Origin of the sequence: Burkholderia sp. COPS (genome assembly GCF_019425585.1) — a bacterium.
Taxonomy (GTDB): domain Bacteria; phylum Pseudomonadota; class Gammaproteobacteria; order Burkholderiales; family Burkholderiaceae; genus Burkholderia; species Burkholderia cepacia.
Genome location: NZ_WIXR01000006.1, coordinates 85789 through 130892, shown reverse-complemented (window position 1 = coordinate 130892; position 45104 = coordinate 85789). Strand labels below are relative to the sequence as shown.

Genomic DNA, 45104 nt, shown 5'->3' with positions numbered 1-45104 from the left:
GCCGCGCGGCGAAGCCGGCGTTGGCGACGAGATGATCGAGCCCGCCGAAGCGCGTGGCGGCGGCATCGACGAGCGACGCGGCCACGCCGGGCTCGCCGAGATCGCCGGTGAGCGTGACGCACTCCGCGCCGGCCGCCGTGCACGCGCGGGCGACTTCGGCGAGCCGCGCGCGTGCCGCTTCGTCCGCGCCGCGTGCGTGCAGCGCCANNGCCACGCGCAGCGCACGTCGCCCGGATCGCGCCGATCCCCGAGCCGGCGCCGGTGATCAGCGCGATCCGGGCGACGTGCGCTGCGCGTGGCCTCACGCGGCGACCTTGTCGCTGTCGTTCACGCGCTCGACGTTGATCGTGCCGACGTGGAACGCGGCCAGCGACTCGCGGTGCGCGATGCTGACGATCGCGGCCTTCGGCAGCCGTTCGGCGAACAGGTGGTACAGGCGCGCCTCGTTGTCGGCGTCGAGCGCGCTCGTCGCTTCGTCGAGGAACAGGAAGTCGGGTTTGTGCAGCAGCACGCGCGCGCCGGCAAGGCGCTGCTGTTCGCCCGGCGACAGCACGCGGGTCCAGTGCGCGGTCTCGTCGAGGCGCTCGGCATAATCGTCGAGGCGGCATGCGCGCAGCGCGTCGCGACAGGCTTCGTCGCTGAACGCGTCGGCTGTCGCCGGATAGGTGAGCGCGGCCTTCAGCGTGCCGATCGGCAGATAGCTCGTTTGCGGCACGAACATCATCCGCGCGCCGACCGGCGCATCGATCGCGCCGTCGCCGAACGGCCAGAGCCCCGCGAGCGCGCGCATGAACGTGCTCTTGCCGGAACCCGACTTGCCGATCACGAGCCAGCGCGAGCCGGGCTCGATCGTGACGCTGCCGATGTTCGCGAGCGCGTTGCCGTTCGGGAGCGCGAGCTTGAGCGACGACGTCGACAGCTTCGCGGCGTCGACGTAATGCAGGTTGATGCCGCCGTGCTCGGTCGCGGGCGACAGGCTTTCCTTCAGGTGCGACGTGCCCATCACGCGCTTGAATTCGCGCAGACGGTTGACGGTGGCGCGCCACTCGACGAGGGTCGAGTAACTGTTGATGAACCACGAGAACGAATCGCTGACGGTACCGAACGCGGACGAGATCTGCATCAGCACGCCGAACGAGAACGCGCCCGCGAAATAGCGCGGCGCGGCGACGACGAGCGGGAAGATGATCGCGATCTGCCCGTAGAAGCTCAGCACGAAAGTGAGCCGCTTCGTGTACTTCATCACGCGCCACCAGTTGTCGCGGATGCGCATGAAGAGGTTTTGCGCGTTGCCGGTCTCGGTCTTCTCGCCGTCGTAGAACGCGATCTGCTCGGCGTTCTCGCGCACGCGGATCAGCCCGAAGCGGAAGTCGGCCTCGACGCGCTGCTGCTGGTAGTTGATCGACACGAGCGGGTGGCCGACCTTCTGGATGATCAGCGAGCCGACCACCGCGTACAGCGCCGCCGCCCACACCATGTAGCCGGGGATCGTGATCGGCGTCGCGCCGAGCGAGAGCGTCAGCGCGCCGGCGAGCGACCACAGGATCGTGATGAACGACACGAGCGTGACGACCGTCGACAGCAGGTCGAGCGACAGCGCGAGCGTGGTCGTCGAGAACGACTGAAGGTCGTCGGTGATCCGCTGGTCGGGGTTGTCGGCGAGACGGTCACGTTCGATCCGGTAGAACGCGCGATCGCCGAGCCACTGGCCGAGAAAACGGTCGGTGAGCCACTGGCGCCAGCGGAAGCCGAGCATCTGCCGCAGGTAGCGGCCGTACACGGCGAGGATGATGAACGCGAACGCGAGCGCGGAGAACTGCATCAGCAGGTTCGGGAAGTCGTGGACGTCCTTCGACTGCAGCGCGTTGTAGAACTCCGCGTTCCACTTGTTGAGCCGGACGTTGATCCAGACCACGCAGAGGTTGATCGCGATGATCGCGACCAGCAGGCCCCATGCGATTTTCCATTCGGACGATACCCAGTAGGGCTTGATGAGGCTCCATGCGGATACCGGGCGCTCGTCCTGCGGCGCGTCGGAGGCGGAGCGGACGGGATCGATCGATTGGGTCATGTGCTTCCTGATGAGTAGCCGGCGCGCGGGCCGGGCGAAGCCGGGCGCGCGCCGCGATACGGCATGCCGGGACGCGGCGCCGACTGACGGCGGGCGTCCGGATGGTCGCCCGCGTGTCTTAAACGGCACTTAAGGCCGGCGGTGACGCGGCAACCGGCCGCTCGTGCGGCCGGCCTGCGGGCATTGTGCCAGAGCGGCGCGGCACGACGGCGAATTTGCCGCAAGGGGGACAGTTTGCGGCGCTTTCCGCTTTTATGGTCTAATGGCCGACGACGAAACAGGGGTGCTTTGTAGCGCGGCCGGCGGATGTTCCGGGCAGCGCAATGAGGCTGAGAAAGACCCTTCGCACCCGATCCGGGTAATACCGGCGAGGGAAGTTTCTGATCCCGCCGGGTCGCGCTGGCTGCCATCCCACATGGTCAGCGCCCGAGTCCCGCCCGGCCGGCCTTTGCTGCCGGTTTCGTCCTTTTGGGTACGCGCATTGCGCGTTACGGAAGGAATGATGACCGCACAATCTTCAGTCTTTTGCATGGTTCCCGGCCCGATGTCGCGTGCGTTCGCATGCGGCGGCGCGTGCGCGTCGACGTTCGTCGGGCGCGCCCGCGCGGAGGGGGCGCGATGAACGTCCGGGACACCCACCCCGATTTCGCGGTGCTCGGCGGCGGCCTCGTCGGCCGCCTGATCGCATGGCGGCTCGCAGGCGACGGCCATCGCGTCGCGCTTTACGAGCGCGGCGGCCCGGACGGCGAGCAGTCGGCCGCGTGGATCGCGGCCGCCATGCTCGCACCGCTCGCGGAAGCGGCGAGCGCGGAGCTGCTGATCACCGAGCTCGGCGCCGCGTCGCTCGCGCGCTGGCCGCAGTGGCTCGCGGAACTGCCCGAACCCGTCTTCTTCCAGCATCACGGCACGCTCGTCGTCTGGCATCACGCGGACCGCGCGGAGGCGCCGCTGTTCGAGCGGCGCGTGCGCGCGAACGCGCCGGCCGGCCTGTTCGACAGCGGTTTCGTGACTCTCGCCGGCGCGCAGGTCGACGCGGCCGAGCCGGTGCTCGCGGGCCGCTTCGCGCGCGGCCTGCTGCTGCCGAACGAAGGCCAGCTCGACAATCGCCAGGCGCTGCGCGCGCTCGCGGCCGGCCTCGCCGAGCGCGGCGTCGACCTGCACTGGCACGTCACGATCGACGATGCGAACCTGCCTGCCGCGCATTTCACGATCGATTGCCGCGGGCTCGGCGCGAAACCCGCGCTGCCCGCGTTGCGCGGCATCCGCGGCGAAGTCGCGCGCGTGCACGCGCCCGGCATCGGGCTCACCCGGCCCGTGCGGCTGCTGCATCCGCGCTACCCGCTCTACATCGCACCGAAGCAGGACGATCTCTACGTGATCGGCGCGACCGAGGTGGAGGGCGAGGACATGTCGCCCGTCAGCGTGCGCTCCGCGCTCGAACTGCTGAGCGCGGCGTTCTCCGTGCATCCGGCGTTCGGCGAGGCGCGCATCCTGGAACTCAATGCGCAGTGCCGGCCGACGCTGCCCGATCATCGCCCGGCGGTGATCTGGGATGGTGCGTCGACGCTCGCCGTCAACGGCCTGTACCGGCACGGCTTCATGATCGCGCCGGAAGTCGCGCACGCGGCCGTCGCGCTTGCCGAAGCCGCGCTCGGCGGCGTGTTCGGCGATACCGACGCGTTCGCCGCGTGGCGCGACGCCGAGCGCTGGCCGACGCTCCTTCATCACCGCAACGACGCGCGCCAGCCGGCCTGACGCGCACCGCCGACCGAATTCGACGAGCCTCATGGACATCCAGATCAACCAACAGAACCTGACGTTGCCCGACGGCGCAACGGTGGCCGACGCGCTCGCCGCGTACGGCGCGCGTCCGCCGTACGCGGTCGCGCTGAACGGCAACTTCGTCGCGCGCACGCAGCACGCGGCGCGCGCACTCGCGGCGGGCGACAAGCTCGACGTCGTGCACCCGGTCGCGGGCGGCTGAGCGCCGCCGGTTCGTCCCCCGCTCTTTCAGGAAAACGACATGACGTCCCTCACCTCCGCCGACGCGCTGACGCTGTACGGCGAAACCTTCGCAAGCCGCGTGCTGATCGGCACGTCGCGCTATCCGTCGCTGCAGTCGCTGTCCGATTCGATCGCCGCGTCGCGCCCCGGGATGGTGACGGTGGCGCTGCGCCGCCAGATGACGGGCGGCACGGCCGAAGCCGGCTTCTTCGACCTGCTCAAGCGCCACGCGGTGCCGCTCTTGCCGAACACGGCCGGCTGCCAGACCGTCGCCGAAGCCGTGACGACCGCGCACATGGCGCGCGAGGTGTTCGGCACCGACTGGATCAAGCTCGAGCTGATCGGCGACGACTACACGCTGCAGCCCGACCCGGTCGGCCTGATCGAGGCGGCCGCGCAACTGGTCAAGGACGGTTTCAAGGTGCTGCCGTACTGCACCGAGGATCTCGTGATCGGCCGGCGGCTGCTCGACGCCGGCTGCGAGGCGCTGATGCCGTGGGGCGCGCCGATCGGCACCGGCAAGGGCGTCGTGAACCCGTACGGGCTGCGCGTGCTGCGCGAGCGCCTGCCGGACGTGCCGCTGATCGTCGACGCCGGGCTCGGCGTGCCGTCGCACGCGTGCCAGGTGATGGAATGGGGCTTCGACGGCGTGTTGCTGAACACCGCCGTGTCGCAGGCCACGCACCCGGAGATCATGGCGCGTGCGTTCGCGCAGGGCGTCGAGGCCGGCCGTGCCGCGTATCTCGCCGGGCCGATGGACGCGCGCGAGACCGCGCACGCCAGCACGCCGGTCGTCGGGATGCCGTTCTGGCACCAGGACGGGGGCGGCGCATGAGCGTGCGTTTCGCCGATGCATTCTGGCCGCCGGCCGACGAACTGGCCGAAGCGGCCGAACGGATTCGCGCCCGGCTGGGCGACTGGCCGAGCGCCGCCGCGCCGTGGCGGCTTTGCGTCGCGGTGCCCGACGCGCCGGCCGACGGCGACGTGCTGATCGTATCGGCCGGCGACCGCGCCGCGCAGGCGCGCGCGTCGGCCGCGTCGCGGCCCGCGGCGCCGGGCGCGGTCGCGATCGAATTCGACGAGCAGGGGGCGGTGCTGCACGCGGCGGGCGCGCGCTACGCGCTCGACGCCGCGCACCCGCTCGCGGACGACTGGATTGCCGCGCTCGCCGCGTTCCTCGACTGCGGCTTTGCGCCGGTCGACGCGCTGGTGCTGGCGCTGGCCTGGCGCGACGGCGACGAAACGCGCGCCGCCGATGCGTGGCCGGTCGACGCCGCGCGGTTTCCGCGTGTCGCCGGGCTGCCGGCCGCGCCGGAGCCCGCGTTCGCGCCGTGCCCCGCGCAGCTCGGCCTCTATCCGGTCGTGCCGGACGCCGAATGGGTCGAGCGCGTGCTCGATTGCGGTGTGCGGACCGTGCAACTGCGCGTGAAAGGCGCGACGCCGGACACGTTGCGGCGGGAAATCGCACGTGCGGTCGCGGCCGGGCGCCGCCATCCCGATGCGCGCGTGTTCATCAACGATCACTGGCAGATCGCCGTGGAAGAGGGGGCGTACGGCGTTCATCTGGGCCAGGAAGACCTCGAAACGGCCGATCTGGCCGCGATCGCGCGCGCAGGCCTGCGGCTCGGACTTTCGAGCCACGGTTATTACGAAATGTTGCGCGCATTGCACGAGCGCCCGAGCTACCTCGCGCTCGGCCCCGTGTTTGCGACCGCGACCAAGGCCGTCGCCGCGCCGCCGCAGGGCCTGGCGCGGATTGCCCGCTATGCGCGCTTCGCGGGGGCGCGGGCGCCGCTCGTCGCGATCGGCGGGGTGGGGCTCGACGCGCTGCCGGCCGTGCTGGCGACGGGTGTCGGCAGTGTCGCGGTGGTCAGTGCGGTGACGGGCGCGGCCGACTATCGGGCTGCCGTTGTTGCATTGCAGCAATGTTTTCCCGGACAATTTGACAATCATTGACCGCAGGGCACGGAACGGCGTCACGACATCATTCCAATGCAGGCCCTATAATTCGGCGTTCTGCGTAAAAGGACTGTCAGCTCCGTGAGCCCCACTCCTACCGAGACCCTGCTGGAACTTCGCGACGTCGACTTTGGCTACGGCGACCGCCTCGTCCTGTCCAACCTGAACCTGCGCTTCGGGCGTGGGCAGGTCGTCGCGGTCATGGGCGGGTCGGGTTGCGGCAAGACGACCGTGCTGCGCCTGATCGGCGGCCTCGTGCGTGCGCGCCGCGGCCAGGTGCTGTTCGACGGCGCCGATGTCGGCGCGCAAACGCGCGACGGCCTGTATGCGCTGCGCCGCAAGATGGGCATGCTGTTCCAGTTCGGCGCGTTGTTCACCGACATGTCGGTGTTCGAGAACGTCGCGTTCGCGCTGCGCGAGCATACCGACCTGCCCGAAGACCTGATCCGCGACCTCGTGCTGATGAAGCTCAACGCGGTCGGCCTGCGCGGCGCGCGCGACCTGATGCCGTCCGAGGTGTCGGGCGGGATGGCGCGCCGCATCGCGCTGGCGCGCGCGATCGCGCTCGATCCGCAGCTCATCATGTACGACGAGCCGTTCGCCGGCCTCGATCCGATCTCGCTCGGCATCACCGCGAACCTGATCCGCACGCTGAACCAGGCGCTGGGTGCCACGTCGATCCTGGTCACGCACGACGTGCCGGAATCGTTCGCGATCGCCGACTACGTGTATTTCCTGGCCAACGGCGGCGTGCTCGCGCAGGGTACGCCCGACGAGCTGCGCGCGTCGACCGATCCGAGCGTGCGACAGTTCATCGACGGCGCGCCGGACGGCCCGTTCAAATTTCATTACACGAGCCCGCCGCTGGCGGCGGATTTCGGGCTCGGCGGAGGGCGCGCATGATCAGCGCGATCGGACGTTACGTCATCGGCGGCCTCGAGCGCGCGGGCTACGGCACGCGGCTGTTCGTGCGCCTCGTGCTGGAATTCTTCCCGCTGCTGCGCCGGCCGCGGCTGGTCACGAAGCAGATCCACTTCCTCGGCAACTATTCGTTCGTGATCATCGCCGTGTCGGGGCTGTTCGTCGGCTTCGTGCTCGGCCTGCAGGGGTACTACACGCTGAACCGCTACGGTTCCGAGCAGGCGCTCGGCCTGCTGGTCGCGCTGTCGCTCGTGCGCGAGCTCGGGCCGGTCGTCACCGCGCTGCTGTTCGCGGGCCGCGCGGGCACGTCGCTCACGGCCGAGATCGGTCTGATGAAAGCCGGCGAGCAGCTCACCGCGCTCGAGATGATGGCGGTGGACCCGATCAAGAACGTGATCGCGCCGCGCCTGTGGGCGGGCATCATCGCGATGCCGCTCCTGGCCGCGATCTTCAATGCGGTCGGCGTGCTCGGCGGTTACTTCGTCGGTGTCGTGCTGATCGGCGTCGATCCGGGTGCGTTCTGGTCGCAGATGCAGGGCGGGGTCCAGGTCTGGGCCGACGTTGGCAACGGCGTGATCAAGAGCATCGTGTTCGGGTTCGCCGTGACCTTCATTGCACTGTTTCAAGGGTATGAAGCGAAGCCCACGCCCGAGGGCGTGTCGCGCGCGACGACCAAGACGGTCGTGTTCGCGTCGCTCGCCGTACTCGGCCTCGATTTCCTGCTGACCGCGCTGATGTTCAGCTAAGCCTCAGCCAAGCCAAATTTTGGGATGACGATGAAAAAGACTGCTCTCGACTTCTGGGTCGGCCTGTTCGTGGTGGTGGGCTTCCTTGCGGTGCTGTTCCTGGCGCTGAAGGTCGGCAACATGAGCTCGTTTTCGTTTCAGCCGACCTACTCGGTGAAGATGAAATTCGACAATATCGGCGGGCTGAAGCCGCGCGCGGCCGTGAAGAGCGCGGGCGTCGTGGTCGGCCGCGTGAAGGCGATCGGTTTCGACACGAACACGTACCAGGCGCTTGTCACGATCGATGTCGACGGCCAGTATCAGTTCCCGAAGGATTCGTCGGCGAAGATCCTGACGTCGGGCCTGCTCGGCGAGCAATATATCGGCCTCGATCCGGGCGGCGACACCGAAATGCTGAAGTCGGGCGATACGATCACGATGACGCAATCGGCGATCGTCCTCGAGAACCTGATCGGCCAGTTCCTTTACAGCAAGGCCGCCGATGCGGGCGGCGCGAAGCCGGCAGCCGGCGCGCCGGCCGCGCCTGCACCGGTGGCGGTGCCGGCGTCGGCGGTGTCCGCTGCGCCCGCCGCGTCCGGTGCCGCGGCCCAATAACCACACGAGAGATTAGAAGAGGGTAATGACCATGCAGACGATCCGCATCAGGCACGCCGCGCTGGCGATAGCGGCAGTCGCCGCGTTGAGCGGCTGCGCGACCGTGCAGACGCCGACCAAGGGCGATCCGCTCGAAGGCTTTAACCGGACGATGTACAAGTTCAACGACACGGTCGATACGTATGCGCTGAAGCCGGTCGCGAAGGGCTACCAGTACGTGGTGCCGCAGCCGGTTCGCGACAGCGTGACGAACTTCTTCTCGAACATCGGCGACGTCTACATCGCGGCGAACAACATCGTGCAGCTGCGGATCGCGGACGGCGTCGGCGACATCATGCGCGTCGTGATCAATACGGTGTTCGGCGTCGGCGGCCTGTTCGACGTCGCGACGATCGCGAAGCTGCCGAAGCACACGGCCGACTTCGGGATCACGATGGGCCGCTACGGTATGCCGTCGGGCCCGTATCTGGTGCTGCCGCTGCTCGGCCCGAGCACGCTGCGCGACACGGCCGGCCTGGGCGTCGACTACGTCGGCAACCCGCTCACCTACGTGAAGCCGGATGGCCTGAGCTGGGGCCTGTTCGGCGTCAACCTCGTCAACACGCGTTCGAACCTGCTCGGCGCGGGCGACGTGCTGGATGCCGCGGCACTCGACAAGTATTCGTTCGTGCGTAACGCGTACCTGCAGCGCCGCCAGATGCTGATCAGCAACGCGCGCGGCGAGGCGGCCGCGACGTCGAGCAACGACGCGCTGCCGAAGTACGACCTGCCGGACGACGGCGCGGCACCGGCGGCAGCCGGCGCGGCCGGAACGGCGGGCGCGGCAGCGGTGGGCGGCGCGACGGCGCAGGCAGGCGCATCGGGCGCGGCCGAATCGCCGAACCCGGCCAGCGAGACGAACGTGCCGCCGATGCAGGTGGCGCCGCCGTCGCCGGGCGGGTTCCGCTTCCCGAGTATTCGTCTGCACTGACGGATTTACATTCGTTACAGCCAGAAACGATTCAGTCGGTAGCGTGCGCGAACTTGCGCGTAAGCTACCTGCTCCAACCTTCGCATCGACTTATTCATGCAGGTCACTATGATGAAAAAACTGTTCCTGATCCCCGTTTTCGCGGCGCTGTTCTCGTTCGGCAGCGCAGCCCACGCGCAAGTCGACCAGTCGAACCCGCAGGCGCTGATCAAGACGGCGACGCAGCAGGTGCTCGACGAAGTCAAGCAGCAGACGATCAAGCAGGGCGACACCAACCGCATCATCTCGATCGTCAACAAGGACATCCTGCCGTACACGGATTTCCGCCGCACCACGCAGCTCGCGATGGGCCGCAACTGGCGCACGGCGACGGCCGAACAGCAGCAGCAGGTTCAGGAGCAGTTCAAGCTGCTGCTGATCCGCACGTATTCGGGCGCGCTGGCGCAGTTGAAGCCGGACCAGCAGATCCAGTACCCGCCGTTCCGTGCCGATTCGGCCGATACCGACGTCGTGGTCAAGACGGTCGCGATGAACAACGGCCAGCCGGTCCAGATCGACTACCGCCTGTACAAGACGGCGAACGGCTGGAAGGTGTATGACCTGAACGTGCTCGGCGCATGGCTGATCCAGACGTACCAGCAGCAGTTCAACGAGAAGATCCAGCAAAGCGGCGTGGACGGCCTGATCCAGTTCCTCACGCAGCGCAACCAGCAACTTGCCGCCGGCAAGCAAGCGTCGTGAGCGGTTTCGAAGCCGGCTCCTCGCTGACCGTCGCGAGCGCGAAGTCCGCGCTCGCGGACGGTCTTGCGCGCATCGGCGCGGGCGCGACCGCCGTCGATTGCGCGGCGCTGACGCAGTTCGACTCGTCCGCGCTCGCCGTGCTGCTCGCATGGCAACGTGCCGCCAAGGCGCGCGGCGCGACCCTCGACATCCTCAATCTCCCCCCGAAGCTCGCCAGCCTCGCGCGCGCCTACGGCGTCGACGCGCTCATCGAAGGCACCGGGCGACATTGACCCTGTCCGACCGGAGCCTGCCGCGCCAGCCGGCGCGCGCACGCTTCAGGCCGCGTGCCTCCGGCACCGGCTCCACCAGCCGGTTTGCCCTATAATCAAGCGTTTTGCGGGGCAGCCAATCGGCGTCCGGCCCCCATTTTCATTCGCAGCAAGCACAGAATAGGCGTCGCGGCCCTTGCGCCGCGCACAGTCATGTCAGCCATAGAAATCCGTCACGTCAAGAAGCGCTACAAATCGCTTCAGGCGCTCAAGGGCGTCAGCCTGTCGGTCGAGGAAGGCGAGTTTTTCGGTCTGCTCGGCCCCAACGGCGCAGGCAAGACCACGCTCATCAGTATCCTCGCCGGGCTCGCCCGGGCCGACGAAGGCAGTATCTCGGTGCGCGGTCACGACGTCGTCAAGGACTTCCGTGGCGCGCGCCGCGCGCTCGGTGTCGTGCCGCAGGAACTCGTGTTCGACCCGTTCTTCACCGTCCGCGAGACGCTGCGGATCCAGTCCGGCTATTTCGGGCTGCGCCGCAACGACGACTGGATCGACGAGGTGATGGCCAATCTCGACCTCACCGAGAAAGCCGACGCGAACATGCGCGCGCTGTCCGGCGGGATGAAGCGCCGCGTGCTGGTCGCGCAGGCGCTCGTGCACCGGCCGCCCGTGATCGTGCTCGACGAGCCGACCGCCGGCGTCGACGTCGAGCTGCGCCAGACGCTGTGGAAATTCATCTCGCGCCTGAACCGCGAAGGTCACACGATCGTGCTGACCACCCACTACCTCGAGGAAGCCGAGTCGCTGTGCGACCGCATCGCGATGCTGCGCCGTGGCGAAGTCGTCGCGCTCGACCGCACCGACGCGCTGCTGCGCCGCTTCGCCGGGCTGCAGCTGTACCTGCGGCTGGCAACGGGCGCGCTGCCCACCGAGCTGCGCGGGCTGGAGACCGATCCGGCCGCGCGCGCGCCGGGCGAGCACCTGCTGCGCCTGACGAGCTACGACGATGTCGAGCGGATCCTCGCGCAATGCCGCGCGGCGGGCTGCACATTCGACGAGATCGAGGTCCGCAAGGCCGACCTCGAAGACGTGTTCGTCCAGGTGATGAACGGGGCCGAGGTGATCGAGGGACTGGCATGAGCGGGTTTCAAACGCTGTTCTACAAGGAGCTGCTGCGTTTCTGGAAGGTGTCGTTCCAGACGGTGCTCGCGCCGATCGTGACGGCGCTGCTGTACCTGACGATCTTCGGCCACGCGCTGTCGGGCCGCGTCGAGGTCTATCCGGGCGTCGAGTACGTGAGTTTTCTCGTACCGGGCCTCGTGATGATGAGCGTGTTGCAGAATGCGTTCGCGAACAGCTCGTCGTCGCTGATCCAGTCGAAGATCACCGGCAATCTCGTGTTCATGCTGCTGCCGCCGCTGTCGTACCGCGACATCTTCGGCGCGTACGTGCTCGCGTCCGTGGTGCGCGGCCTCGCGGTCGGCACGGGCGTGTTCGTCGTGACGATCTGGTTTATCCCGATGCATTTCGCGGCGCCGCTGTTCATCATTGCGTTCGCGCTGCTCGGCTCGGCGATCCTCGGCACGCTCGGCCTGATCGCCGGGATCTGGGCCGAGAAGTTCGACCAGCTCGCCGCGTTCCAGAACTTCCTGATCATGCCGCTGACGTTCCTGTCCGGCGTGTTCTATTCGACGCATTCGCTGCCGCCCGTGTGGCGCGAGATCTCGCGTCTCAATCCGTTTTTCTACATGATCGACGGCTTCCGTTTCGGGTTCTTCGGCGCGTCCGACATCAACCCGTTCGCGAGCCTCGCGATCGTCACCGGTTTCTTCGTGCTGCTCGCGCTGATCGCGATGCGGCTGCTCGCGACCGGCTACAAACTGCGTCATTGATATCGACAGGCAGCGGCCGCCATCCAGGCGGCGCGCGCCGACAGGAGCCTTACACCATGTTGCCGACTCCCGAACAGGTCAAGCAATACATCGCCGGCGGTCTCGCCTGCACGCATCTGGAAGTCGAAGGCGACGGCCAGCATTTCTTCGCGACGATCGTGTCGGCGGCCTTCGAAGGCAAGCGCCCGATCCAGCGGCACCAGCTCGTCTACGCGGCGCTCGGCGATCGCATGAAGCAGGAAATTCACGCGCTCAGCATGAAGACGCTGACGCCCGCCGAATGGCAGAACGCATAACCGGAACTCACTGAGTGCAAGTCACCGTCAACGAGCGCGACGCCGTCCAGAGCGTCGCCACGGCACACCCGGCCGCCAACGGGGAATCGCATGGCCATGGGATGGACAAGCTCGTGATCGAAGGCGGCCACCGCCTGTCGGGCGAGATCGTCGTGTCGGGCGCGAAGAATGCCGCGCTGCCGATCCTGTGCGCGGGGCTGCTCACCGCCGATCCGGTCGACCTCGACAATGTGCCGAACCTGAAAGACGTGCGCACCACGCTGAAGGTGCTGAACCAGATGGGCGTGAAGAGCGAGACCGACGGCTGCCGCGTGCAGCTCGACGCGTCGCGCGTCGACAACCTCGTGGCGCCGTACGAGCTCGTCAAGACAATGCGCGCGTCGATCCTCGTGCTCGGGCCGCTGCTCGCACGCTTCGGCGAGGCGAAGGTGTCGCTGCCGGGCGGCTGCGCGATCGGCGCGCGGCCGGTCGACCAGCACATCAAGGGCCTGCAGGCGATGGGCGCCGAGATCAGCATCGAGCACGGCTTCATCGAAGCGCGTGCGAAGCGGCTGAAGGGCGCGCGCATCGTGACCGACATGATCACGGTGACGGGCACCGAGAACCTGCTGATGGCCGCGACGCTGGCAGACGGCGAGACGGTGATCGAAAACGCGGCGCGCGAGCCGGAAGTGAGCGATCTCGCACACTTGCTGGTCGCGATGGGCGCGAAAATCGACGGCATCGGCACCGATCGCCTCGTGATCCAGGGCGTCGAGCGGCTGCACGGCGCGCGCCATTCGGTGATCCCCGACCGCATCGAGGCCGGCACGTTCCTGTGCGCGGTCGCGGCGGCGGGCGGCGACGTGATGCTGACGGGCGTGCGCCCGCACATCCTCGACGCGGTGATCGACAAGCTGCGCGAAGCCGGCATGTCGATCGAGGAAGGCGACAGCTGGCTGCGCGTGAAGATGGACCGCCGGCCGTCGGCGGTCACGATCCGCACGTCGGAATACCCGGCGTTCCCGACCGACATGCAGGCGCAGTTCATGGCCCTCAATACGGTCGCGACGGGTACCGCGCAGGTCGTCGAAACCATTTTCGAGAACCGCTTCATGCACGTGCAGGAGTTGAACCGGCTCGGCGCGAACATCACGATCGACGGCAACACCGCGCTCGTGACGGGCGTCGAGAAGCTGTCGGGCGCGAACGTGATGGCGACCGACCTGCGTGCGTCGGCGAGCCTCGTGATCGCCGGGCTGCGTGCCGACGGCGAAACGCTCGTCGACCGCATTTATCACCTGGACCGCGGCTACGACCGCATGGAAGCCAAACTGACCGCTGTCGGCGCGAACGTGCGCCGCCTTTCCGGGAGCCAAGCATGACCGCGCCGCTGACCCCGCCGTTGACCCTTGCGTTGTCGAAGGGCCGGATTTTCGAGGAAACCCTGCCGTTGCTCGCCGCCGCCGGCGTGCAGGTGACGGAGGATCCGGAAACGTCGCGCAAGCTGATCCTGCCGACGACGAACCCGGACCTGCGCGTGATCATCGTGCGCGCGAGCGACGTGCCGACCTATGTCGAATACGGCGCGGCCGATTTCGGCGTGGCCGGCAAGGACGTGCTGGTCGAGCACGGCGGCTCGGGCCTGTACCAGCCGATCGACCTGAACATTGCGCGCTGCCGGATGTCGGTGGCCGTATCGGCCGGCTTCGATTACGCGAGCGCCGTGCGCCAGGGCGCGCGGCTGCGCGTCGCGACGAAGTACGTCGAAACGGCGCGCGAACACTTTGCCGCGAAGGGCGTGCACGTCGACCTGATCAAGCTGTACGGCTCGATGGAACTCGCACCGCTGGTGGGGCTGGCCGATGCGATCGTCGACCTCGTCAGCTCGGGCGGCACGCTGAAGGCGAACAATCTGGTCGAGGTCGAGGAGATCATGGCGATCTCGTCGCGCCTCGTCGTGAACCAGGCTGCGCTGAAGTTGAAGCGCACGGCACTCAAGCCGATCCTCGACGCGTTCGAACGCGCGTCGCAGAATGGCGGTTGAGCGCATCACCGTAACGGAACTCCCATGTCCATCACCATCCGCAAGCTCGATTCGACGAGCGAAGGCTTCGGCGCCGAGCTGCGCGCGCTGCTCGCATTCGAGGCAAGCGAAGACGCGGCGATCGAGCAATCGGTCGCGCAGATCCTCGCCGACGTGAAGTCGCGCGGCGACGCCGCGGTGCTCGAATACACGAACCGCTTCGACCGGCTGAGCGCGAACAGCGTCGCCGCGCTGGAGCTGCCGCAGGACGCGCTGCAGACGGCGCTCGACGGCCTCGCGCCGAAGGCGCGCGCGGCGCTGGAAGCGGCGGCCGCGCGGGTGCGCGCGTACCACGAGAAGCAGAAGATCGAGTGCGGCACGCATAGCTGGCAGTACACGGAAAGCGACGGCACGGTGCTCGGCCAGAAGATCACGCCGCTCGACCGCGTCGGCCTGTACGTGCCGGGCGGCAAGGCGGCGTATCCGTCGTCGGTGCTGATGAACGCGATTCCCGCGCGCGTCGCGGGCGTCGGCGAGATCGTGATGGTTGTGCCGACGCCGGACGGCGTGAAGAACGACCTCGTGCTCGCCGCGGCGCTGCTCGGCGGCGTCGATCGCGTGTTCACGATCGGCGGCGCGCAAGCGGTCGGCGCGCTCGCGTACGGCACGGCGACGGTGCCGGCCGTCGACAAGATCTGCGGCCCCGGCAATGCGTACGTCGCGTCGGCGAAGCGCCGCGTGTTCGGCACGGTCGGCATCGACATGATCGCCGGGCCGTCGGAAATCCTCGTGCTGTGCGACGGCACGACCGACCCGAACTGGGTCGCGATGGATCTCTTCTCGCAGGCCGAGCACGACGAGCTCGCGCAGTCGATCCTGCTGTGTCCGGACGGTGCGTTCCTCGAGCGCGTCGAGAAGGCGATCAACGAGCTGCTGCCGTCGATGCCGCGCCAGGACGTGATCCGCGCGTCGCTCGAAGGCCGCGGCGCGCTGATCAAGGTGCGCGACATGGCCGAAGCCTGCCGGATCGCGAACGACATCGCGCCCGAGCACCTGGAAATTTCCGCGCTGGAGCCGCAGCAATGGGGCCAGCAGATCCGCCATGCGGGCGCGATCTTCCTCGGCCGCTACACGAGCGAGAGCCTCGGCGACTACTGCGCGGGCCCGAACCACGTGCTGCCGACGTCGCGCACCGCGCGTTTCTCGTCGCCGCTCGGCGTGTACGACTTCATCAAGCGCTCGAGCCTGATCGAGGTCAGCGCCGAAGGCGCGCAGACGCTCGGCGAGATCGCATCCGAACTCGCGTATGGCGAGGGGCTGCAGGCGCACGCGAAGAGCGCCGAATTCCGGATGAAGAACTGAGCGCACGCAGCGCGGGGCCGGGGCAGGCGCGGATGTGCCGCCCGGCCCGCACCCCGAAGGCCGGGGCTGGAGACACCTGTGCAGGGCGGCGGCCTCCGCCTTGCCGATCATTTGACGCCGGCGCGACGCACGCCGGCTTGAGATCATGACGACGCCACAAGACATCATTCGCCGCGACGTGCTCGCGATGACGAGCTATCCGGTGCCGGACGCGAGCGGGTTCGTGAAGCTCGACGCGATGGAGAACCCGTACCCGCTGCCCGAACCGCTCGCCGCGGCGCTCGGCGAGCGTCTCGCGCAGGTCGCGCTGAACCGCTACCCGGCGCCGCGCCCGGCCGCGCTGATCGACAAGCTGCGCCACGCGATGGGCGTGCCGGCCGCCTGCGACGTGCTGCTCGGCAACGGCTCGGACGAAATCATCAGCATGATGTCGGTGGCCTGCGCGAAGCCGGGCGCGAAGGTGCTCGCGCCGGTGCCGGGCTTCGTGATGTACGAACTGTCCGCCAAGCTCGCGCAGCTCGAATTCGTCGGCGTGCCGCTGAAGGCCGACCTGACGCTCGACGTCGACGCGATGCTCGCGGCGATCGCCGAGCATCGTCCGGCGCTCGTCTATCTCGCCTATCCGAACAACCCGACCGGCACGCTGTACGACGATGCCGACATCGAACGGATCGTCGCGGCCGCGCGGCACAGCCTGATCGTGATCGACGAGGCGTACCAGCCGTTCGCCGGGCGCTCATGGCTGCCGCGCGCCGCCGAATTCGACAACGTCGTCGTGATGCGCACGGTGTCGAAGCTCGGCCTCGCGGGCATCCGCCTCGGTTATCTGGTCGGTTCGCCCGCATGGCTGACCGAATTCGACAAGGTGCGCCCGCCGTACAACATCAACGTGCTGACCCAGGCGACCGCCGATTTCCTGCTCGACCACCTCGGCGTGCTCGACGCGCAGGCGGCCGATCTGCGGGCGGAACGCGCGCGTCTCGCGCAGGCCGTGGCCGCGCTGCCGGGCGCGACGGTGTTCCCGAGCGCCGGCAATTTCCTGCTGGTGCGGGTGCCGGACGCGGCCGCCGTGTTCGACGCGCTGCTCACCGAGCGGGTTTTGGTCAAAAACGTGAGTAAAATGCATCCGTTGCTGGCTGAATGCGTGCGGCTCACCGTCGGTTCTCCCGACGAAAACGCGCGCCTGCTAGCCGCTTTGAAACTCGCGCTGCCCGGTTGAGCCTGCGGGCGCCGGGGCGCGAAACGATCAATCCCCATTTACATCGACTCAGTCAAGGAATTGCCATGCGTGTGGCGGAAGTCGTTCGCAATACCAGCGAAACGCAGATCCGTGTGAAGCTCAATCTCGACGGCACGGGCCAGCAGAAGCTGGCTACCGGCGTGCCGTTCCTCGACCATATGCTCGACCAGATCGCTCGACACGGTCTGGTCGATCTCGAGGTTGAAGCGCATGGCGATACGCATATCGACGACCACCACACGGTCGAGGATGTCGGCATCACGCTCGGGCAGGCCGTCGCGAAGGCGATCGGCGACCGCAAGGGCATCCGTCGCTACGGCCATTCGTACGTGCCGCTCGACGAGGCGCTGTCGCGCGTCGTGATCGACTTCTCCGGCCGGCCGGGCCTCGAATTCCACGTGCCGTTCACGCGTGCGCGGATCGGCACGTTCGACGTCGACCTGTCGATCGAGTTCTTCCGCGGTTTCGTGAACCACGCGGGCGTCACGCTGCACATCGACAACCTGCGCGGGATCAACGCGCACCATCAGCTCGAGACCGTGTTCAAGGCCTTCGGCCGTGCGCTGCGCGCGGCGGTGGAGCTGGACGAGCGTGCGGCGGGGCAGATCCCGTCGACGAAGGGCAGCCTCTGAACCTGAACTGACCGGACGGAGCGTCAAGGACAACCTCACGGCTTCGGCGCGCGGCGCCGGCTTGCGATGGATCTGCTCAAATCGTTCATTTCGCTGCTGGCGCTGATCAACCCGATCGGCGCGGTGCCGTTCTTCCTGAGCCTGACGGCGCAGCAGACGGACCTCGAGCGGCGGCGTACGATCCGGATCGCGTCGGTGTCGGTGTTCTGCGTGATGACGGTGACGGCGCTGCTCGGGCAGCAGATCATCGACTTCTTCGGCATTTCGGTCGGGTCGCTCGAGGTGGGCGGCGGGATCATCATGCTGCTGATGGCGATCAACATGCTGAACGCGCAGATCGGCAATACGCGATCGACCCCGGAGGAGCGCCACGAGGCCGAGCTGAAGGACAACATCGCGGTCGTGCCGCTGGCGATTCCGCTGCTCACGGGCCCCGGCTCGATCAGCACGGTCATCATCTACGCGGCGAACTCGCGTCACTGGTATGAACGGGCCGGGCTGGTCGCGATCGGCGCGGTCCTGGCTTTTCTGTGTTTCGTCGCGATGCGGCTCGCCGAGCCGATCGCGAACTGGATCGGCCGCACGGGCATCAACATCGCCACGCGGCTGATGGGTCTGATGCTGTCGGCGCTGGCGGTGGAATTCATCGTCAATGGACTGAGGGCGCTACTGCCTGCACTGAGATGAAAACTTCGATTGCGATTGTGGATTATGGGATGGGCAACCTGCGCTCGGTCGCGCAGGCGCTCAAGAAGGCCGAACCGGCCGCCGACGTGGCGATCGTCGACACGCCGGCCGCGATCCGTGCGGCCGACCGTGTCGTGCTGCCCGGCCAGGGCGCGATGCCCGACTGCATGCGCTGCCTCGGCGAGTCGGGCCTGCAGGAGGCCGTGATCGAGGCCTCGCGCACGAAGCCGCTGCTCGGCGTGTGCGTCGGCGAGCAGATGCTGTTCGACTGGAGCGCGGAAGGCGACACGAAGGGCCTCGGCCTGTTGCCCGGCAAGGTCGTGCGTTTCGAACTCGACGGCCGCCTGCAGGACGACGGCTCGCGCTTCAAGGTGCCGCAGATGGGCTGGAACCGCGTGCGCCAGTCGCAGCCGCATCCGCTGTGGGACGGCGTGCCCGACGACGCGTATTTCTACTTCGTGCACAGCTACTACGTGACGCCGGACAACCCGGCGCATACGGTCGGCGAAACGGCCTACGGCGCGCCGTTTACGTCCGCGGTCGCGCGGGACAACCTCTTCGCGACCCAATTCCACCCCGAGAAAAGCGCGGAGGTCGGGTTGCGTCTGTATCGCAACTTCGTACACTGGAAACCGTGAACGTCGCGTGCGTGCCACAGTCGGCGGGCCGCAGAGGCCCGTCTTACGGGGCTCGCGCGCCTAAGCGCCGAAAGAGTTGTACTAAACTAGCGAGACGGCGCGGTACCGGATTGGCCGGTACGCGCCGGATTCTTTTCTTCTTCCACGACGACACCCGATTGCTATGTTGCTGATTCCGGCCATCGATCTCAAAGACGGTCAGTGTGTGCGCCTCAAACAGGGCGACATGGACCAGGCCACGATTTTCTCCGAGGACCCGGCGGCGATGGCCCGCAAGTGGGTCGATCTCGGCGCCCGGCGGCTCCATCTGGTCGACCTGAACGGCGCATTCGCCGGCAAGCCGAAGAATCTCGAGGCGATCGAAGCGATCCTCGACGAAGTCGGCGATGAAATCCCCGTACAGCTCGGCGGCGGCATCCGCAGCCTCGAGACGATCGAGAAGTATCTCGACGCGGGCCTGTCCTACGTGATCATCGGCACCGCGGCCGTGAAGGATCCGGGTTTCCTGCAGGACGCGTGCACCGCGTTCGCGGGCAACATCATCGTCGGGCTGGACGCGAAGGACGGCAAGGTCGCGACCGACGGCTGGAGCAAGCTCACGGGCCACGAAGTGGTCGATCTCGCGAAGAAGTTCGAGGACTACGGCGTCGAATCGATCGTCTACACGGACATCGGCCGCGACGGGATGCTGCAGGGCATCAACATCGAGGCGACCGTGAAGCTCGCGCAGGCGGTCGGCATCCCGGTGATTGCCAGCGGCGGCCTGTCGAACCTCACGGACATCGAGAATCTGTGCGAAGTGGAAGAGCACGGCGTCGAGGGCGTGATCTGCGGCCGTGCGATCTACTCCGGCGATCTCGATTTCGCGGCCGCGCAAAAGCGCGCGGACGAACTGAACGGCGAACTCGACAACGCGTAAGCGCGGTTGTCCCGCTCGCCGGGGCTGCCAGCAGGCGGCCCCACCGGAAGCCTCGCGCGAGGCTTTCCGCAACCGGCCGTCCCATCGCGGCATTTGGCGCAACATCATGGCTCTAGCTAAACGCATCATCCCCTGCCTGGACGTGACTGCCGGGCGTGTCGTCAAGGGCGTCAACTTCGTCGAACTGCGCGATGCCGGCGACCCCGTCGAGATCGCCCGCCGCTACGACGACCAGGGCGCCGACGAATTGACGTTCCTCGACATCACCGCGACGTCCGACCAGCGCGACCTGATCCTGCCGATCATCGAAGCCGTCGCGTCGCAGGTCTTCATTCCGCTGACCGTCGGCGGCGGCGTGCGCGCCGTCGAGGACGTGCGGCGCCTGCTGAACGCGGGCGCGGACAAGGTCAGCATGAATTCGTCGGCGGTCGCGAACCCGCAGCTCGTGCGCGACGCGGCCGACAAGTACGGCTCGCAGTGCATCGTCGTCGCGATCGACGCGAAGCGCGTGTCGGCCGACGACGAGACGCCGCGCTGGGAAGTCTTCACGCACGGCGGCCGCAAGAACACGGGCCTCGACGCGATCGAATGGGCGCGCAAGATGGCCGAGCTCGGCGCGGGCGAGATCCTGCTCACGAGCATGGATCGCGACGGCACCAAGTCGGGCTTCGACCTCGCGCTCACGCGCGGCGTGTCGGACGCGGTGCCGGTGCCGGTGATCGCGTCGGGCGGTGTCGGCTCGCTGCAGCACCTGGCCGACGGCATCAAGGACGGCCGCGCCGATGCGGTGCTGGCCGCGAGCATCTTCCACTACGGCGAGCACACGGTCGGCGAGGCGAAGCGCTTCATGGCCGACCAGGGCATCCCGGTGAGGCTGTGATGAATACGGAAACGAATGCATTGCCCGCGTGGCTCGACAAGGTCCGCTGGGACGACAACGGCCTCGTGCCGGTGATCGCGCAGGAGGCGTCGACGAACGACGTGCTGATGTTCGCGTGGATGAACCGCGAGGCGCTCGCGAAGACGATCGAGACGCACCGCGCGGTCTACTATTCGCGTTCGCGCAAGCGCCTGTGGTTCAAGGGCGAGGAGTCTGGCCACGTGCAGCACGTGCACGAAGTGCGGCTCGATTGCGACGAGGACGTCGTGCTGCTGAAGGTCGAGCAGGTGTCGGGCATCGCGTGCCACACCGGCCGGCATTCGTGCTTCTTCCAGAAATTCGAAGGCACCGTCGACAGCGGCGACTGGGTCGCGGTCGAGCCGGTGCTGAAAGATCCCGAACACATCTACAAATGACGCAATCGACCGAAGACACGCTGCTGCGCCTCGCGGCCGTGATCGATAGCCGCAAGGGCGGCGACCCCGATCAATCGTACGTATCGCGCCTGTTCCACAAGGGCGACGACGCGGTGCTGAAGAAGATCGGCGAAGAGGCGACGGAAGTCGTGCTGGCCGCGAAGGACGTGCGCCAGGGCGGCGCGCCGACCGCGCTGGTCGGCGAGGTGGCCGACCTGTGGTTCCACTGCCTCGTGATGCTGTCGCATTTCGACCTGAGCCCGGCCGACGTGATCGCCGAGCTCGAGCGCCGCGAAGGGCTGTCGGGGATCGAGGAGAAGGCCCTGCGCAAGCGTCGTGAGCGCGAGGAAAACGGCGGGTGACGGACCCGTGTCGCGGGATGGCCACAGTGCGGTAAGCTGTAAGAATTGTCATCTAACGGGGGTAGCATCATGACCGATACGCCAAGTCAGTTTCCGCCGCCGTCGGTGCCGGGGGCCGCGGACGCCGAACGCCTGAACGGGCTGCGCACGTTGACTCACGTGCTCTACGGCCTCTACGCGTTTCATTGGCTCACGGGTGGCGTCACGGGCATCATCGCGATCATCATCAACTACGTGAAGCGCGACGATGTGGCCGGCACGCCGTATGCCGCCCACTTCGAGTGGCAGATCCGCACGTTCTGGCGCGCGCTGATCGCGTACGTGATCGGGTTCGCGCTGATGTTCGTGGTGATCGGATTCGCAGTGATGTTTGTCACATGGATCTGGACGCTGTACCGTATCATCAAGGGTTGGCTGTACCTGAACGACAACAAGCCGCTCGATCCGCAGGCCTGGTTCTGACCGGCCGCGCTCGGGCGTCTGCAGGAGCAACATGAGTCACGATCCGAATTGCCTGTTCTGCAAGATCGCGGCAGGCGAGATCCCGAGCACGAAGGTGCACGAGGATGACGAATTCGTCGCGTTCCGCGACATCCGCCCGGCGGCCGAGACGCACGTGCTCGTGATTCCGCGCCAGCACCTGCCGACGCTGTCGGCGGCGAGCGAGGCCGATGCGCCGATGCTCGGCCGGCTGATGCTGCTCGTCTCGCGTCTCGCCGGCCAGCTCGGCGTCGCCTATACGGGTGGCGAAACCGGTTTCCGTACTGTGATCAATACAGGCCCGGGCGGCGGGCAGGAGGTCTACCACCTGCACGCGCATATCCTGGCCGGCCCGCGCCCCTGGCAGCGGATGGGTTGACGGCGCGGGGCGTTTCCCCGCATCGATAGTCGAAGCCGGCACGTTGCCGGCGATTTGCGCCGCGTAGCGGCGTGGTTGAGGAGAGGTTTCATCATGGGTGGATTGAGCATTTGGCACTGGCTGATCGTGCTGCTGATCGTCGCGCTGGTTTTCGGTACGAAGAAGCTGCGCAATATCGGCAACGATCTCGGCAGCGCCGTGAAGGGTTTCAAGGACGGCATGAAGGACGGTGAAGCACCGGCTGACGCGCAGCAACTGCCGCGCTCGGGCTCGGTCGACGTCAACGCGAAGGAAACGACGCGTTCCGATTCGAACAAGGCGTAACGCCGGCACGCTGACAGGCATTCGCGATGCTGGATCTCGGTCTTTCGAAGATGGCGCTGATCGGCGTCGTCGCGCTCGTGGTGCTCGGCCCCGAGCGCCTGCCGCGCGTCGCGCGTACGGCAGGCGCATTGTTCGGCCGCGCGCAGCGGTACATCAACGACGTGAAGGCCGAGGTCTCGCGCGAAATCGAACTCGACGCGCTGCGGACGATGAAGACCGATTTCGAATCGGCCGCGCGCAATGTCGAGACGACGATTCACGACAACCTGCGCGAGCACGAAAAGGAACTGAACGACACGTGGCATTCCGCGGTTGGCGGCCTTGACGAAGCGTCGGGCAGCACCGGGTCCCATGATTCCGACACGCCCGCGGCGCCGTCGTGGCGCGGCAGTACGGCCGCGCTCGCGCCCAAGCGCCGCAACTGGCGCGTCAAGCAGGCGGCTGCGCCTGCCTGGTACAAGCGCGCGACCACCCGCCGCACGCACGTGCAGTCGGGCGCCGCGCGCGTCGCGCGCCACCAGCCGGCCAGCCTGCGCCGGCCGACGCGCTTCTTCTGAGCCGAGCGCATGCTCGCTCGTCAATCCTACCGAGGGCCGGTGTGAGCGACCCCCAGCAGAACCCGGGCGACGCCCCGGAAGAAACTTTCATTTCCCATCTCGTCGAGCTTCGCGATCGCATCATTCGCGCGGGGGCGGCCGTGATCGTCGTGTTCCTCGGGCTCGTCTACTGGGCGCCCGACATCTTCCGGCTGCTTGCGCGGCCGCTGATGGAGAACCTGCCGAAAGACGGCAAGATGATCGTCACCGACGTCACCGGTTCGTTCTTCGTGCCGATGAAGGTCACGATGCTCGTCGCACTGGTGATCGCGCTGCCGATCGTGCTGTACCAGATCTGGGCGTTCGTCGCGCCGGGGCTGTACCAGCACGAGAAAAAGCTGGTCGCGCCGCTCGTCGGCAGCAGCTACTTCCTGTTCCTGTGCGGGATGGCATTCGCGTACTTCCTCGTGTTCCCGACGATCTTCCGCGTGATGGCGCACTACAACGCGCCGCTCGGGGCGGAAATGACCACCGACATCGACAACTACCTGAGCTTCGTGCTCGGGATGTTCATCGCGTTCGGGGTCACGTTCGAGGTGCCGATCGTCGTCGTGCTGCTCGTCCGGATGGGCGTGCTGTCGCTGAAGAAGCTCAAGGAGATGCGGCCGTACGTGATCGTCGGCGCGTTCATCGTCGCGGCGGTCGTCACGCCGCCGGACGTATTCTCGCAACTGATGCTCGCGTTGCCGCTCATCGTGCTGTTCGAGATCGGGCTGCTGGCCGCGCGGTTCTTCGTGCCGAAGAAGCTGGCCGAGGAAGGCGAGGCGGGGAACGGCGAAGCCGCCGGCTGATGGCGGCGCGCCGGGCGATGCACGGCAGGCGGGTTTCCGGCCAGGCCTGAGCGGCCGGGTCGCATGGCCGGCCGGAGCGCGTGCGGCAAGGCCGGCGTCCCGGCAACGAAGGTCTTTCGATGCAAAGCAAAAGGGCAGCCAGGAGGCTGCCCTTTTTCGTTTCCGGCGGGAGTTCGGCACGCGGCCGTGTGCCGCCCGCCCGACGTCATTCGGTATCGCTGTCCTGCTCGTCGAGCGTCTGCTTCGGCGGTGGCGGGCGCTTGCCGATCACGACGTTCATGTCGAACTCCTTGCCCTTGCGGACGACGTGCACCTTGGTCGGCGTGCCCGGCTTGATCTGCGCGACCGTGTTCAACAGCTTCGTCGTGTCGGTGATGTCCTCGCCGTTGACCGAGACCAGGATATCGCCCGGCTTGATGCCGGCCTTGTCGGCCGGGCCGCCCTGCAGCACGCCGGCGACGATCGCGCCCGATTTCTGCTGAAGCCCGAACGATTCGGCGATCTCCGGCGTGACGTCCTGCGGCTCGACGCCGATCCAGCCGCGCGTGACCGAGCCCGTCGTGATGATGCTTTCGAGCACCGTGCGCGCGGTCGACACGGGAATCGCGAAACCGATGCCGAGCGAGCCGCCCGAGCGCGAGTAGATCGCGGTGTTGATGCCGAGCAGGTTGCCGTTCACGTCGACCAGTGCGCCGCCCGAGTTGCCGGGGTTGATCGGCGCGTCGGTCTGGATGAAGTTCTCGAACGTGTTGATGCCGAGGTGGTTGCGGCCCAGTGCGCTGATGATCCCCATCGTGACGGTCTGGCCGACGCCGAACGGGTTGCCGATCGCGAGGACGACGTCGCCGACCCGCGACTGGTCGGAGCGGCCGAGCGTGATCGTCGGCAGGTTCGTCATGTTGATCTTCAGCACGGCGAGGTCGGTTTCGGGATCGCTGCCGATCACCTTCGCGGTGGCCGTGCGCCCGTCGGCGAGCGCGACCTCGATCTGGTCGGCGCCATCCACGACGTGCTGGTTCGTTAGAATGTAACCTTCTGGGCTCACGATAACGCCCGAGCCGAGGTTGGCGGCTGGTTCGTCCTGCTGCTTGCGGGCGTTGCGGTCGCCGAAGAAGTAGCGGAACAGCGGATCTTTCGCGCGCGGATCGGGCGGCAGCGAGCCGTCCTTGCTGGAGAAGACGTTGACGACGGCCGGCATCGCCTTCTGCGCGGCTTCCGCGTACGACGTGGTCGCCGGCGCGCCGCCGATGCCCGGCGCGACTTCCCGCAACGCAACGATCGGCGTGGCGAGCTGCTTGCCGAGCTGTCCTTGCCGTTGCAGCCATTGCGGCTTGAGCGTCACGACGATGAACATCAGCGCGAGCAGCACGGTAACCGCCTGCGCGAAGAACAGCCAGAAGCGTCTAAGCATCTGAATGGATTAGAGGTTTATATGGATCGGATCGAACTTGAATTGTACTTGAACAATACCCTTGAAACCGCGCGCTTCAAGGACTATTGCCCGAACGGCCTGCAGGTCGAGGGGCGTCGCAAGATCGAGAAGATCGCCACCGGCGTGACGGCGTCGGTCGCGTTTCTTGAAGCCGCGCTCGAATGGGGTGCGGATGCCGTGCTCGTCCATCACGGCTATTTCTGGCGCAACGAGCCGCCGCAGATCACGGGCCGCAAGTATCAGCGCCTGAAGCTGCTGCTCGCGAACGACCTGAACCTGTTCGCGTTCCACCTGCCGCTCGACGCGCATCCCGAATTCGGCAACAACGCGCAGCTCGGCGAGCGGCTCGGGCTGATCGGCGAGCAGCGTTTCGGCGAAGGCGAGCTCGGCTGGATGGCCACGCTGCCGATGCCCGTCTCGCTCGAGCACTTCGTCGCGAAGGTCGAGCGCACGCTCGGCCGCACGCCGCTCGTGCTCGGCGATCCGGACATGCAGCTGCGGCGCATCGCGTGGTGCACGGGCGCCGCGCAGAGTTATTTCGACGCGGCGATCGATGCCGGCGCGGACGTGTTCCTGACCGGCGAGGTGTCCGAACACGTGACGCACACGGCCGCGGAGAGCGGCGTCGCGTTCGTTGCGGCAGGGCACCATGCGACCGAACGCTACGGAATCCAGGCACTCGGCACCCACTTGTCCGAAGAATTCGGTATCGAACACCTTTTTATCGATATTCATAACCCGGTCTGAGTGCCGGATTTGCGGCAGCGCATCGAAATTTCTCAATGTAGCGGATGCTTAATAGTGAAATGATTTAATCGCTCCGATAGTGGGGGGAAACCCTTAACTATCAATCACTTCGAAGGGATTTTCATCTCCGGGCCTTGTAAATGGCGACTCCATTCGAGCAAACTAGCGGCGGAATGGAAAGTCGTGACGGAAAATCCAACTCAGAAGTGGGGCGTGTGATGCGAGACAAGGAAGAGAAACGCGTCGACAGCGGCCGCCGTACCTGGCTGATTGCGACATCCGTAGCAGGTGGCGTAGGAGGCGTAGCCACCGTCATACCTTTCGCGGCGTCGCTTGCGCCGTCCGCGAAAGCGAAAGCGGCCGGAGCACCGGTCGAGGTCGACATCAGCGGGCTGAAGCCCGGTGAAATGGTGACCGTGCCGTGGCGCGGCAAGCCGGTGTGGATCCTGAACCGCACCGACTCGATGCTTGCCGACGTGGTCAAGGCCGACAAGGAAGTGGCCGATCCGACCACCGAAAAGCCCTATACGATGCCGTTGCCCGCGTATTGTGCGAACGAATATCGCTCGCGGGCCGATCGCAAGAACATTCTCGTCGTGATGGCCGTGTGTACGCACCTCGGCTGCACGCCAAGCCAGCGCTTCACGCCGGGTCCGCAGCCGAACCTGCCGGACGACTGGCCGGGCGGTTTCCTCTGCCCGTGCCACGGTTCGACCTACGACCTCGCCGGCCGTGTGTTCAAGAACAAGCCGGCGCCTCAGAATCTCGACATCCCGCCCTACATGTTCACGTCGGCGACGACCCTCGTGATCGGCAAGGACGAGAAAGGAGAAGCGTGATGGCCGACAACAAGGAAGTCTCCACGACAGGTCTCACCGGCTGGATCGATCAGCGCTTCCCGCTCACGTCCACCTGGAAAAAGCACGTTTCCGAGTACTACGCGCCGAAGAACTTCAACTTCTGGTACTTCTTCGGCTCCCTCGCGCTGCTGGTGCTCGTCAACCAGATCGTCACCGGCATCTTCCTGACGATGAACTACAAGCCCGACTCGACGCTCGCGTTTGCGTCGGTCGAGTACATCATGCGCGAGGTGCCGTGGGGCTGGCTGATCCGCTACATGCACTCCACGGGCGCGTCGATGTTCTTCGTGGTCGTCTACCTGCACATGTTCCGCGGGCTGCTTTACGGGTCGTACCGCAAGCCGCGCGAGCTCGTGTGGATCTTCGGCTGCGCGATCTTCCTGTGCCTGATGGCTGAGGCGTTCTTCGGTTACCTGCTGCCGTGGGGCCAGATGTCGTTCTGGGGCGCCCAGGTGATCGTGAACCTGTTCTCGGCCATCCCGTTCGTCGGCCCCGACCTGTCGCTGTGGATTCGCGGCGACTACGTCGTGTCGGACGTCACGCTGAACCGCTTCTTCGCGTTCCACGTGATCGCGATCCCGCTCGTGCTGGTCGGCCTCGTCGTCGCCCACCTGGTTGCGCTGCACGAAGTCGGGTCGAACAACCCGGACGGCATCGAGATCAAGGCGAAGAAGGACGAGAACGGCGTTCCGCTCGACGGCATCCCGTTCCACCCGTACTACTCGGTGCACGATTTCCTCGGCGTGTGCGTGTTCCTGATGGTGTTCGCACTGATCGTGTTCTTCTCGCCGGAGATGGGCGGCTACTTCCTCGAGGCGAACAACTTCGTCCCGGCGAACCCGTTGCAGACGCCGCCCGAGATCGCGCCGGTCTGGTACTTCACCGCGTTCTACGCGATGCTGCGCGCGACCACCGACCCGTTCAAGATCGTCCTGATGATCGTCATCGCGCTGCTCGGCGTGCTCGCGCTGATCCGCGCGCGCGGCAAGTGGAAGGCCGGGCTGCCGGTGCTGGCCGCGGCGATCGTCGTCTTCATGTACCTGACGGAGTCGAAGTTCTGGGGCGTCGTCGTGATGGGTTCGGCGGTGATCACGCTGTTCTTCCTGCCGTGGCTCGACCGCAGCCCGGTGAAGTCGATCCGCTACCGGCCGCTGTTCCACAAGGTGTTCCTCGGGATCTTCGTCGCGGCGTTCCTGACCCTCGCGTTCCTCGGCACGCGGCCACCATCGCCGGCGGCCACGTTGATCGCGCAGTGTTGCGCGCTGATCTACTTCGCGTTCTTCCTCGGCATGCCCGTCTGGACGCCGCTTGGCACGTTCAAGCAGCCGCCGGAGCGGGTGCGCTTCAAGCCCCATTAACGTGAGCGAGGAGAGAACGACATGAAGAAACTGCTTTCGACACTCGCGCTGATCGGGGCGACCGCGTGTGCGCTGCTGGTGGCGCCGGCGGTGCGGGCGGAAGGTAATTTTCCGCTCGACCGGGCGCCCGATAACACGGAAAATCTCGTTTCGCTTCAGCACGGCGCGCAATTGTTTGTAAACTATTGCCTGAACTGCCACAGCGCGAACCTGATGCGCTACAACCGTCTGACGGATCTGGGCATATCCCAGAAGGAGATCGAAAAGAATCTCCTGTTCACGACCGACAAGGTCGGCAACACGATGTCCGTCGCGATGCGGCCTGAAGACGCGAAGAACTGGCTCGGCACCTCGCCGCCCGACCTGTCGGTCGAGGAGCGCGCGCGCGGCCGCGACTGGCTGTATACGTATCTGCGCAGCTTCTACCGCGACGATACGCGGCCGACCGGCTGGAACAACGCGGTGTTCGAGAACGTCGGCATGCCCCATGTACTGTGGCAGCTGCAGGGGCAGCGCACCGCCAAATTCGAAGACAAGACGGACGAGGAGACGGGCGAGAAGGTCCATACGCTCGTCGGCTTCCAGCAGGTCACGCCGGGGACACTGTCCGCGGTGGATTATGATGCTGCGGTTGCCGACCTGGTGGCGTACATGACCTGGATGTCCGAGCCGGCTCAGCAGACCCGCAAACGCCTCGGCGTGTGGGTGCTGATCTTTCTCGGTGTCCTGACTTTCCTGGCCTGGCGGCTCAATGCCGCGTACTGGAAAGATATCAAGTAATCACGCCTGACCGGCGTGGGGCCGGCGCAAGGTGGAACCCCGGAAGGAGGTTCGCCGCGTGCCGGCCCTCGGCTTTTTTGAGGAAACGCAAACATGATGGTTCTGTATTCCGGCACAACTTGCCCGTTCTCCCAGCGTTGCCGGCTGGTGCTGTTCGAGAAGGGCATGGACTTCGAAATCCGTGACGTCGACCTGTTCAACAAGCCGGAAGACATTTCGGTGATGAACCCGTACGGTCAGGTGCCGATCCTGGTCGAGCGCGACCTGATTCTGTACGAATCGAACATCATCAACGAGTACATCGACGAGCGCTTCCCGCACCCGCAACTGATGCCGGCCGACCCCGTGCAGCGCGCACGTGCACGCCTGTTCCTGCTCAACTTCGAGAAGGAACTGTTCGTCCACGTCAGCACGCTCGAGAACGAGAAGGGCAAGGCAGCGGAGAAGAATCACGAGAAGGCACGCCTCGCGATCCGCGATCGCCTGACGCAGCTCGCGCCGATCTTCGTGAAGAACAAGTACATGCTCGGCGAAGAGTTCTCGATGCTCGACGTCGCGATCGCGCCGCTGCTGTGGCGTCTGGATCACTACGGCATCGAGTTGTCGAAGAACGCCGCGCCGCTGATGAAGTACGCCGAACGGATCTTCAGCCGTCCGGCCTATATCGAAGCACTGACGCCGTCCGAAAAGGTCATGCGTCGTTGATGATGCAATGAAGGCAAGACGGGGAGGGCGGCGCGGCGTGCCGCGCGCCCGCTCCGGGTTCGAGGATTGTGATGCAAGAGATTTCAACGAAGCCTTATCTGCTGCGCGCGCTGTACGAGTGGTGCACCGATAACGGTTACACACCGCATATCGCGGTGAGGGTCGACAACTCGACGCGCGTGCCGCGTCAGTTCGTGCGTGACGGCGAGATCGTGCTCAACATCAGCTTCGAGGCGACGAGCCAGTTGCAGATGGGCAACGAGTGGATCGAGTTCACGGCCCGGTTCTCCGGGAAGGCGCACAAGATCGAGATTCCGGTTGCCAACGTGCTCGCGATCTATGCGCGCGAGAACGGGCAGGGGATGGCGTTCCAGGTCGATGCGGTTGCGGGCGAAGGCGAGGATTCGGGCGCGTTCGACGAAGAAGCCGCGCAGGCGGATGACGCGCAGCGCGACGAGTCGCCTGCTGTGTTGACGCCGGTTGCCGACCGCGGCGCGAACGAGGAACCCTCCGAAGGCGCCGACGAACCGCCGAAAACCGACGGCGATGGCGACGGTTCGAAAGGTGGCAACAGACCTCGCCTCAAGATCGTGAAATGAGGTAGAATCTCGCGCTACGCCGGCTTAGCTCATCTGGTAGAGCAGTTGATTTGTAATCATCAGGTGGCGGGTTCGAGTCCTGCAGCCGGCACCATATCTGACAAGGGGTTACGCGATGTTTGCGTAGCCCCTTCGCGTTTCCAATTCCCCCTCGGCATTTCCAATCTGCATTGGCGAACAGGCTTGTTCAGCTACGTGATGTGTAGCCGTCGTTCTTATTCCAGCGCCACTTCAGGGTGAAAGTTGCGTAGGTAGCGCAGCTTGCCGCCGTTTAGTGCAGTGCAAGCAGGCAGTCGGGCGACGCCATGCCGTCGTCGTATTGTCGAGAAACCTCAAAGCGATGAGCCTGTAGATACGTCAGCAAGTCGCTCTTCGCCCAGTGCGGGATCGGGAGTAAATAGACGCGGCCATCGCCGTCAGTGGCCCCGATGTGAGTGGCGTCCGCTTGGCCTCGTATCACCAAGCGAAGTTGCCGGTCGCGGTTGCCTTGGCCATTGGTTTCCAGAAGTTCGCCAGGCAGCAGTCGTAGCGATTCAGGAGCCCGAACCGATCATCGGGTGGTTCAACCATTCGACCGAACCAAGTCGCGCGAATCGGGACGCAATCCGCCGGCCACGTATTGGTGGACGTTGCGCGCCACTGCGCGTTGCCGCCAACTTCAACGACCTCGCGCACCATCCGGAGAACGTCTTCGAATAGCTCTCGGGCTTTCGGATAGGCGTCGCCGCGGCTCGACCACATGACCGTCAATCGATCCCAGTATCGACGCAGCAGATACTGGCAAGCGAGCGAATCTTTGCCGCTGGAAATTGCAGGCAAAGCCGGTGCTCGTTCGCTCCATTTCGTCGCGCGCGGCGTTGGCCAGAAACTCCATTCGACTAACCGTGCTCACGGAGCCGGATACAAGGCGCTTCCGTCGCATTGTCTCGATGTCTGTTCCCAGTACTGCGAATGCTCTATATATCGAAACATGGAGAGTGCTGCGGCGGGACCGATGACCGGTGTGGTCACCGCGAGGGCGAGCGGAAAGATCGAACTTCAACAAATCATTCCGCCGCAGATCACATAGCCGATCGGTACATCCATGAAATCAGGGGCCAGATAGTGTCTTTTGTTTTGTCGGACTTTCTCCTACAGTAGCGGGGCCTCGGGCCTGCTGGCCCGCCGGGCAGAACCTGAGAAGGAATGAACAAAAAATGAGTTTCGCTCCGAATGGCGGTCCTCCGACCGGGCTCGGCGGCAGCCCGCTGGGCGCCTTGACGTCGATTGGCAGTGCATTGGGCGGCCTCGGCGGCTCGCTCGCTTCCAGTGTCGCCGGACAGCTTGGCCCGCTCGCGGGGCTGGCCGGGCACGTCGACACCGTCCAGCGCGCGATGCAGCTCGCGCAGACCGGCTTCTCGCTGATGGAGAAGACGCCCGGCGCGATCGCCGAGGCGATCAACGGCGCCGCCAACCCCGCGCGCCTGACCCAGCTCAACCGCTACGTGACGCTCGATACGCCGCTCGGCCCGGATGTGCTGCTGGTCAGCGCCGCTGTCGTCGACGAGCACGTGAACCGGTTGCCCGAGATCCACCTCGACCTGCTGTCCCATCGCCACGACCTTCGCCCGGAAGACCTGATCGGCCAGCAGGTCAAGATCCGGTTCGACCAGCAGGCGCGCCTGTCGACGCTCGAGCGTGTCGTCGCATCGGGTACCGGCGACAACGATCGTTACTTCGACGGCTACGTTGCGTCGTTCGACCGCGCGGGCAACCCCGGGAACGTCACGCAGTATCACCTGACGGCGGTGCCGTGGTTCTGGTTCCTGACGCGCTCGACCGACTGCCGGATCTTCCAGAACAAGACCGCGCAGGACATCCTCACCGAGATCTTCCAGGAGCACGGTTTTTCCGACTTCGTGTTCGATATCCGGACGAGCCAGAAGCCGCTCGAGTATGTCGTGATGTACCAGGAGAGCTACTACAACTTCTGCGCGCGGCTGATGGAGCAGGAGGGGCTCGTCTGGACGCACCGCTACGAGAAGGACAAGCACATCCTGGTGATCGGCGATTCGAACCTGCTGTTCCGCCCGATCGACGGGCTCGCCACGGTGCCGTTCGCGGCCACCGAGGCGAGTGAGGACAGCGGGATCGATCAGTTGCACGAAGGCCGGCGCTTCGGCGTCGGCAAGGTCACGTTCCGCGACTTCAACCACCAGAACCCGTCGTCGCCGCTGATGCTGGTGGAAGCCGGGCCGCAGAACCTCAAGCATGCGCGGCTCGACGCGACCGAGCGGTTCGAGCACCAGTCGCTGTACGACCACGGCGACGACGGCAACCGCTACGCCCGTTTTGCGATGGAGGCCGAGGAGGCGCAGGCCCATCGCTATACCGGCGGCGGCTACGCGTGGCGCATGACCACGGCGGGCGCGGTCACCGTGGCGAATCACCCGGTGCTCGAGAACAACCAGGAATACGTGATCCTGCACGTGCGCCACGAGGCGGTGAACGACTACACGCAGCACAGCGCGAAGCTGCCGTACCGCAACAGCTTTGCGCTGCTGCCGAAGAAGGTGCCGTATCGCGCGCCGCGCAGCACGCCGAAGCCGGTGATTCACGGCACGCAGTCGGCGATCGTCGTCGGGCCGAAGGGCGAGGAAATCTATACCAACGGCAGCGCGGTGAAGGTGCATTTTCCGTGGGACCGGCGCGGCAAGAAGGACGGATCCGATTCGATGTGGGTGCGCGTGTCGCAACCGTGGGCCGGCGACGGCTGGGGTGCGGCCGCGATTCCGCGGATCAAGCAGGAAGTGCTCGTCGCGTTCAACCAGGGCGATCCGGACAACCCGGTGATCGTCGGCCGCGTGTTCAACGGCGAGCAAGGCAATCCGTATCACGGCGCGGCCGGCCAGACGATGGGGATCAAGAGCCAGACGCACAAGGGGCAGGGGTCGAACGAGTTGCTGATGAGCGACGTCAACGGTGCGCAGATGCTCTACATGCATGCGCAGAAGGATATGCATACCGTTGTCGAGGACGCGCAGTGGACTCAAGTTCTGAAAGGCGATCGGACCGTCGAGGTCGGGAAGGGCAACCATACGACGGCCATTGCGGTTGGCAACCTGTCAGACGTTGTGGTGCAGGGCAATACACTGCATCAGACTCCGCAGGGCGTGCATACGCTCGAAGCCAAAGAACTCTGGATCAAGATTGGCGGCGATGGCGGCACGCGAATCCACATGACAGCTGACTCGATCGACATCTACAAGGGCGATTCGGTGATTCACCTCGACGACAGCAACATCAATATCCAGGCATCCCGAACCGACATCAACCCGAAGAACGGCTAACACCCATCAGGAAAACAAAACATGTACCAGATGCATGAAGGCACGCTGGCGCTGCCGGCCGAGTGGCAGGACAAGACGATGAACGTGTTCGTGTCAGCCGCCAGCGGTACGGAAGGCGTCAGTTTCGTCATCACGCGCGAGCGGCTGCCGTGGGGCATGAAGTTCAATGAATATGTGGCGAGCGAGATTCGGAAGGTGGCAAAGCAGGTGCCGGACTATTTCGAGGTAGCAAACGAAGATGCCACGGTGTCTGGGCGCGCTGCGCACGTGCACGAGTTTACGTGGACGAACAATCAGGCAACGATTCATCAGCGGCTGACGATGGTGGAGTACGGACAGGTGGTGATGATGCTGACCTTCACAGCGCCCGGCACGCTGAGTGACACCCAGCGCAAGCAAATCGAGGCTGTCATTCAGAGCCTTCAGTTGCGCGACCCGATCTGAGGTCGCGATGTCGGACACGCCGAATTACAACGAGCCGAGCGGCAGCGCGCAGGAGCGTCTCGATCAGATCGCCAAGCTGGAGGATGGTGAAGCCGCGAAAGCGGCCGAGCAGCCGTTCTATGAGCACCTCAACTACGGGATGCTGGGCGCCGACGCGGGCCTGACTGCGCTCGAGGGGACGGCTGCGGGGCTAAGTGCTGCAGGCACGGCGCTCGCGGGCGGCGCAACCGGCGGGGCCGCGTTGGGCGCCGGCGCGATTGCGGCAGGCACCGTGATGTTGCCGCTGGCGATTGCGGTCGGTGGGGCATGGGCGGCGGACAGGTTCGGCCTGACCGGTTGGCTTGCAGGGAAATTCACACAAGCGGGTGACGCCTTCGGTTTAACGATCGGCCGCGGCGATCCGCATCCCGCCTGCGTCGGCGATCGGATTGCGCATTCGTCGGGGTTTATGGGAATCCTCACCGGCATTGCCGTCGGGGTGGCGATCGGTGTTGCGGTGGCGGCCACTGTGGCGACAGGTGGACTCGTCGGCGGGCTGATCGTCGGGGCGTGCCTGGCGGGCGGCCTGACGCTCGGCGGTGCGCTTGCGTCGGCCAGCCAGAGCATCGGCAACAACTGTGGGGAGATCAAGACTGGATCGGACAATGTGTACTTCGAGGGCAAAAAGGTCGCGCGTGTCACAGATCTCGTGAAGTGTGATCACCATTCGAGCGCACCGCAGGCGCTCGTCGACGGCAGCAAAACCGTATTCGTCAATGGCCTGCCGCTGGTGCGGATCGGCCACGAGACTTACTGTAGCGGCAAAGTCAATTCGGGGCGCAACAGCATCTGGATCGACAAGACGACGGGCCACTATGGCCCGAAGAATCCGGAGTTGTCCGCGACTCAGGAATTCCTGGCAGGTTTGCTCGGGGGGATCGTAGGCGGTGGAGTAGGAAAATTTGCCGGCAAGGGGTTGCGCGATAGATTCAGACCGGAGCCGACACGATCCGCCGAACAGACGGGGATCAAGGACGAGAATCGTCCAATGTGCCAGGATCCGGTCGACCCGGTATCCGGTGAAATGTTAGAAATCCGAACGGATATCGCCATTCCCGGCATCCTGCCGCTTGAGCTAAAACGCCGCTATCGGACTCGATCGGACGATCACGGACTACTCGGGCACCGCTGGTCGGACAATTGGTCGCAGCACCTGACATTCGACGGTGACCGCTTCGTGAGATTTCACGACGGCGCCGGCCTTGCTCTCGGCTTTGATGCGCCGGACATGGCACTTGACGGTATCAACTTGCGCGAGCCGCGTTATCGGCTGGTCGGCAGCCGACTCGAACCGCGCATCTTCGACCGTGACACCCGGCAACTGCGCATTTTTTCACCACTCGTCGAAGGCCGTTCGTCGCGCCTCAGCCGGATCGAGGATCTCGACGGCAACGCGATCGTCTTTGCGTACGACACGGGCGGTCGGTTGAACCGCCTGAGCCATAGCCACGGCTATTGGCTGGAAGTCGCCTACCATGGGAGCGACCATCGGCCTGAACGGATCGTTCTACATGACGCCGACGGCGAGTTTCGGACACTCGTCGACTACGGCTATCAGGACGGCATGCTCACCCACGTGGCGAGCTTCCAGTTTGGCGAGTTCCACTACGCCTATGAAGAGCATGGCTGGATCACGCAGTGGCGGGATACGGACCAGACCTATGTCAGATATCAGTACGACACCGCCGGACGTGTCGTCGAGACCGGCACGCGGCAGGGCTATCACACTGGCCGGTTCATTTACGAAGCCGGCCGCACGCGTGTGATGGACGCCGACGGCGAGCGGATCTACGACTACAACGACGAAGGTCTCGTCACGGCCGAAACCGATCCGCTCGGCCAGTGCACTCACTCGGAATGGGAACTCGGCCGCCTGATGGCTCGGATCGATCCGCTTGGGCGGCGGACCGAGTACGACTATGACGATCTGGGCCAACTGATCGCTACGAGGGAAAGCTCCGGGCGCACGATCGGCTTCGAATACGACGGCGAGCAGCGCCTCACGGCGGTGAGTCAGCCCGACGGCGGCCGCATCAAGCTCGAGTACGATCATCTGCGCCGGTTGATTACACGCACTGAGCCGGACGGCGTCAATACAAACTATCGTTATGGTCCACGAGGCGAATTGCTGCGCGTGGTTCAGGGCAATCGCGAGACGCGTCTGGACTATGACGATCGGTTGCGATTGACCGACATCGTGTTGCCCGGCGGAGCGCACTTCCGGCGCGAGGTCGACGTACTAGGGCGGGTGTTGGCGGAAACGTCGCCCGACGGGCATATGACCCGTTTCGACTATGCTGACGGCCCGGACAACCCGCGTGGTCTACCGCGCGCGATCATGCTCCCGGATGGCTCGCTGTCGCGCGTGAAATACAACGGCGAGAGCTTGCCCGTCGAGTTGACCGATCCGCTCGGCCGCACGATCCAACGAACCTACGGTCCATTCGACTTACTTACGAAATCGATCGATGCCGCCGGCCACGCGACACATTTCGAGTACGACCATGCAACCCGGCTGACAAAGGTCATCAATGCGCTGGGCGAGACCTACACGTACCGTTACGATGCAGCCGGGCGTCTCTCGGCCGAGATCGACTGGGGCGGTCGAGCGACACGATACGAGCGCGATGCCGGCGGTCGTCTGCTGGCGAAGACGTTGCCCGACGGGGAACAGTGGCGCTATTCGTACGATGTGCACGACCGGCTCGCCGAGGTTGATGCTGGCGACGTCAAGCTTGTCTATCGCTACGATACGGGCGGACGACTGGCATCTGCGGAGGTGCAAGGCGAGCATGCTCACGTGACGCACTTTGCTTATGACCGGAATGGTCGGCTGATCGGTGAAGATCAGCATGGCGAACTGTTGCGTCATGTCTACGATGCCGATGGACAACGCTGCTTGCGGATGACGCCGCGGCGCGAGACGGCGTATGCGTACGATCTCTCGGGCGCGCTGACACAGGTCGGCGAACTGACGATCCAGCGCGATGGCCTGGGACGCGAGATCGGCCGGCAGGCTGGAGATTATGTCGCACAGCAACAGTACGATGCGCTCGGCCGCATTCGCCGGCAGATTGCGGGGCCTGCCGTAGCGTTCGAAACGTTGCAAACCGACCCGGCACGTGCGCTCGATCAACTGACACGGCAGGTTTATCACTACGACACGGCTGGACGGCTTGAGCGGGTCGACACCGATACCGATACGCTTACGTACGGGCGCGATACGCGCGGCCAGATTGTCACGGCCGGAAGTCTGCTGCAGCCCGCCGAGCATTTCCGCTATGACGCGGCGATGAATATCGCCGCGCACGGGCAGCAGGCTCCCGTGGATACTCATCACTACGCCCGGGGTGGCCTGCCGGAGCGGATCGGCTATGCGCGGTACCGGTACGACGCACGTGGCCGCACGATCGAGAAGACGGTCGAACAGCCCGGTTTTCGGCCGAAGACGTGGCAATACACATGGGATGGTCTTAACCGTCTCGTAAAGGTAGTGACGCCCGAACGTGGTGTTTGGGGGTATCGCTACGATGCGTTTAATCGCCGCGTCGCGAAGCAGCAGGTCGGCGGCAGCGAAACGGTGAGGTTCTTGTGGGATGGGCAGACGCTTGCCGAGCGCTGGGTTGAGCAGCGGGACGGCACGACAGGGCAGGTGGTGACGTGGCATATCGAGCCGGGTAGTTTCTCGCCGCTTGCGCAGGAGGCTGACGACGGCCTCCATCCGATCCTGACGGACCAGGTCGGCTTGCCGAAGGCAGTGTTCGATAAACACGGCAAGCCGGTATGGAGAGCCGCGTACTCCCTTTGGGGGAAACTGCTGCCGGCGAGGCGCGCTGCGAATGACGGGCACAGCGTGGCGATCGACACGACACTGCGCTTTCCCGGCCAGTGGGCCGACGATGAGACCGGGCTGAACTACAATCTGAACCGTTATTACGATCCGGATTCGGGGCAATATCTCTCGGTCGATCCCATCAGACTCGAGGGCGGCATTCGAACACAGGGTTATGTCCATGACCCATCGGAATATTTCGATCCACTTGGCCTTGCTGTTTGTCCGCTCCGATACGAGCGCTACAAAATGTATCGCGATGCAGGCTTTTCGGCCCAAGACGCCGCGAAAATGTCGAAAGGCATGCAGGAGGGTTACTTTGCTTCGCTTATGGGTGCACGAGGTCCGAAGTATTATGACAATCCCAACGCGACGCTCGGTGCCCCCGGGTACCAGATGTGGCTTGCTCCCGCGGAAGACTATGCTGGCGTGACCAACAGGGCAGCAGCGGTAACGGCGACGGGTAAGGCTCCCAGCGTTGTTCAGTCTTATCGGACGGGTGAACCGATATACGGAATCGCTGTTCCAAAAGATGCGGTCTCTGTACGTCTCCCCGCAGCAACGGATGGGGGCGCTAACGAACATTGGCGACCAGGCGGATTTACCGGTGTTCAGAATTCGAAGACGGGGGAATGGACGAGCAGTAACGTTAGAGAGGTTATTACCGATGGTGGTAAGCCAATGCCGGAAGGCTCGGTATTTTTTGAGATGAATCCAGATGGAAGCTGGACCCCGATCAGGAGATTTTGATGTCGTGTGAAAAGTGTCGAAGCTTTAGCGGAACGAGTTCCAACTATGAGTATCTGGGTATAAATATTTCCAGGCATGCGGAGTTGTACCGGTGCAAGAATTGTGGCCAACTTCTAGAGATTGTTGCGGAAGCGAGAGCGCCATATTTTCTTACGCTTGAGCAGGCCAAAGAGCACTTTCCGGATGCCCGAAAAGATATCGAAAATCTCGCACCATGAGTGTGACCGCACGAGTATGCTCGAAGGGCAGGTACTAGGCTAGCGATGATGGCTGGGGGAGGTTCTCCGATCTCTTCTCGAAATACGAGGATTTGCCGGAGGTCCAAGAGCTGGCCAGAGACCTTCGTGAGCGACTCGATCTTGCTTACCCAATTTACCGGGTTGCCGGCCCGGAATCTTCCAAAAAGTGAATAAACTCCAATGTCCCCGCATTCGACGGTATTCGCCCCATTGATTGTGCTGGCGATTCAAAGTTGACTAAGCCTCTGCGCGAATACCTAATGCGCGTGCCCTCTTGATGATCGATGCGAGTAATTCGCGAAGTGTGATCGTGCTCCTGACTCATCCATGCCGCCGTAGCGGCTATGTCAGCTATAGAACGTCGCCTCCGATATGCCGTGCTTGGGGCACAGATCCACGATCTTCATGCATGCCCCTCACATCTGCCTGAACAACCCCGCATACGCACGACTGACGGGCAGCATTTCCCGCTGCCCGTGCACGCGAATCCGCAACCGTCCCAGCAAGTCGCGCTCGATACGATCGATCGCTGCATACGCAACGATCACGCCGCGATGCACCTGCGCGAACCGCTCCGGATCGAGCCGCTGCATCAGCTCTTTCAGCGGCGTGCGAATCACGAGCCGTTCGCCGGCCGTGACGACTTCCGTGTATTTCTCCGATGCCTGGAAATACAGCACATCGTCGACCGAAACGAGTCGCGTCGCATCCTTCACGCCTACCGTCAGCCAGCGGATCGGCACCGCTTCTCTTGCTTGTGCCGCCTGCGCAAGCGCATCGGCCTGCGCAAGCGCCGGCCCGCCGCGCTGAAGCTTCGCGATACACCGCAGCAGCCGCTCGTCCGTCACCGGCTTCAACAGGTAGTCGACGGCCGCGCGATCGAATGCATCGACCGCATATTCGTCGTAGGCCGTGACGAACACGACGTGCACGTCCGGCACCAGCGCGGCCAGCTTCAACCCGTCGATGCCGGGCATCCTGATGTCGAGAAACGCGATGTCCGGGCGTGGCGACGCGTTCAGCGCGGCCAGCGTTTCGATGCCGTTGCGCGGCATCGAAACGATTTCCAGTTCGGGCCAGAGCTGCCCCAACCGGTGCGCGAGCGAGGCGGACAGGTTCGGTTCGTCGTCGGCAATGAGGGCGGTCGGCATGTCAGTCGATCGGAATCAGCAGGGTAGCGGTGACGCCATGCGCGGCGGCGGCGTTCGTTTCGACGCAGACGCGGCCGCGCTCGCCGTGCAGTGTCCGGATGCGCGCCGCGACGTTGGCGAGCCCGACGCCGCCATGCAGGCGCGCGTCGCTTTTGCCGAGGCCGACGCCCGTGTCGATCACGTTGAGTTCGAGTTTGTCGCCACGCATCCTGCCGCGAATCACGATCACGCCGCCGTCGATGGACGGCTCGATCCCGTGCAGCAGGGCATTCTCGACGAGCGGTTGCAGCAGCAGCGGCGAGAACGGCAGCGCGTGCAGGTCCGCCGGCACGTCGATCGTATAAGAAAGCCGCTCGCCGAGCCGGATCGATGCGATCTTCAGCAGTGCTTCAACGAGTTCGAGTTCCTCGCCGAGCGTGGACGTCGCATCGCGCGTGCGCCGCAGGCTCGCGCGCAGGTAGCGGTTCAGGCTGTCGAGCATCGTCGATGCGCGGGCCGGGTCGCGCTCGATCAGGCTCTGCACGTTCGCGAGCGTATTGAACAGGAAGTGCGGCTCGATCTGCGCCTGCAGCAGTGCCAGGCGCGCGGCAGTCTCGGCCTGGCGCGCTTCGGCGGCTTCGCGGCGCTCGGTCTCGAGCGTTGCACGCATGCGCATCGATTGCAGGAACAACGATACGCACACGAACAGGATCGCCGAGATGAGCAACGACGGCCCGTAGTTGTCCCACGTTCCGAGGCGGGCACGCCCGAACACGTGCGGCACGTTCCCGCGGACGATCGCTGCCGATATCTCGAAACCGACGAGCACGCTGGCCGGCGCAATCACGATGGTCTTCAGCGCGAGCCCCGGCTTGCGCGGCAGCAGCCGGTCGGCGGCATGGCTGAACAGCAGCGCGCAGAAGCCGATCGTGTTGGCGACGACGAGGTAGGGCAACAGCGGTTCGTTGAAATGGATCGCCCAGAACCCGAGGCCGACGACCGAGTTGAAGCACGCGAACGCAAGCAGCGCGGACGGATCGCGCAGCAGCCGCGGCGGGGCGCCGGCGGGTGGCTGCGGAATCGGCGACGGGTCGGACGTGGCTCGCATGGTGTCGGGTGAGGGTGGGCGCGCGATGCGCCGATGGCCTGACCTTACTGCCGGACGGGCCGATAACGCGCGCGTTGCGACGAACGGCGCGCGGCTTTGACGAAGCGCGTCGGCTGCCGACGGTTGGCCGGTTTCTGCCACGAGTGTAGTGGAAGGCGCTGCGGAAGGACACGGGGTGTAGCCGGTTGCGCGTCGAGCACGATGAGTCGGCTGGCGCGGGAGGGGGCATTCAGCTCGGACGTCGCCGGTGGCCGGATTCAGTGGCGCGTCATTCGTCCCGATTCGCCGGACGATCATCGCCGCGACGCGCAACTCGTCCGCAAATTCCGGCCGCCCGTCGCAAGCCGTGTCGTCTGCCTGAGCGGCGCAGTACGGTGTTGCCGTGTCCACTCCGATCAGGCGACTTCGACCATGTCCGCGCTCCTTCACCTGAAGCCTTACGTGTACGTCATGTTCTGCGTGCTGCTCTACATCGGCATCAAGCGCTGTTTCCCTCGAGAGGTGCCGGCGGCACGACCGCTGATCTCGCCGGTCGCGTTCGGGATGCTCGGCATCGTCAGCCTGAACGGGCTTTTTCCGCATGCCGGCATCGACGCGAACGCGATTGCGCTGGCGGCCGTCCTGGGCGGCGCAGCGCTGGGCTGGCTGCACGCGAGCCGGTGGCGGCTCGAGTATCGTCCGGCGTCGTCGGGCCTGCGCGTGCGCTTGCCCGGCGACGCCAGCCTGCTCGTCACGCTGATGCTGACGTTCGTCGCCGAGACCGGCATCCATTACGCGGTCGCCGTGCACGCGCCGTGGGCGGCGACGAGCGGCTTCGTGATGCTGTCGTTCGCGGTATGGGGCGTGCTCGTCGGGATGACGCTCGGGCGCGCGGTGAACGTGGTCGTGCGCTGCATGCGCCACGCGAGCGGACCGGCAAGCGGCGGGTTCCCGTATTCGGTCGACCCGCGATGAAGGGCGCGAAACAACCGGCGAGCAGAAAACCGCCGGCCGAGCATGCGATCCGTCTTCGTCAATTGGATCGGCATCGAATCGAAGCGGCATGTAACGCGCGCTGTCTTGCGCCCCGTTTTCCTGTCATGGTCGCGTCATGGTGCGCCCATAACGTTGCACGTTCCCGTCGCGGCGGCATCGCCGGAACCGCGGCGTGCGCAACCCCTTAGCGACGACGTGCCCGCGTCGCAGGCAGGCCTGCCGGGATCTCGCTCCCGGCGGCGCGGCGGTCATGCCACGCGCCATTACATTCGAAAATACGATCGACGCCGGTTCGAACCGGATCGCGGACGATCAGGAGACAGGGACCATGCTGAGCCCGCATGAATTCTCGATGCTGTTGCGCGTTGCACGTGCGCCGGACAGCGTCGATCCGTCGAATCCGGCTTTTGCCGTGCTGGTCGAGAAGCGGCTGGTCGACGATACGCAGATGCGCATGAACGCCGTGGCCGCGCGCCCGGCGCTGACACCGGTGGGCCAGATGCTGCTGGCGCGCTTCGACGAAGCGGCTTGAGGGGAGGCGTCACGCATTCACCGAAGCGAATGGCGTGACGCGTTCAAGCGCCTGGTCGCTTACTGCGCGACCGGCACGGTCACATCGCTGCCGAACCAGTGCATCGAGATCTTCTTCAGCGTGCCGTCCTTGTGCAGCGAGTCGAGCGCGTCGTTGATCGCCTTCTCGAACTTCGGGTTGCCCTTGCGGAACGGGATCGCCATTTCCTGCTTGCCGCCGTTCAGCACTGCGCCCGCGCGCAGCGGCAGGTTCGACGTCTTGATCATGTACGGCAGCATCAGGCGGTCGTCGAGCGTCGCCTCGATCCGGCCGGCGGCGAGGTCGCGCAGTTTCTCCGGCGCGCCCGGATACGTCTGCACCTCGATGCCCGGCACGGTGCGCGCCATCTGGTCGTAGTTGGTGCCGAGCGTCACGCCGAGCTTCTTGCCCTTGAAATCGTCGAGCGACTTGAAGTTGCGCGTGTCGTCCTTGCGCTGGATCAGCTGGGCGGCCGAGTACGTGTACGGCTCGCTGAAGTCGAGCGCTTCCTTGCGCTGCGGCGTGATCGTGACCTGGTTGACGATCACGTCGAACTTGCCGGCCTGCAGGCCGGCGATGATGCCGCTCCATTCGGTCGGGATGAACTGCGTCTTCACGCCGAGCTTGCCGGCGACCGCGTTCGCGACGTCGACGTCGAAACCCTCGAGCTGGCCGGACGTGCCGCGCGAGTTGAACGGCGGATACGTGCCCTCGAGGCCGACGCGCAGCACGCCGGCTTTCTTGACCGAGTCGAGCAGGTCGTCGGCGTGCGCGGCGACGGCCGTGAAGCCGAGGGCCGACGCGAGCAGCAGGCCCGACAGCAGGAACTTCGAACGTTTCATCGCAGATCTCCAGAGGTCAATGTCGTGTGGTGAGCGCCGGGTATCCGTCGAACCCGGGGGCGGCCGGAATACGGGCATGTAGACACTACTCGCAACCGCGCCGCGCCGGAAGTCGAATTGGCCCTGATTGAGATCGATTTCAGCAGGGCGGGGGCGGCCGGCCGCGTGATTGGCGTGTGGGAGGCGTCGTGCAAGGCGTGGGGAGTCGCGCAAGAAGTTGTTGCGCGGGTATCGCGAGTGACGGGCGAAATCACTCGAAATTCACTCCGATTTCAGGGTCAGCAAATTGATGATGAAAGTGGATTGCACGGAGTTGGACGCCTGGACGCGGATTGGCTGGCCTGCTGCAAGCCGTTCGTTGATCGTCGACCGGTTCAGCGTCCCCGGCACCAGTTGCTTGATCAGTGCCGGGTCAAGGTTCAAGCCGTCGTGCCCGGTTCAATCGTCACTTCCTCCTTGCGTTTGCGTGGCATAAAAGTGGTTCCTTGGCTCTCGGTTTATGCCTCACACAAAAGATCGGATCAGCTCCTGCCCGTCGGTCTGGATAGACGGCCTTGTTGCCGACTACGCCGTCGTCGCTGATCCCGATCCGCAGTGAGTCGAAAAAAATAGTCGTATGCATACATCGCGAAGAAATTGGAACGCTTTCATTCCAATGAGTGAAATTTCATTTTTAAGCCTATGTGTCGCCGCGGGTCTCGCCGTCGCGTGGTCGATAATTTTTATGGGAAAAATTACGAGGCAAAAGATAATCACCTGGGGTGATGTCAAGACGTAGATCAGGAAAGTCATCGATTCGCTAAAATTGCGAATGGGAAACGACAATAGGATGAGGCATGGGCCGGATACTGTGTAAATCGCATGGCGCAACCGGGGTGATACATGTTTCAAGCGATATCGGCGCCGACATGAAAACGGACGCGAGGCGCTTGAAGATTCTCCGTTACGACATCGACTGGCTGGGAGACGGACTCGCCGACATTTCGTACTTTGTTTCGACCGAGGTCGCGAAACAGTTCGGTTTGCCGGAGCCTGGTGATGCGCCGTTTGGATCGGATTTCGAGGATCAGCATGCGGCCGTCTTCGACGGGCTCGTTGTTGTTTGCGACAAGTGTTTTGGCGAGTATCAGAGCAGAGCTGTTTGACCGGTTGGGCTCATCATGTACTGGTCATGTGGCGAAGCGAGCCTACGGATGGGGAGTCGATATCGAAGCCGACAAGGTGACGTG

47 protein-coding genes, 1 tRNA gene, 2 pseudogenes and 1 riboswitch are annotated in these 45104 nt (G+C 65.2%); of the genes and pseudogenes, 42 read left to right on the top strand and 8 right to left on the bottom strand.

The window, feature by feature from the left end:
- Positions 1-236 (bottom strand): annotated as a pseudogene (locus tag FOZ70_RS37955) (SDR family NAD(P)-dependent oxidoreductase); the annotation flags it as partial.
- 65 nt (positions 237-301) lie between these two features.
- On the bottom strand, positions 302-2071 hold the full coding sequence (locus FOZ70_RS04760) for an ABC transporter ATP-binding protein/permease (protein ID WP_021163928.1): 1770 nt from the start codon (positions 2069-2071) through the stop codon (positions 302-304).
- A 269-nt stretch (positions 2072-2340) separates the two neighbouring features.
- Positions 2341-2464, top strand: a riboswitch (TPP riboswitch).
- A 225-nt stretch (positions 2465-2689) separates the two neighbouring features.
- Between FOZ70_RS04760 and FOZ70_RS04755 the strand changes: the two genes are divergently transcribed.
- The 29 genes from FOZ70_RS04755 to tatC all read left to right on the top strand — a co-directional run bounded on the left by FOZ70_RS04755 (position 2690) and on the right by tatC (position 24156).
- The gene (locus FOZ70_RS04755; RefSeq protein ID WP_219705022.1) at positions 2690-3826 is read left to right on the top strand and encodes an FAD-dependent oxidoreductase; all 1137 of its coding nucleotides are present in this window, start codon (positions 2690-2692) and stop codon (positions 3824-3826) included.
- A gap of 31 nt (positions 3827-3857) precedes the next feature.
- Positions 3858-4055, top strand: coding sequence for a sulfur carrier protein ThiS (gene thiS, locus FOZ70_RS04750; RefSeq protein ID WP_011350713.1), 198 nt, complete (start codon positions 3858-3860; stop codon positions 4053-4055).
- A 39-nt stretch (positions 4056-4094) separates the two neighbouring features.
- Positions 4095-4910: a thiazole synthase gene (locus tag FOZ70_RS04745; RefSeq protein ID WP_021163925.1), complete on the top strand. Its 816-nt coding sequence runs from the start codon at positions 4095-4097 to the stop codon at positions 4908-4910.
- On the top strand, positions 4907-6031 hold the full coding sequence (thiE, locus tag FOZ70_RS04740) for a thiamine phosphate synthase (RefSeq protein WP_219705021.1): 1125 nt from the start codon (positions 4907-4909) through the stop codon (positions 6029-6031). Before FOZ70_RS04745 ends, thiE begins: the two co-directional genes overlap by 4 nt.
- Positions 6032-6115: 84 nt before the next feature.
- Positions 6116-6937 carry an ABC transporter ATP-binding protein gene (locus tag FOZ70_RS04735; protein ID WP_006477138.1) on the top strand — a complete coding sequence of 274 codons (822 nt, stop codon included), beginning with the start codon at positions 6116-6118 and terminating at the stop codon, positions 6935-6937.
- Complete coding sequence (mlaE, locus tag FOZ70_RS04730; protein WP_021164333.1) at positions 6934-7701, top strand: lipid asymmetry maintenance ABC transporter permease subunit MlaE; 768 nt, start codon at positions 6934-6936, stop codon at positions 7699-7701. Before FOZ70_RS04735 ends, mlaE begins: the two co-directional genes overlap by 4 nt.
- 30 nt (positions 7702-7731) lie before the next feature.
- The gene (gene mlaD, locus FOZ70_RS04725) at positions 7732-8295 is read left to right on the top strand and encodes an outer membrane lipid asymmetry maintenance protein MlaD (protein WP_048026531.1); all 564 of its coding nucleotides are present in this window, start codon (positions 7732-7734) and stop codon (positions 8293-8295) included.
- A gap of 31 nt (positions 8296-8326) precedes the next feature.
- Positions 8327-9265: a VacJ family lipoprotein gene (locus FOZ70_RS04720; protein ID WP_219705023.1), complete on the top strand. Its 939-nt coding sequence runs from the start codon at positions 8327-8329 to the stop codon at positions 9263-9265.
- Positions 9266-9376: 111 nt separating this feature from the next.
- Entirely contained in the window at positions 9377-10006 is a 630-nt protein-coding gene (locus FOZ70_RS04715; RefSeq protein ID WP_042976633.1) for an ABC transporter substrate-binding protein, read from the top strand.
- Positions 10003-10278 (top strand): STAS domain-containing protein, encoded by a 276-nt coding sequence (locus FOZ70_RS04710; protein WP_027788544.1) that lies wholly within the window; start codon positions 10003-10005, stop codon positions 10276-10278. Before FOZ70_RS04715 ends, FOZ70_RS04710 begins: the two co-directional genes overlap by 4 nt.
- A 192-nt stretch (positions 10279-10470) precedes the next feature.
- Positions 10471-11397 carry an ABC transporter ATP-binding protein gene (locus FOZ70_RS04705; protein WP_021161862.1) on the top strand — a complete coding sequence of 309 codons (927 nt, stop codon included), beginning with the start codon at positions 10471-10473 and terminating at the stop codon, positions 11395-11397.
- Positions 11394-12149, top strand: coding sequence for an ABC transporter permease (locus tag FOZ70_RS04700; RefSeq protein ID WP_048026521.1), 756 nt, complete (start codon positions 11394-11396; stop codon positions 12147-12149). The genes FOZ70_RS04705 and FOZ70_RS04700 overlap by 4 nt, the downstream gene beginning before the upstream one ends.
- 56 nt (positions 12150-12205) lie before the next feature.
- The gene (locus FOZ70_RS04695; protein WP_006477131.1) at positions 12206-12445 is read left to right on the top strand and encodes a BolA family protein; all 240 of its coding nucleotides are present in this window, start codon (positions 12206-12208) and stop codon (positions 12443-12445) included.
- 14 nt (positions 12446-12459) lie between these two features.
- A complete protein-coding gene (gene murA / locus FOZ70_RS04690; protein WP_219705020.1) occupies positions 12460-13809 on the top strand; it encodes a UDP-N-acetylglucosamine 1-carboxyvinyltransferase in 1350 nt (449 codons plus the stop codon).
- Between the two features lie 8 nt (positions 13810-13817).
- A complete protein-coding gene (gene hisG / locus FOZ70_RS04685; RefSeq protein ID WP_027788540.1) occupies positions 13818-14471 on the top strand; it encodes an ATP phosphoribosyltransferase in 654 nt (217 codons plus the stop codon).
- 24 nt (positions 14472-14495) lie between these two features.
- Positions 14496-15812, top strand: coding sequence for a histidinol dehydrogenase (gene hisD, locus FOZ70_RS04680; RefSeq protein WP_021161858.1), 1317 nt, complete (start codon positions 14496-14498; stop codon positions 15810-15812).
- Between the two features lie 145 nt (positions 15813-15957).
- Entirely contained in the window at positions 15958-17031 is a 1074-nt protein-coding gene (gene hisC, locus FOZ70_RS04675; protein ID WP_021161857.1) for a histidinol-phosphate transaminase, read from the top strand.
- A gap of 65 nt (positions 17032-17096) precedes the next feature.
- Positions 17097-17684 carry an imidazoleglycerol-phosphate dehydratase HisB gene (hisB, locus tag FOZ70_RS04670; protein WP_011350728.1) on the top strand — a complete coding sequence of 196 codons (588 nt, stop codon included), beginning with the start codon at positions 17097-17099 and terminating at the stop codon, positions 17682-17684.
- Positions 17685-17750: 66 nt separating this feature from the next.
- Positions 17751-18371 (top strand): MarC family protein, encoded by a 621-nt coding sequence (locus FOZ70_RS04665; RefSeq protein ID WP_021161856.1) that lies wholly within the window; start codon positions 17751-17753, stop codon positions 18369-18371.
- Entirely contained in the window at positions 18368-19009 is a 642-nt protein-coding gene (gene hisH / locus FOZ70_RS04660; protein WP_014898304.1) for an imidazole glycerol phosphate synthase subunit HisH, read from the top strand. The genes FOZ70_RS04665 and hisH overlap by 4 nt, the downstream gene beginning before the upstream one ends.
- A 163-nt stretch (positions 19010-19172) precedes the next feature.
- A complete protein-coding gene (hisA, locus tag FOZ70_RS04655) occupies positions 19173-19928 on the top strand; it encodes a 1-(5-phosphoribosyl)-5-[(5-phosphoribosylamino)methylideneamino]imidazole-4-carboxamide isomerase (RefSeq protein ID WP_021161854.1) in 756 nt (251 codons plus the stop codon).
- A gap of 106 nt (positions 19929-20034) precedes the next feature.
- Entirely contained in the window at positions 20035-20808 is a 774-nt protein-coding gene (hisF, locus tag FOZ70_RS04650) for an imidazole glycerol phosphate synthase subunit HisF (protein WP_219705019.1), read from the top strand.
- Positions 20808-21224 carry a phosphoribosyl-AMP cyclohydrolase gene (gene hisI / locus FOZ70_RS04645; RefSeq protein ID WP_021161852.1) on the top strand — a complete coding sequence of 139 codons (417 nt, stop codon included), beginning with the start codon at positions 20808-20810 and terminating at the stop codon, positions 21222-21224. Before hisF ends, hisI begins: the two co-directional genes overlap by 1 nt.
- The gene (locus tag FOZ70_RS04640) at positions 21221-21586 is read left to right on the top strand and encodes a phosphoribosyl-ATP diphosphatase (RefSeq protein WP_006485344.1); all 366 of its coding nucleotides are present in this window, start codon (positions 21221-21223) and stop codon (positions 21584-21586) included. Before hisI ends, FOZ70_RS04640 begins: the two co-directional genes overlap by 4 nt.
- A gap of 69 nt (positions 21587-21655) precedes the next feature.
- Positions 21656-22048, top strand: a complete 393-nt coding sequence (locus tag FOZ70_RS04635; protein WP_011350734.1) for a membrane protein — start codon at positions 21656-21658, stop codon at positions 22046-22048.
- Between the two features lie 31 nt (positions 22049-22079).
- Positions 22080-22445 (top strand): histidine triad nucleotide-binding protein, encoded by a 366-nt coding sequence (locus FOZ70_RS04630; protein ID WP_021161851.1) that lies wholly within the window; start codon positions 22080-22082, stop codon positions 22443-22445.
- A 93-nt stretch (positions 22446-22538) separates the two neighbouring features.
- Entirely contained in the window at positions 22539-22769 is a 231-nt protein-coding gene (tatA, locus tag FOZ70_RS04625) for a Sec-independent protein translocase subunit TatA (protein WP_021161850.1), read from the top strand.
- Positions 22770-22795: 26 nt separating this feature from the next.
- Entirely contained in the window at positions 22796-23326 is a 531-nt protein-coding gene (gene tatB / locus FOZ70_RS04620; protein WP_059621151.1) for a Sec-independent protein translocase protein TatB, read from the top strand.
- A 41-nt stretch (positions 23327-23367) separates the two neighbouring features.
- Positions 23368-24156 (top strand): twin-arginine translocase subunit TatC, encoded by a 789-nt coding sequence (tatC, locus tag FOZ70_RS04615; protein WP_059621152.1) that lies wholly within the window; start codon positions 23368-23370, stop codon positions 24154-24156.
- Positions 24157-24361: 205 nt separating this feature from the next.
- On the opposite strand, the gene FOZ70_RS04610 is transcribed toward tatC, so the two are convergent.
- Positions 24362-25567 (bottom strand): Do family serine endopeptidase, encoded by a 1206-nt coding sequence (locus FOZ70_RS04610; protein WP_021161847.1) that lies wholly within the window; start codon positions 25565-25567, stop codon positions 24362-24364.
- A 21-nt stretch (positions 25568-25588) separates the two neighbouring features.
- Here FOZ70_RS04610 and FOZ70_RS04605 point away from each other — a divergent pair, with 21 nt between their 5' ends.
- From FOZ70_RS04605 to FOZ70_RS04575, 7 genes are all read left to right on the top strand, one after another.
- Positions 25589-26335, top strand: coding sequence for a Nif3-like dinuclear metal center hexameric protein (locus FOZ70_RS04605; RefSeq protein ID WP_048026516.1), 747 nt, complete (start codon positions 25589-25591; stop codon positions 26333-26335).
- A 218-nt stretch (positions 26336-26553) separates the two neighbouring features.
- Complete coding sequence (gene petA / locus FOZ70_RS04600) at positions 26554-27174, top strand: ubiquinol-cytochrome c reductase iron-sulfur subunit (RefSeq protein ID WP_021161845.1); 621 nt, start codon at positions 26554-26556, stop codon at positions 27172-27174.
- Positions 27171-28553: a cytochrome bc complex cytochrome b subunit gene (locus tag FOZ70_RS04595; protein WP_124589816.1), complete on the top strand. Its 1383-nt coding sequence runs from the start codon at positions 27171-27173 to the stop codon at positions 28551-28553. Before petA ends, FOZ70_RS04595 begins: the two co-directional genes overlap by 4 nt.
- 21 nt (positions 28554-28574) lie before the next feature.
- On the top strand, positions 28575-29333 hold the full coding sequence (locus FOZ70_RS04590) for a cytochrome c1 (protein WP_021161843.1): 759 nt from the start codon (positions 28575-28577) through the stop codon (positions 29331-29333).
- 93 nt (positions 29334-29426) lie between these two features.
- On the top strand, positions 29427-30038 hold the full coding sequence (locus FOZ70_RS04585; RefSeq protein WP_006400565.1) for a glutathione S-transferase N-terminal domain-containing protein: 612 nt from the start codon (positions 29427-29429) through the stop codon (positions 30036-30038).
- 71 nt (positions 30039-30109) lie between these two features.
- Positions 30110-30637: a ClpXP protease specificity-enhancing factor gene (locus tag FOZ70_RS04580; RefSeq protein WP_059484004.1), complete on the top strand. Its 528-nt coding sequence runs from the start codon at positions 30110-30112 to the stop codon at positions 30635-30637.
- 18 nt (positions 30638-30655) lie between these two features.
- Positions 30656-30731: transfer RNA gene (locus FOZ70_RS04575), tRNA-Thr, on the top strand.
- Positions 30732-31093: 362 nt separating this feature from the next.
- Here the strand turns inward: FOZ70_RS04575 and FOZ70_RS04570 are convergent.
- On the bottom strand, positions 31094-31456 hold the full coding sequence (locus tag FOZ70_RS04570; RefSeq protein WP_021161841.1) for a hypothetical protein: 363 nt from the start codon (positions 31454-31456) through the stop codon (positions 31094-31096).
- Positions 31457-31833: 377 nt separating this feature from the next.
- Here FOZ70_RS04570 and tssI point away from each other — a divergent pair, with 377 nt between their 5' ends.
- Genes tssI through FOZ70_RS04555 form a run of 3 tightly spaced genes read left to right on the top strand, consistent with a single transcriptional unit; the run spans position 31834 to position 39031 of the window.
- A complete protein-coding gene (tssI, locus tag FOZ70_RS04565) occupies positions 31834-33966 on the top strand; it encodes a type VI secretion system tip protein TssI/VgrG (RefSeq protein ID WP_193093484.1) in 2133 nt (710 codons plus the stop codon).
- A gap of 21 nt (positions 33967-33987) precedes the next feature.
- Positions 33988-34410, top strand: a complete 423-nt coding sequence (locus FOZ70_RS04560) for a DcrB-related protein (protein WP_219705018.1) — start codon at positions 33988-33990, stop codon at positions 34408-34410.
- 7 nt (positions 34411-34417) lie between these two features.
- Entirely contained in the window at positions 34418-39031 is a 4614-nt protein-coding gene (locus FOZ70_RS04555) for a PAAR/RHS domain-containing protein (protein ID WP_258025542.1), read from the top strand.
- 655 nt (positions 39032-39686) lie between these two features.
- Here FOZ70_RS04555 and FOZ70_RS04550 read toward each other — a convergent pair.
- Both FOZ70_RS04550 and FOZ70_RS04545 read right to left on the bottom strand, forming a co-directional pair.
- Complete coding sequence (locus FOZ70_RS04550) at positions 39687-40421, bottom strand: LytTR family DNA-binding domain-containing protein (RefSeq protein ID WP_219705017.1); 735 nt, start codon at positions 40419-40421, stop codon at positions 39687-39689.
- Position 40422: 1 nt separating this feature from the next.
- On the bottom strand, positions 40423-41508 hold the full coding sequence (locus FOZ70_RS04545) for a histidine kinase (RefSeq protein WP_219705016.1): 1086 nt from the start codon (positions 41506-41508) through the stop codon (positions 40423-40425).
- A gap of 201 nt (positions 41509-41709) precedes the next feature.
- On the opposite strand from FOZ70_RS04545, the gene FOZ70_RS04540 reads away from it, so the two are divergent.
- Positions 41710-42462 (top strand): DUF6622 family protein, encoded by a 753-nt coding sequence (locus FOZ70_RS04540; RefSeq protein ID WP_346656386.1) that lies wholly within the window; start codon positions 41710-41712, stop codon positions 42460-42462.
- 349 nt (positions 42463-42811) lie between these two features.
- Entirely contained in the window at positions 42812-43015 is a 204-nt protein-coding gene (locus tag FOZ70_RS04535) for a hypothetical protein (RefSeq protein WP_027788527.1), read from the top strand.
- A gap of 59 nt (positions 43016-43074) precedes the next feature.
- Here the strand turns inward: FOZ70_RS04535 and FOZ70_RS04530 are convergent, their stop codons facing one another.
- Both FOZ70_RS04530 and FOZ70_RS04525 read right to left on the bottom strand, forming a co-directional pair.
- Positions 43075-43875 (bottom strand): transporter substrate-binding domain-containing protein, encoded by an 801-nt coding sequence (locus FOZ70_RS04530; protein ID WP_021161832.1) that lies wholly within the window; start codon positions 43873-43875, stop codon positions 43075-43077.
- A 342-nt stretch (positions 43876-44217) separates the two neighbouring features.
- A pseudogene (locus FOZ70_RS04525) lies at positions 44218-44348 on the bottom strand (IS256 family transposase); the annotation flags it as partial.
- A 363-nt stretch (positions 44349-44711) separates the two neighbouring features.
- On the opposite strand from FOZ70_RS04525, the gene FOZ70_RS04520 reads away from it, so the two are divergent.
- The gene (locus FOZ70_RS04520) at positions 44712-45020 is read left to right on the top strand and encodes a hypothetical protein (RefSeq protein WP_059486524.1); all 309 of its coding nucleotides are present in this window, start codon (positions 44712-44714) and stop codon (positions 45018-45020) included.
- Positions 45021-45104 lie beyond the last annotated feature (84 nt).

What these genes read in the sequence shown, in the direction of transcription:
- FOZ70_RS04755 (WP_219705022.1), top strand. Translation starts at nt 2,690, where the DNA reads ATGAACGTCCGGGACACCCACCCCGATTTCGCGGTGCTCGGCGGCGGC.
- FOZ70_RS04545 (WP_219705016.1), bottom strand. Translation starts at nt 41,508, where the DNA reads ATGCGAGCCACGTCCGACCCGTCGCCGATTCCGCAGCCACCCGCCGGC.
- mlaD (WP_048026531.1), top strand. Translation starts at nt 7,732, where the DNA reads ATGAAAAAGACTGCTCTCGACTTCTGGGTCGGCCTGTTCGTGGTGGTG.
- tatB (WP_059621151.1), top strand. Translation starts at nt 22,796, where the DNA reads ATGCTGGATCTCGGTCTTTCGAAGATGGCGCTGATCGGCGTCGTCGCG.
- FOZ70_RS04665 (WP_021161856.1), top strand. Translation starts at nt 17,751, where the DNA reads ATGGATCTGCTCAAATCGTTCATTTCGCTGCTGGCGCTGATCAACCCG.
- FOZ70_RS04700 (WP_048026521.1), top strand. Translation starts at nt 11,394, where the DNA reads ATGAGCGGGTTTCAAACGCTGTTCTACAAGGAGCTGCTGCGTTTCTGG.
- hisA (WP_021161854.1), top strand. Translation starts at nt 19,173, where the DNA reads ATGTTGCTGATTCCGGCCATCGATCTCAAAGACGGTCAGTGTGTGCGC.
- FOZ70_RS04760 (WP_021163928.1), bottom strand. Translation starts at nt 2,071, where the DNA reads ATGACCCAATCGATCGATCCCGTCCGCTCCGCCTCCGACGCGCCGCAG.
- thiS (WP_011350713.1), top strand. Translation starts at nt 3,858, where the DNA reads ATGGACATCCAGATCAACCAACAGAACCTGACGTTGCCCGACGGCGCA.
- mlaE (WP_021164333.1), top strand. Translation starts at nt 6,934, where the DNA reads ATGATCAGCGCGATCGGACGTTACGTCATCGGCGGCCTCGAGCGCGCG.
- FOZ70_RS04695 (WP_006477131.1), top strand. Translation starts at nt 12,206, where the DNA reads ATGTTGCCGACTCCCGAACAGGTCAAGCAATACATCGCCGGCGGTCTC.
- FOZ70_RS04590 (WP_021161843.1), top strand. Translation starts at nt 28,575, where the DNA reads ATGAAGAAACTGCTTTCGACACTCGCGCTGATCGGGGCGACCGCGTGT.
- FOZ70_RS04630 (WP_021161851.1), top strand. Translation starts at nt 22,080, where the DNA reads ATGAGTCACGATCCGAATTGCCTGTTCTGCAAGATCGCGGCAGGCGAG.
- FOZ70_RS04605 (WP_048026516.1), top strand. Translation starts at nt 25,589, where the DNA reads ATGGATCGGATCGAACTTGAATTGTACTTGAACAATACCCTTGAAACC.
- FOZ70_RS04635 (WP_011350734.1), top strand. Translation starts at nt 21,656, where the DNA reads ATGACCGATACGCCAAGTCAGTTTCCGCCGCCGTCGGTGCCGGGGGCC.
- hisB (WP_011350728.1), top strand. Translation starts at nt 17,097, where the DNA reads ATGCGTGTGGCGGAAGTCGTTCGCAATACCAGCGAAACGCAGATCCGT.
- FOZ70_RS04715 (WP_042976633.1), top strand. Translation starts at nt 9,377, where the DNA reads ATGAAAAAACTGTTCCTGATCCCCGTTTTCGCGGCGCTGTTCTCGTTC.
- FOZ70_RS04550 (WP_219705017.1), bottom strand. Translation starts at nt 40,421, where the DNA reads ATGCCGACCGCCCTCATTGCCGACGACGAACCGAACCTGTCCGCCTCG.
- hisI (WP_021161852.1), top strand. Translation starts at nt 20,808, where the DNA reads ATGAATACGGAAACGAATGCATTGCCCGCGTGGCTCGACAAGGTCCGC.
- FOZ70_RS04640 (WP_006485344.1), top strand. Translation starts at nt 21,221, where the DNA reads ATGACGCAATCGACCGAAGACACGCTGCTGCGCCTCGCGGCCGTGATC.
- FOZ70_RS04530 (WP_021161832.1), bottom strand. Translation starts at nt 43,875, where the DNA reads ATGAAACGTTCGAAGTTCCTGCTGTCGGGCCTGCTGCTCGCGTCGGCC.
- FOZ70_RS04540 (WP_346656386.1), top strand. Translation starts at nt 41,710, where the DNA reads ATGAGTCGGCTGGCGCGGGAGGGGGCATTCAGCTCGGACGTCGCCGGT.
- FOZ70_RS04720 (WP_219705023.1), top strand. Translation starts at nt 8,327, where the DNA reads ATGCAGACGATCCGCATCAGGCACGCCGCGCTGGCGATAGCGGCAGTC.
- FOZ70_RS04560 (WP_219705018.1), top strand. Translation starts at nt 33,988, where the DNA reads ATGTACCAGATGCATGAAGGCACGCTGGCGCTGCCGGCCGAGTGGCAG.
- FOZ70_RS04610 (WP_021161847.1), bottom strand. Translation starts at nt 25,567, where the DNA reads ATGCTTAGACGCTTCTGGCTGTTCTTCGCGCAGGCGGTTACCGTGCTG.
- hisD (WP_021161858.1), top strand. Translation starts at nt 14,496, where the DNA reads ATGTCCATCACCATCCGCAAGCTCGATTCGACGAGCGAAGGCTTCGGC.
- FOZ70_RS04520 (WP_059486524.1), top strand. Translation starts at nt 44,712, where the DNA reads ATGGGCCGGATACTGTGTAAATCGCATGGCGCAACCGGGGTGATACAT.
- FOZ70_RS04580 (WP_059484004.1), top strand. Translation starts at nt 30,110, where the DNA reads ATGCAAGAGATTTCAACGAAGCCTTATCTGCTGCGCGCGCTGTACGAG.
- FOZ70_RS04705 (WP_021161862.1), top strand. Translation starts at nt 10,471, where the DNA reads ATGTCAGCCATAGAAATCCGTCACGTCAAGAAGCGCTACAAATCGCTT.
- hisF (WP_219705019.1), top strand. Translation starts at nt 20,035, where the DNA reads ATGGCTCTAGCTAAACGCATCATCCCCTGCCTGGACGTGACTGCCGGG.
- tssI (WP_193093484.1), top strand. Translation starts at nt 31,834, where the DNA reads ATGAGTTTCGCTCCGAATGGCGGTCCTCCGACCGGGCTCGGCGGCAGC.
- petA (WP_021161845.1), top strand. Translation starts at nt 26,554, where the DNA reads ATGCGAGACAAGGAAGAGAAACGCGTCGACAGCGGCCGCCGTACCTGG.
- hisC (WP_021161857.1), top strand. Translation starts at nt 15,958, where the DNA reads ATGACGACGCCACAAGACATCATTCGCCGCGACGTGCTCGCGATGACG.
- thiE (WP_219705021.1), top strand. Translation starts at nt 4,907, where the DNA reads ATGAGCGTGCGTTTCGCCGATGCATTCTGGCCGCCGGCCGACGAACTG.
- FOZ70_RS04555 (WP_258025542.1), top strand. Translation starts at nt 34,418, where the DNA reads ATGTCGGACACGCCGAATTACAACGAGCCGAGCGGCAGCGCGCAGGAG.
- FOZ70_RS04745 (WP_021163925.1), top strand. Translation starts at nt 4,095, where the DNA reads ATGACGTCCCTCACCTCCGCCGACGCGCTGACGCTGTACGGCGAAACC.
- FOZ70_RS04535 (WP_027788527.1), top strand. Translation starts at nt 42,812, where the DNA reads ATGCTGAGCCCGCATGAATTCTCGATGCTGTTGCGCGTTGCACGTGCG.
- hisH (WP_014898304.1), top strand. Translation starts at nt 18,368, where the DNA reads ATGAAAACTTCGATTGCGATTGTGGATTATGGGATGGGCAACCTGCGC.
- FOZ70_RS04585 (WP_006400565.1), top strand. Translation starts at nt 29,427, where the DNA reads ATGATGGTTCTGTATTCCGGCACAACTTGCCCGTTCTCCCAGCGTTGC.
- tatA (WP_021161850.1), top strand. Translation starts at nt 22,539, where the DNA reads ATGGGTGGATTGAGCATTTGGCACTGGCTGATCGTGCTGCTGATCGTC.